Below are 57,671 nucleotides of genomic sequence, written 5' to 3'. Positions count from 1 at the left end.
GTGACATGCGTCCATTCACTTCATTACGCAGTGAGGTTGGCTTATCTTTAGGATATGAATTTGGTTCTCACATGGATTCCTCATCGCTTGCGTATATTACAGCAGCATGGTTGCGTGAGAATAAAGATGACAATCAAACGTTAATTAATCAACGCCATCCATTTACCACTGACTTGTCGGGGAATGCAGGTAAATTAGGAATAGGTTTAAGCAGTTTAGTGAGTGAGAAGTTAAAGTTATATGGTGAGGCCCATTATATTAAAGGGCGTAAAACAAAACAGTCCTTTCAGGGTATTTTAGGTGTACGCTATCGTTTCTAACGATATGGTTATTTTTTAATTGATCTCAATGATAATTTTGATGGAAAGCGTTGAGGAATATAAAAGAAGTTCAACATTTGCTAAGGAGCGGTAGCGCATCTTTATGATGGGATGAGCAATTGCAGGTGTTTTTATTAAAGTCTTCTTTATAATTCATTCTATATTTTTGAGAATTTGTATAGATTTTTGCAGAGTCACTTGGCAAAGGGCTCCTTGCTCGCTATAGAAATGGCTAGAGAATATTATAAATGAAATAAAGGTGGTTAAATGGCTTTAGAGCGTACTTTTTCGATGATTAAACCAGACGCAACCCGTCGTAATTTGACTGGCGCAATTACTAAAATGCTTGAGGATGCGGAGCTACGTGTTATTGCGTCTAAACGTGTCTGGATGAGCAAACGTGAGGCTGAAAAATTTTATGCTGTTCATAAAGAACGTCCTTTTTTTAGTGAATTGGTTGAATTCATGTCTTCTGGTCCAACCGTTGTACAAGTTTTGGAAGGTGAAAATGCAATAGCTAAAAACCGTGAAGTAATGGGGGCTACGAATCCTAGTGATGCAGAAGAAGGGACAATTCGTAAGGTTCATGCTTTATCGATTGGCGAAAATTCTGTCCATGGATCCGATAGTGCTGAAACGGCAAAAACAGAAATCGCCTTTTGGTTTCCTGAGGTAGAAATTGTTGGTTAATAAAGCGTTTATAATAATAAAGCGTATATAAGAAGCAAAAATCCGAAACACTATATTTCGGTTTTTTGCTTATGAGATTATAGATTTTTTTGAAAGCATATGGAGCATTAATCGTTTTTTTAGCTTTTAATATTGCAGCTGCTTTTACGAAAATATAAAGGCTATTTACTCTTTTTTGAATAGCTTTTATCTACACGTCTCCCTTATTTGTAATGTGCAAAAAAGCATTTTATTGATCTATCATTAATAAAAATAAATCAATCTTATGCTATTCTCATCTCTTATTTAAGTACAAAAAGATAAATCATCATTATAAAATTCCATACTATTCATAGGATAACGTGTTTTAAACCTGCACGAAAATAATCCCACCCTGTCCACAATGTAAGGAGGGCAGAAATCCACAGCATAGTAATGCCAAACTCTACTGTGTAAGGGAAAATTTTATTACCGGCTGGTCCAGCTAAAAGAAATACAATAGCGATCATCTGTACAAAAGTTTTCCATTTTGCAAGACGAGAGACAGGAACACTAACTTTTAACTCCGCCAAATATTCACGTAATCCTGATACAAGAATTTCTCTGCAAAGAATGATAATAGCTGCCCATAGAGTCCACCCAGCGATGGTACTGTCTGCGGCAAGCAAGAGCAAACAAGCAGAGACGAGAAGTTTATCGGCAATTGGATCTAACATGCGACCAATATTGGATGTTTGTTCCCAAATACGAGCAAGGTAACCGTCAAGAAAGTCAGTAATGGATGCAACGATAAAAATAGAAACAGCAATCCAGCGAGTGATATCACTTGATTGTAGTCGCCCTTCTAAAAAAAAGCATGCAACAACCATTGGGACTGCAACAATTCGTGCATAAGTTAAAATATTTGGAAAAGAAAAAGTATGATTTTTCATGGAGCCATTTTTAATTCTTGTGAAAGAGAATATATTTCCTAAACGTAACAAGGCGAAGGTTATGAAACAAGCCTATTTTTCATGAAAATGGTTATAAATTTTTTGTGCAATTGTCATAGAGATTCCCGTAACTTTTTTTAAATCTTCAAATGAGGCACTAGCAACAGCTTTGGCACTTCCAAAATGATGAAGCAATGCACGCTTTCTTGTCGGACCGATATTTTCGATTTCATCAAGTGGGTTTTTGAATGTTGCTTTTTTTCGTTTTATCCTATGAGTTCCAATCGCAAAACGGTGTGCTTCATCACGCAGACGTTGCAAAAAATAGAGGATAGGATCACGTGGAGGAAGTGTAAAGGGGGGAATACCTTTTATAAAAAATCGTTCACGTCCCGCATGACGGTCAACACCTTTGGCGATTCCAACAACTGTGAAGAGATCATTTAATTGTAATTCAGCAAGTATTGCATGTACGCTGTTGATTTGTCCTTCACCACCATCGATTAAGATAAGGTCAGGCCAAATGGGAAAAAGATCATCATCTTTTATGTTATGACTTCTATTTGGCAGATCATGCTCTTTGATAAGGCGTGAAAATCTTCGTTTAATCACTTCTTTCATCATGCCAAAATCATCGCCAGGCGTGATATCTGTTGAGCGAATGTTGAATTTTCGATATTGATTTTTAATAAATCCCATTTGACCAGCAACAATCATAGCCCCTACAGCATTTGTTCCCATGATATGAGAATTGTCATAGACTTCTATCCGGTGTGGAGGAAAAGGTAGTTGGAATGTTTTAGCAAGACCTTGAAGCAATTTTGTATGGGTGGCTGTTTCAGAAAGCTTATGTTCAAGTGCTTCATGAGCATTGAGATAGGCACGATTAACAAGAGTTTTCCGTTCACCTTGTTTAGGTAAAGAGAGGGATACTTTGTGGTTTGCTTTGAGACTAAATGCTTCTGTAAGAAGTGCCTTTTCTTCAATTTCTTCAGATAAAAGGATGCTTTTGGGAAGTGGTTTATCATCGTAAAATTGGGCAAGAAAACTCGCTAAAATTTCAGTGCGGGAAAAAGAGGGATCTGCTTTAGGAAAATAGGCACGGTTTCCCCAATTTTGCCCCATGCGAAAAAAGAACACTTGAATACAGGTCATTCCTTCTTTTTGCGCAATTGCAAATACATCCGCTTCTTTTATCGTTTGAGGATTAATACCTTGATGGCTTTGTATGTGAGAAAGGGCTGATAAGCGGTCACGATAGGAAGCTGCTTGTTCAAAATCAAGATTTTCTGCGGCTTTATGCATAGCTTGAACCATATCGCTTTTAATAGATTGATCTTTTCCCGAAAGGAACGCTTTTGCTCCTTTCACCAGTTCTTTATAATCACTGTCACTAATTTCATGAGTACAAGGTGCAGAACATCGCTTAATTTGATAAAGCAAACAGGGGCGTGTACGGTTTTCAAAAACTGAATCAGTACAGGTTCGTAATAAAAAGGCGCGTTGTAAAACATGAACTGTTTGTGTCACTGCACCAGCAGAAGCAAAAGGACCAAAATAGTGAGCTTTTCGTGTTCGAGCACCACGATGTTTGTAAAGTGCAGGCACTCGATGATCATCTGTAATCATAATATAAGGGAAACTTTTATCATCACGCAGGAGTACATTAAAATGTGGATGCAATCTTTTGATGAGATTGGCTTCTAAAAGGAGTGCTTCTGTTTCTGTATGGGTGACGATAAATTCCATATGATATGTTGCACGAATCATGCGGGTAATACGATTATTGTGTCCTTGTTCACGTGTATAGTTTGAAACACGTTTTTTGAGATTACGGGCTTTGCCAACATAAAGAATATCACCATTTTCACCAATCATCCGGTAAACCCCTGGCTTATGCGGAAGGTGTCTAACAAACTCTTGTATGAATTTGATACCTTGGAACTGATTTTTCTCATTGCTTTGATTGGCATTATGCCATGTAACATTAGAGAGAAAAGAAAGTTTTTCCCGTTCATTTTGCGGACAATTTGTATTATTTTTCAGGACCATTCCGTTTGTTACGAATATGTTGTTTGTTTAATATATGAAATATTCTTTTTTATTAAATAATGATTATTTATGTCTTTATAATTTTTTTCTATAAATAATATCTTATAACATAAGAGTATGATTTTAGAGAGCCGATCTTTCATAAAAAATATGAGAGTTGTTATTCTAAGACAGCTTTATGAATTTGCCCAATTTATCCATTAAAATGATTGAAATAAGAAATCCATGATGATTAAGAGGATAGACTTTCTAAAAGGAAAAAAATTAATTCACGCTGATCGTTATTAGCTTACCATTATAATATGTTGGTATTATCCAAAGAATCAAAGAACTTTATCATTTAATGCCTTTGTATTTTACAACATGATATTTGATTTAGAAAAAATATCAGAGAAAGATCTAACATAACAGATGTTCTTTTTGAAGCCACTTATGCGTTATTTGGGCATTTTCATCTTGTCCCAGACGGTTGATAAGAAAGGGGCTGAGTTTTTTCATTTCTTCTTCCAAAAGGTAGGGAGGGTTAATAATAATCATACCACTTCCATTCATTGTCGGTGGACTTGAACTTTTTCGGATACGCATTTCAAGCTGTAGAATCTTAGGAATTCCGGTTTGATAAAGCGCGTGAAGAAAACTTTCAATTTCTTTGTCATATTTAACAGGATACCATAAAGCGTAGATTCCTCCAGAAAAGCGACGATAGGCTTTCGTTAATCCATCAATAAGGCGGGAAAATTCTCCAGTTTTTTCAAAGGGAGGGTCAACAAGGATAAACCCACGTTTTTCTTTTGGTGGTACATGAGCATTTAAGGAAAGCCAACCATCTAAATGCAGAACTTTTGTTTGATAATCTCCTGCAAAGTTTTTTGCTAAAATATGATAATCTTCATTGTGCAATTCTATTGCGGTGAGGCGATCTTGTTTCCGTAATAATTGACGAATAAGAACAGGAGATCCAGGATAAAATACAATTTCTTTTTCCCCTTTATTGAGGGCATCAATGATATCACACCATGGACAAAGGAGTGTTCTTAAATCTTCTGGGATAGGAGTTGAAAAAAGTCGTTGGACACCTTCGCGACACTCTCCTGTTTTATGTGCTTCTAAAGAAGAAAGGTCATAAATACCGATTCCAGCATGCGTATCTATAACGCGAAAAGCTTTTTCTTTGCGTTTGAGATATTCTACAATGCGAGTGACAATAATGTGTTTAAAAACATCAGCAAAATTGCCAGCATGATAAATATGCCGATAATTCATGGAGTAAACTCTATCATATGTATAACTGTACCGGATTATTAGCATAGAATAATAGAATTGATATCCATAAAAATACTCTTGTAGAAATCAAACAATACCCTCACTCCCAAATTATACACTACAGAAAAAATATTAATGTCATTGGAGCATTTATTCACAAGGCTATTTTTATATTATGAGATTAATCGTTAAAATTTTAAATTTTTTATATGAAAGATAGACAAGAAGAGATCAAACATTTCAATAGAGATATTTATGTTGTAAGAGAAATTTTTTATGATCGCGGACTCTTCTAGGAAGACTATAAAAAACACTCAATTAACGAGAATATTAGTGAAGTTTGTTGAAAATTGAAGGGTATCTTTCAAATTCATTCATCAATTTGCTTGTTTAAAGATTAAAGAATTTCAAATGCTTGATAAAAACATTGTTACATTTATAAGTTTTTTAGCAAGCGTAAAATTATGGATAGAGCAATAAAGTGCTGGTGTTATAGTGATAGATTTTTGTAAAAGTGTGAATGAATTTCATTGCTTTAAGCGGAGCCAAAGCTTTACATTATACACGCTAAATAGCTAGGTTATTGTGTATGATGCTAAAATAAAACTTTTGAAAATTGATATGTGCTCTGCAAGCTATCTCAATCAAAATGAGGAATTTTAAACTAAAGTAAATAGGTTTATCTATCTCTAACACTGTATTATCGAGCGGCTTTATGAGGTAATCTTATAAAAAAGGCTAGGATAAGAAATTCTTTTTATATGGATTATGCTTCTATACCATGCTTTTGATTGAATGTAATTTTCTATTCATGCCCATTCTGTTTTCAATACTGAGATAGGTTAAACACATGATATTATGAGAACGCATGCCCAGAATCCGGAGACTTGTAATAGTTAGAGCATACAGTGGCTTAGAGAGCTGGTTATATGGAGGTATTTTACTGAATAAAGGCACAAGCTGGTACCTTTTTTATTTTTTAGCAGTATTGCCATACCTCTTGGCACTTGAGTTGGTTCATAAAGTACATTTTTACTCTTTCCGCTAATAGTTTTATTTACACGACAGATATTTAATTGAATACGATGATGGCTCATATTTCGTATTGTATATGGAATAATGGATGATAAAATTCCCACCCCAACGCAAAGAGTAAATGTTGTGCGTAAGATGATCGTTTTTGAAGAGACTGATGATGTGTTAAGAAAGTTTTTTAGAGATTTTTCTTTCTGATTTTTTTAATTGAATACGTAAAATGTTTTACAGCATGTTATGATTTTTATCAGTAAAGGATAATTTGGCGGAAATGTTTGTAATGATACGTACAACATTGTTTAAAAGGAAAGACATTGGCTATAGTATTTACAGGAAGATGAGTAACCTAAGAGATCAGATGAAGTTATTTTAGAAAAGTTTTTAAGTGTTTTGAACTTTGTATGAAGTGGTTTATCATTTTTGAATGGTTTGTGTTATAATACGCTAAAAAAGGATGAGAGGATAAAAAGTTCTTTTTGCAATAAAAGCGTGTAATTGCTTTTAAGTTAAGAAGAAAATATATAAGTAAGATATTATATTTGATACCTCCTTCAGAGGAAGCATGAATAAATGAAATCAAATTTAAAAGCATAAAGTTAGAGAGAATAATGGGTAATATTTTTTCACCAACGCATTTAATTATAATTTTATTGATTATCTTTGTGCTTTTCGGTCGCGGTAAAATTTCTGAATTAATGGGCGATGTTGCTAAAGGAATTAAAGCCTTCAAAAAAAATATGAAAGAAGAAGATGATAGCATTGAGGATAAAGTTGAAATGGCTCCTACTTCCCAAATGATTGATGTAGAATCTCAACAATCTCAGCCGTTATCGGTAAAACATGCAACAGCGCGCAGAAAGGTTTCTTCTGCTTCTAAAAAAAGCAAAACATCTGTTGCTAAAAAACAGTAACAAAAACGCAATCATCATTGTGCAATATTTTTTGATGAGAAAGTCGAATTAAGAGATGTTTGGGATTGACGGACCAGAGTTTATCGTAATCTTACTTGTTCTCATCATTGTCGTTGGACCAAAAGATTTACCTAAAATATTAAAGACAGTAGCAAAGATAAGAGCGTATGTGTATTCAACAGCAAATGAACTTCGTCATCAGTTTGATGATGTAATAAAACAAATCGAGCGCGATAATTTGCAAAAAGTATGTTCGGATATTAGCGATTCAAGCAAGAAGTTGGCAGAAACTTTTGATCCCACTCAAAATATATTAGAGGATATCCACGATAATTGGGATGTTAAGGAAACACATCATAAATCAAAAAAAGATAAAGAAATTTTGGAATGTGATCAAAACGTAACCAATAAAGATACGACAGTATCTATTGCTTCTAAAGATAAAGAAGATATGTCATGAATGTTAAGAAAGATGAAGTTGATGCTAATATGGCTCCACTTTTAGAACATTTAATTGAACTTCGTCAGCGAATTATTTCTGCCTTGGTTGCATTTATGATCGCTTTTATGATGTGTTTTCTTGTTAAAGATTATATTTTAAATTTTTTACTATGGCCATATCAGTGGGCAATGAAAATAGCAGAGGGTAATCCTGAGGGGATTCGTTTACAATCAACGCAAGTATGGGAAACTTTTTTAACGAAGATGAAGCTTTCTGTTTTTGGGGGAATTATTTTATCTTTTCCCTATACGGCTTTTCAGTTTTATAGTTTTATTGCACCAGGGCTTTATAAAAATGAGCGTATGGCTTTTTTACCATTTCTCATTGGGGGGCCTATTTTATTTTGTATTGGGGGAGCGTTTGTTTATGGTCTATTAGCGCCAATAATACTATGGTTTAGCCTTTCTCAACAATTTCTTCCAGATGTTCATTTAAAAATAGAGTTTATAGTGCGTATTTCTGATTATTTGGGCTTTATGACATCGTTTATCCTAATTTTTGGTTTGATTTTTCAATTACCTCTTGTCATCAGTCTTTTAACAAAAATTGGATTTGTAACATCTCATGATTTGGCGTCTAAACGAAAATGGGCTATTTTGCTCTCTTTTATCATAGCGGCAATCATAACGCCGTCGGATTTTTTTACGATGTTTGCAGTGGCTTTACCAACGATAGCACTTTACGAGATTTCAATTTTAATTGCTTACAGTATAGAAAAGAGAAGAAAATCCGCTTAAGAAAAGTGTATAATCTTATGCGATAAGGAATGAATAAAAACAATATAAATGAGGAATTTTTATGCTTGATATTAAGTGGATTCGTGACAATCCTGAGAAATTAGATAAAGCACTCGTAAGTAGAGGTCTTGAGCCACAAGCTGAAAGGTTAATACAACTTGATCTTGCACGTCGGTCGTATATTGCTAAGGTGCAATTGGCGCAGGAACGTCGCAATGCTGTTTCAAAGGAAATAGGACAGGCTTTAGCGGTATCGGATCAGCAAATGGCTGAACGTCTTAGGGCTGAAGTTGAAGAGATTAAAGCTTTTCTTTCCTCTGCAACAGTGGAAGAAAAACAGCTGACGGAGAGTCTTGAGAAACTTCTTTCAGCACTTCCAAATATTCCATTAGATGATGTTCCAGAAGGTAAAGATGAAAGTGATAATGTCGTCATTCGACATTTTGGTACACCTCCAACATTTAATTTTACACCAAAGGAACATTTTGATCTTGGTCAAGATCTCAAACAGATGAATTTTGAACGAGCTAGTCGTTTGTCTGGAACACGTTTTACAGTACTTTCAGGGGCATTAGCACGGCTAGAACGAGCATTAGGCCAGTTTATGCTTGATGTGCATGTCAATGAGAATGGTTACACAGAAGTCTCAATACCTCTTCTTGTTCGTGATGAGATTGTTTACGGAGCAGCACAATTACCGAAATTTGCTGAAGACCTTTTTCGTACAACAGATGGTCGATGGCTTATTTCCACAGCAGAAGTGCCATTAACCAATTTGGTCAACGATGAAATTCTTGAAATATCAGATTTACCACTGCGATTTTCTTCTTTATCTCCCTGTTTTCGTTCAGAGGCGGGAGCAGCCGGTCGTGATACGCGCGGTATGTTGCGTCAGCATCAATTTTGGAAAGTTGAAATGGTCTCGATTACCAGTGAAGAGCAGTCTTTAATTGAATTGGAACGTATGACGGAATGTGCAGAAGATATATTAAAGCGGCTTGGTTTGCCTTTTCGCACAGTGGTTCTTTCTACGGGTGATATGGGGTTTGCAGCGCGTAAAACCTATGACATCGAGGTTTGGCTTCCTGGTCAAGAATGTTATCGTGAAATTTCTAGCTGTTCAGTTTGTGGAGATTTTCAAGGTCGCCGTATGAATGCGCGCTATCGTAAAGAAGGCGATAAAAAATTGCATTTTGTTCATAGCCTTAATGGTTCTGGTACGGCTGTTGGACGTTGTCTTATTGCCGTACTTGAAAATTATCAACAGGCTGATGGATCAATTATTATTCCAGATGTTTTACAACCTTATATGGGAGGCATGCGCTGTATTACTGCTTAATTTTACGAAAGGAGAGACAATATGCGTTTATTGCCAAGAGGTGATGATACACAGACGCAAGTTTTTGCCATTTTAAAAGAAGCAGTTTGTCAGTATGATAAAAGTGCACCTCCATTGGAGATTGAATGATACTATGGGGCAAAAGGGTATTTTACAATTTCGTGAGGAGTTAGCCGCTCTTGTACTGAAAATGCGTAGCAAAGGCATTGATGACGTGCGATTTTTTTCGGCATTAGAGAAAATTCCGCGTCAACAGTTTGTTGCTGCTCCTTGGTTCAATAGTGCTTATGATAATAAAGTTATTCCCCTTGAGTGTGGTGAATATATGGAACGTTTGGAAGAACAACTCTTAATTCTTTCGGCATTATCGTTGAAAAAAAGGCATCGTGTCTTAGAAATTGGTACAGGATCTGGTTTTTGTACTGCTCTTATGGCATGTCTGAGTGACCGTGTGACAACGATTGATCGTTATAAAACGCTTGTTGATTTAGCACGCCAAAAATTTCAAACTTTAGGAATTGAAAATATTGTTATACGGCAGATTGATGGAAGTCATAGCGTGACAGGCTTAGGATCATTTGATCGCATTCTTATTTGGCCATCACGTTTTGATGAACCAAAGGAATTTTTAGAACTTTTAGCTGAAAATGGAATTCTCATTCAGGCGATAGGACCTGACGAAGGGGTACAAACGGTGACGCGCTATACAAAAATTGGTAGTCGATTTGAGTGTTTAGAACTGTTCCAAGTGCGTTACCAACCTTTTATTAAAGGCATTGCGGAGATACTTTAATTTTTAAAAGCTAAGAAGTTTCTGCGAATTGTCTACGTTAAATTCATTTTGATCTTATATAAAGATATTTATGAATAAAACATCTCATTTTAACTCTTCGGTAATTTAAAAAAGCTTTAATGGAGTGAGTTGATTATTGATGAGTGAGCAAAACGATGTGTCTAAAAGCTTTGGATAATATTTTCCAGCATAATTTTCAGAGAATAACTTTGTTAGCGGTGGTAACTATTGTTGCTGGTTGTAGTTCTGGTACACAGCGTTTTTCCAATACGTTCTCTCATCGTACGGTATCATCTCAATCAAATATATCAAGCACTATGTATACAGACCCGCGAATGCTATCATACGGTAGTGGTATGATACAAAGCACTGAATTGCCACCTGTGGAATCAAGCGATGATTCGTGGGGAGATGATAATTCCCCCTATAATTTTCCACATCAAGATAGGATAACTTCTTCTGATGGTCGCGTTATGGGCTCCCCTCCACGTAATCTTGGAACACTTTCTCGTTCACAAATGGATAAATCTCCTATTTTTCGGCGGAATTCTTATATTGTCCAGAGCGGAGATACACTGCTCAGTATTGCACGACAAGTAGGGGTTAGTGTTGAGGCATTAAAATTAGCAAATGGTATAAACAGCAATTCCATTTATATCGGTCAGGTCCTTGTTGTTCCAAGCAGGCGTACATTAGCAGCTTCAAATGCACACAATAATAACGATTGGGCAGTGTCAACAACAGAATCTGCATCCCAATCTCAAGTGATGTCCTCTATAAAAAACAAGAAGTCCTCTCCTATATATAAAGCTCCTGTAACAACGCCACCCTCTGCAAAGATGAACAAATCAAGTTCTGAGAAAAATTTTTCTAAACAGATGACGCAATTGAAACATGAGACTGGTTTGTCAAGTACTGTTACGAATACAGATAATATGACGACTCCGCAAGCCACAGGAATTTCTAAGATGCGTTGGCCAGTACGAGGGCGTTTATTAAGCCAGTTCGGTCAAAAAAAGGGAACAGTAATGAATCGAGGAATAGATATTGCAGTGCCTGAAGGGTCTTCGGTAAAGGCGGCAGAAAATGGTGTGGTTATTTATGCGGGAGATGGACTAAAAGAGCTTGGTAATGTTGTGATGATTCGACATGAAAATGATATTATCACTATTTATGGATGTAATAGTAAGCTTGTTGTTAACAAAGGACAAAGGATAAGACGCGGTGATGAGATTGCTAAATCTGGTGTTTCAGGAAATGTTAAAACGCCACGTGTCTATTTTGAGATGCGTAAGAATTCATTACCTGTTGATCCCCTTAAATATTTAGAAAACTAATTTATTGATGACTTTTACATTTGAATAGTCTTACAGTTTATAGAAAATTCATGAAAAACAATTGATTTTCTTAAATTAATAACATTGCAGCAAAAAATCATTGGTTTTAGAAAAGTAGTTCGTTGGGGTCGTTAGATATTACCATCTTTGTATTTATGAAAGTGTAAGACAATAGTATCATACTATTTGTCAGCTTTGAGTGTTCCAATTGCTCTTGCATTTGAGAGAAGCATGAAAAAGATATTTTCACGCCTTTCTTAAAAAGTTTTTATCTACAGGCTCATTTAATATGTGTGACGTGCAAGAAAATCGTTTTGATTAATTCAGAAGGTTTGAAATGAGAGCGTTTTATTGTATTTAGATCTGTCATTTGATATTAAAAACGATAAATTATCTATATAAATTAAGTTTGTTCATTAGAAAAATTATCTTGTATAATTTATTGAGTTAGTGAAAAGATTTGTATTGTAGGATATACAATAGGGGAAAGTGAATCTATTTTTTAAGATTTTTCTCATTGTATTTTGGTATTCTGCCTCTTAAGGATTTATTGTATTTTTGTAAAGCTGTGATTAGATTATGTAGTTATTGCTTTTTATGATAAATTCTTTAGGAATTTTTTCTGTATCGGAATTTCATTTTAATAGAGTGGGAAATACCTGAGGTTTAACTATAGGAGATAAAAATGTTTATTACGAACGCTTATGCTCAAGTTGCAGGCGATGTTTCCGGTGGAATTTCATTTGCTAGCGCTGTCCCATTCATTTTAATTTTTGCAATTATGTATTTTTTTATCATTCGTCCACAGCGTGCCCAAATGAAAAAACGCCAAGAAATGCTTAATGCAGTACGTCGTGGTGATACAGTTATAACGGGTGGTGGTATTATCGGCAAGGTTACGAAGGTTCACGACGAGAGTGGTGAATTAGAGGTTGAAATTGGTGAGAGTATGAATATTCGTGTTATTCGCTCAACATTAGCTGATGTGCGCGTTAAAGGTGAGCCGGTTGCAGAAAAAAAATCAAAACTTAATGCTAAAGCAAAAAGACCACAAAAGTCTAAATCTAAAACGACAACGAAAGAAGATATGAGTATCTCTGAAGAGAAAAAAGCTATATCAAAGGAAAATGCATCTTAAGGTGTAATGGCAGTTTATTACATTTTTTAAGCATTTTTATAAAAAGCTTGGCAAGATCAAGACAATTTCATTGAAAAAGAGGCTTTTATAGTGGCTACAGAAAATGGAGTTTTTGTTTTCTTTAGATTATTAAAATAGTTGTTTTATTTATAGAATATTACGCAATTTTTTTCTGTTTTTTAAACAAGATCATTGTTTTTATAAAAAGCAATTTGTGAGTAAATAAGCTGAGGAAACTTTTTAAAAGATAGATTTATTTAAGCAGGTATAGCATTTTACCGCGGTTTATTCCCAAATTTTCATATATTTGTTGTATGAGAAGATTAGGGCATTATATAAAAATTTTTACTTCAATACTAGGCTATGTTTAACATATCAATGTTTATATCAGCCTTATTTTAATTTTTATGATGAGAAGAAGCAAAGACAATTGGATTATTCAAAAATAAAAGGTGCATATTCATGTTCGATGCAATTCAAATTCGTGAAGCACATTTTCCAAGTCGCGCACCTATTGATGCTTATGGAAATGGTGGGTTTCGTTTTGCTGATATGTCTCATAGAGGTTCTATTATTTGTGTACCATCAGGTATTTATGGCATTGAGATGGCAGGGCCTGTTCCCACTCAAAGGGATATATCTCGTATTTTAGAAGAAGCTTCTGAAATCGAAGTTTTATTAATAGGTACTGGAATTGAATTATTACGATTACCTGAAGAGTTACGGGTGCTTTTATGGGAAAAACGTATTTCATCAGATACAATGAGTACGGGAGCGGCGGTGCGTACATTTAATGTTTTATTGGCTGAAGATCGCGCTGTTGCGGCGTTATTATTTGCGGTAGAATAGAGTATTGTTTAATAAAACAAAGGCTCTGGTCTAGCATGAAAGACTTGTGTGATTATTTTCTGCGCTGTAAAATACTGTCGTTTAAGGCGGTGATATAAGGGTATAGAATATACATAACTTAACACATTAAGTGTTTTTTAAATACAGCAGCAAGTATTCAGGACAAAGTTTGCTCATAGTTCCTAATGAATCACATGAGTGATCAGCTCTTGGCACTTAAGACGGTTCATAAGAGGCATTTTAATTCTTTCTTATACAGTTTTTACCTACAAGCCAGTTCCGCTTGTGACGTGCAAGGGAATAGTTTTTATTGATGTAACATGGAATTGGTTTGAAATGAAAGTATATCTACGATATTTGGGATTCTAATTTAACATACAAAACACAAAATTATCATTATAAATCAATGCGTTTATAGTAACAGAAACGTACCGAGAGCAATTGGATTTTTTACAAATTGGTGTTGGTAAGAGCCTTTGTCTTTTAGGATGGGGAGGAGGTCAATGATTTGATGAAGTTTTTGTGATCAGTGCATTTTTTATAAAATAACATTGTCATCTATCCACTGAAAAAGTGTCTTGCATTGTTTGTTGTTCAAGTTTTACTATGCATGTTACGATTGGTTTTTAGCTTTTTTATTGCAAATGAAAACTTGAAGTCCGATAAGATAAGTTTTATCAGAAAAATTATTTATTTAATTTTTTTCTTTCTAAAACGAAAAGGGATTAGAAAAGAAATTTTAATTCATAATACAGTTAAGAGACACATTTAAAAATCTTATTTTCTGAACTGTATTTGCTTATCCTTCATTTTTTAATATGAATAAAAAGAGGGTATTAATTTAATTGCTAAAAAAGGGACGTTAATAGGTTCATAGAATGATAGGCTCTCTTCCTTATTGTCTTGATATTTTACGTACCATAGATCGTGATCGCTATATATCGGTTTTATTTGCACCTAAAAAAAAGCGCCAAGCATTGGCTGCTCTTTATGTATTTAATGCTGAAGTTTCTCGTATCCGCGAAAGTGTACATGACCCACTCATAGGAGAAATACGGTTACGTTGGTGGTATGATGCTATTGCTCATGGTGAAATGCAAACGAGTGGAAACAATCCGATTTTGAATGATTTATTAAAAGCAATCACTCTTTTTAATTTACCTAAGACAGCTTTTTTACGTTATTGTGATGCGCAAATTTTAGATCTTTATCACAATCCAATAGAAACACTTCATGATCTAGAGCATTATTGTGGTGAGACAGCAGGCATAATTTTACAGCTTTCTTGTCAGATATTAGATCCTGAAACTGCACAAGAGTTTACAGATATCTATGAACATGGAGGGATTTCTCAAGGATTAAGCGGTGTATTGCGTCTTTTATCATTCATGCAATCACGATATCAATATTATTTACCCACTGATATATTAAAGGCTGTAGGAGTGAATAGGGAAGATTTGGAATCTCATCGTCTCAGCGATCAACAAAAGGGTTGTATTGTTGAAGCTATGGTAGCATTATCGCGCGATCATTATACCCAATTTTACGAGTATTCTTGTACTTTACCTAGAGTTCTTAAGCCAGCTTTTCTTCCATTGGTCATTGTACCAGCTTCTCTTCAAAAAGCTATACAGCTGGGGGCAGCAATTTTTCAAGAGAGTGCAACTTTGCCATTGATGTATCGCTATTGGTTGATAACAAGGGCAGCAATAAGCGGCAATTTTCCAAAGATATTGTAAAAAAATATTACTACGTTGGAATGCGTAACATGTAGACTGATTTTTTCATATGAAGATAAAAGGAGCTATTGTGATTCCAAACCATTTTTTTGTTATAAAAAATGTTGATGTTTTGGTTGTTATGAACGCAAAAGAATAAGAAATTTTATGATCTTGAAAATACGCTGTATTTCTTCATCAGTAATATGTTTTATTCAGAGTATTGGATGGGTGAGATGCAGAGAAAGAAAAACATGAGATAAATCTTAATACATTGGTTTGTTTGAAGAAGAACTTTTAAGTACTCTGAATGTATTGATTGTATCTCATTTGCAAATGAAATGAAATTTCTATTTTATGAGAGAAGTTATCTTAGCAGTCTATAAGTCTATAAAAAACTCTTATTTTTGAGAAATTATAACATCATAATTGATGACTGTTATGATTGATGAATATATTGATTTATAATGATAATACGTTTTTTCTTATATTGAATGAGAGTCTTGAATAGAAAAAGATTTCTCCATTTTTATAATGAATTTTAAAAATAGTTTTTTTATCTATTATAAGTTGGATGTGTAAATGAAATCATTTAAGGAAGAAGCAATACGCTCCCTATGAATGAATATTAAGAGTAGCAATATAATGAGCTATGAATGAATGACGATAGGGATGATGTTTATAGCTTAATGGGCGGCAACCTTTACGACCTTTGGATGGATAATGTTTTTTAATGCATTGCAAAAACGATTCTACATTCCATTGACTATTTTCTCGCAAATCCATACATGCACTGTTTTGCGAGAAAATGAATCATTATACAAACGCTGATCCTAAGATATGCAGACAAGAAATCCGTCTTACCTCTTCAACTATAGACGAAGAGCTGATGAAAACTTTATCAATAAGTTCTTAAAATTATGCACAATCTTTTTATTGGAGAGCGTTAAAGATCTGATTATAATTTGTGCTATTAATTTCCAAAGGATGTTCTTTATTGGCAACTTGTAGCATTTCTAGCTTGAGATCTTCTCTTATCATCATATCTATATTGGCGCGGACCTCAGTTGAAAGATTATGAGACGTGATATCTTTAGGCATGGTTACAGTCTTTATTTGATAAATGATACGGTTTGTTGCAACCGGACCTTTTATGATGCCATAATGACCTTTGGGAGCGGAAAATAATGCTTTAATGCCTTCAACGCCAAGGGTTTCAGATGAGTCTTGACGCCGGAGGGTTGGTGTTGTTTGTTTTGTAACACCAAGGGTATGAGCAAGAGCAACAAGACTTTTTCCTTCCGTGAGCTGTTTGAGAGCATTTTGGGCTTTTTCATCAAGAAGACGTTGGATTTCCTCATTTTTCCATTGAGAAAGAACATCTAGCTTAGCCTCTTCAAGTGTCTTATCACGGGAAGGAATAATTTTATCGACCTTGTACCAGAGATATCCACCATTTTGAAAAGAGAGAGGATCAAGATCGACTCCTTCGTTTGATTGATAGATGGCATTCAGTAAAATATCTTTTTGAGGTAAATCCGTGAGTATTGCACCTTCAAGCGTTTTTCCCGTTTTATCAATAGTAATTGTGCGCAAAGATAACTTGTATTGGTCAGCTAACTCTTTGAAAGAAGCACCCTCAAAACGAGCATTTTCAATGGCAGCATAATTGTTACGGATATCATCAGTAGCACGATTTTTGGCAAGTATTTGGCGAATATTTTCTTCTACACTTTCAAAAGGAAGAGAGCTTGAAGGTTCAATATGCGTAACGCGAATGAGAACAGGTCCCTGTAAGTCATTTATCACAGGACTGACTTGGCCTTGTTGAAGTTCAAAAATTTCAGATGTCAGATGATTAGGAAGTTCGTTTTCTGCGAGAGGACCTTTTTTTATGTCATTAAGAGTCTTTTTTTCAGCTTTTACCAGTTCATCAAAACTCAATCCATCAGCTATTTTTTTTGCTGCATTATCGGCTTCTTCGCGTGAGGGGAATCGCAGTTCTTCGAATGTACGCTTTTCAGGCGTTACAAAACGTGAAGCATTTTGTGTATAATAGGCTTTCGCCTCATCTGTTGAGATATCTTTAGGTTTTACAAAATCATTAAGTTCCATAGATAGCAAAGAGACAGTACGGTATTCTGGAGCACGAAATTGACTTTGATGTGTTTCAAACCATTTTTGTAATGTTTCGTAATCAGGATCAGCAATTGTTTTCTTTTCTTTTAGATCAATAACGAGATAATCAGCAATACGCATTTCTCCTTGATAAAGAGCAAGTGCTTTATAAAAGAGATTTGGTGCCTTCATATCAGAAAGTAAAGCAGCAATAAGCTGATTACGCTTTTCTTGTTTGGTGTAATAATTAAGAAAAGCACTTTCACTAATACGTAAATGCTGAAGATAGTTATAAAACAAGTTTTTATCAAAAGTGCCATTTACCTGGAACATCTTATCAGAACCAATCGTATGAGCTATTGTATCTTTTGAAAGACTTATTTTCATTTTACGTGCTTGTTCATCAAGCAGTACATTTTGTTGTAATTGATTAAATACAAAAGCAGGAATTTGGTATTGCTGCATTTCATTTGTTGTAAACATTCGTCCAAGATGAGCAGCATATGCTAAACGTGCGCTTTGATCGGCGAGTGCAAGACGATAATCATCGACAGTTACTGTGGACTTTCCAGAAGTAATAAGATCTCTTTCACTTTTTTTGTGTAACTGCGGTACCCCCCATAAAAGAATGAAGCATAAGAGTAAAATAGCAAGGAAAATTCTAAAAATCCAAGAATTTGTAGCATTTCTTATGATGTCAAGCATTGTTCAAGTCCATTTTTAATATGAGTTATTATCAAAGCTGTAATGGAATTTGCAATAAAGAGATGAAAGATGCAAGCTTTAAAGACTTGCTTTCATTTTATAATTTGGTAACTACAGATAAACAATGTATTGTAAAAGCTCTTGAGGTGAAAATATGTCTCCAAATATTCGGCCTTTTCTTGCTGGAAATTGGAAAATGAATGGAACGAGTGAATCGCTTGGAGAGTTGCGTGCTATTGCTACAGGCGTTAGCTCTGATCTAGGTCATCTTTTTGAGGCGCTTATTTGTGTTCCAGCAACGCTTTTATCGCGTGCTTCTAATACGCTGAATGGTGAAAATCTCCTTTTGGGAGGACAAAATTGTCACTTTGATGATCATGGTCCTTATACTGGAGATATTTCAGCTTTTATGCTTAAAGAAGCGGGAGCAAGTCATGTTATTATTGGGCATTCAGAACGTCGTACAGTGTACCAGGAAAATGATGCGATTGTCTGTGCCAAAGTGCAAGCTGCGTGGCGAGCAGGTCTTGTGGCTCTTGTATGTATTGGTGAAACATTGGAGGAGCGTAATAATAATAAAGTACTGGATATTCTCACGCAGCAGCTTGAAGAATCTCTCCCAGATGATGCAACAGCAGAGAATACCATTATCGCTTATGAACCAGTTTGGGCGATAGGCACCGGCAATACAGCGACTCCAGAAGATATTGCAAAAGTACATCATTTCATTCGTGATAGGGTGCGCTCTCGTTTTGGTGATGAAGGCAATAAGATACGTTTGCTTTATGGTGGATCCGTAAAACCATCCAATGCATTTGAGCTTTTAAGCATTGCTCATGTTAATGGTGCTTTGATAGGTGGAGCAAGCTTAAAAGCGATTGATTTTTTAACTATTTGCGATGTTTGTCGTAAACTATAGCAGAGAAATTTGAGTTTCCCCTTGGATTGTGCGTTATTTATGTGTAAATAGCTATTAAAGAGTTATTTAAAGAGCAGGGTTTATGCAAACAGTACTTATAGTTATTCATTTTTTGATTGTGATTACTTTGGTTGGTATTATATTAATTCAACCTTCAGAAGGTGGTGGGCTAGGTGTGAGTAATAGCTCAGGGTTGATGAAAACTCGTGGATCTCGAAACCCTTTAACACGTTTGACTGCTATTTTAGCCTGTTGTTTTTTTGTTGTGTCTATTGGACTTACCGTGGTGAGTAATATATCAAATTCTAGTTCTGATATCTTAAAGCGTATACCGGTTAATTCAGAACAGAATTCTACCAATAAAGACTCAGGATCAGTCCCATCGTCAGATGGTGAGTCTTCCCCTTCTATTCTTGAACAGCTAGGAGGCACTTCGAATTCTTCGCAGGAACAGAAACAGTCCACAAATCCTGAAGCAGAAAGTCCAGTTCCTCAGGTTCTTGAAAATACAGTTCCCGATAACAGTACAAAATAGTTTTTTAAGAAAACATAGACTTTTTAAAAAAGGTGATTTTTTTCGCCTTTTTTATTTTAGAAGAAAAATTGTTTCTTTTTGCATTTTTTGCTGGAAAAATCATTATAAATTGCTTATCACCATAAGCCCATGGCACGTTATGTTTTTATTACTGGTGGTGTGGTTTCTTCCCTTGGAAAAGGCATCGCAGCGGCGGCGTTAGCAGCGTTATTACAGGCTCGTGGCTATCGCGTACGTCTTCGCAAACTTGATCCTTATTTAAATGTTGATCCAGGTACGATGTCACCTTATCAACATGGTGAAGTATTTGTGACCGATGATGGTGCAGAAACGGATCTTGATCTTGGTCATTATGAGCGTTTTACTGGGCGTTCTGCAAATAGCCAAGATAATATTACAACAGGGCGTATTTATCGCAATATCATTGAACGAGAGCGGCGTGGTGATTATTTGGGGGCAACAGTCCAAGTTATCCCTCATGTTACAGATGAAATTAAGAGATTCATTACGATGGGAAATGAAGAATTTGATTTTGTTTTGTGTGAGATAGGTGGAACGGTTGGTGATATTGAAGCAATGCCTTTTCTAGAAGCGATTCGTCAGCTTCGCAATGAGCTACCGAGACAAAATGTCGTTTATGTCCATCTCACATTAATGCCTTATATTCCTTCAGCAGGTGAATTAAAAACGAAACCAACACAACATTCTGTCAAAGAATTGCAAGCAGTTGGTATTTCTCCTGATATTTTGCTTGTACGTGCAGATCGATCTATTCCAGAAACAGAACGGTGCAAATTATCACTTTTTTGCAATGTTCGCTCCAATGCAGTCATTCAGGCATTAGATATGCCAACAATTTATGATGTTCCTATGGCATACCATAAGGAGGGTTTGGACTCTGAAGTTCTTTGCGCTTTTGGAATCGATTCGGCACCTTCCCCCAAGATGGATCGTTGGGAAGATATTACGCATCGTATTCACCATCCTGAAGGAGAAGTTACGATTGCTGTTGTGGGAAAATATACGGGCTTAAAGGATGCTTATAAATCTCTTATTGAAGCGATTGCGCATGGTGGTTTAGCGAATAGAGTGAAGGTTAATATTGAGTGGATTGATTCGGAGCTTTTTGAAAAAGAAGATTCTGTTTCAGCTTTACAAAAAGCCCATGGAATTTTGGTTCCAGGTGCTTTTGGGGCACGAGGGGCAGAAGGGAAGATTCGAGCAATTCAATTTGCGCGAGAGCGTAAAGTTCCATTTTTAGGGATTTGTTTTGGGATGCAATTAGCTTGTATAGAAGCTGCGCGCAATATTGCACAGATTGAGAATGCTTCATCAAGTGAGTTTTGTGAAACAGACAATCCAATTGTAGGTTTAATGACAGAATGGCTTAAAGGAGACGTTCTTGAAAAACGTACAAGAAATGGTGATCTCGGCGGTTCAATGCGCCTTGGTGCTTTTGCTGCTGAATTAAAAGAAGAGAGTCATATTGCTCAAATTTATGGGGTGACCAAGATTGTCGAGCGACATCGTCATCGTTATGAGGTCAATATTGATTATAAGGATAAGTTAGAACAGTGTGGTTTGATTTTTTCTGGGATGTCTCCTGATGGTATTTTACCAGAAACGATAGAATATGTAGATCATCCATGGTTTATTGGTGTTCAATATCATCCAGAATTAAAATCCCGTCCTTTTGATCCACATCCGCTTTTTTCTTCTTTTATTGAAGCTGCTGTAGAACAAAGTCGATTAGTTTAATGCATAAATTGGGTTACTTTGCTTTTGAGGGATAAAATGACTAAACCAAATGCCCGTGTGAAAGTTGGAAATATGATTTTTTCAAATGAAATGCCTCTTTCATTAATTGCAGGGCCGTGTCAGATGGAAAGTCGTGATCATGCTTTTGAAATGGCTGGTCGTATTAAAACAATTACCGATCAGCTTGGTATCGGGTTTGTTTATAAATCAAGTTACGATAAAGCCAACAGAACCTCTTTGGGGGCGGCACGTGGTATTGGTCTTGAAAAAGCAATGTCCATTTTTTCTGATTTAAAAAAAGAGTTTAATTGTCCCATATTAACTGATGTGCATACAGAAGAGCAATGTACAATTGTTTCTTCTACAGTTGATATTTTACAAATACCGGCTTTTTTATGTCGTCAAACAGATCTTTTGGTAGCAGCCGCCAAAACAGAATGTGTTATTAACATTAAAAAAGGTCAGTTTTTAGCGCCGTGGGACATGGAGAATGTTTTAAAAAAGGTTGTTTACAGTGGTAATCCGAATGTTATGCTTTGTGAGCGAGGCACGTCATTTGGTTACAACCGACTTATTTCTGATATGCGTTCGTTGCCTATTTTACGTTCATTTGGTGCTCCTGTTATTTTTGATGCAACGCATTCTGTTCAAGAACCTGGGGGGCAGGGGGCTTCATCTGGTGGGCAGCGTCAATTTGTTGAAATTTTAGCGCGTGCAGCTGTTTCTGTTGGGGTAGCTGGTATTTTTTTAGAAACACATCAAGATCCAGATAATGCACCTTCTGATGGACCCAATATGGTTAAAGTTGATGATTTACAAAGATTGCTTGAGACTTTAATGGAATTTGATTATCTGTCAAAAAAGTTGAGTTGAGAAGAGAAAAAATATTTCATTAATAGGGCATTATAAATGAATCGAGACTTTTATTGGATAAGGAAACACATATGACTATAATTGTCGATATCATTGGGCGTGAAGTTCTTGATAGCCGTGGTAATCCAACGGTAGAAGTTGATGTTCATTTGGAGAATGGAGCTTTTGGTCGCGCTCTGGTTCCTTCGGGAGCTTCAACAGGAGCACATGAGGCTATAGAGCTTCGTGATGGTGGTTTGCGCTATCAAGGGAAAGGTGTTGAAAAAGCGGTTGCTGCAGTTAATGGCGAAATTCTTGAAGAACTTGGTGGGCGGGATGCAACAAATCAAATTGCTATTGATCAAGCAATGATTGCTTTGGATGGAACGCCAAACAAAGCCCGTCTTGGTGCCAATGCACTTCTTGGTGTTTCATTAGCTGTTGCGAAAGCAGCTGCGGATTCATTAAATTTACCTTTGTATCGTTATATTGGTGGTACACAAGCGCATATTCTTCCAACCCCCATGATGAATATTATTAATGGTGGCGTTCATGCTGATAATTTGATTGATTTTCAAGAGTTTATGATTATCCCTATAGGAGCTCCTACTGTAAGAGAAGCTATCCGTTATGGCGCTGAGATTTTCCATGCATTGAAAAAGCGTTTAAAAGATGCAGGTTATAATACCAATGTTGGTGATGAAGGTGGTTTTGCACCTCAATTTAAAAGTGCTGATCAAGCAATTGATTTTATTATGGAATCTATCATGATATGTGGTTATAAACCAGGTGAACAAATTGCCATTGGTTTAGACTGTGCTTCAACCGAATTTTATAAAAATGGTTCGTATTTTTATAAAGGTGAGGGGAAATGCCGAGACATCCAAGAGCAGGTAGATTATTTAGCGCAGCTTGTGAAAAATTATCCTATTATTACAATTGAAGATGGAATGGCAGAGGATGATTGGGAAGGTTGGAAGCTACTCACTGACACAATTGGAGAAAAATGTCAGCTTGTTGGCGATGATTTGTTTGTAACGAATTCAGCACGTTTGCGTGATGGTATCAAAATGGGGGTAGGCAATTCTATTCTCATAAAAGTTAATCAAATTGGTACATTGAGTGAAACACTTGATGCTGTAGAAGTAGCACATAAAGCAGGTTATCGTGCCATTATATCTCATCGTTCAGGCGAGACAGAGGATTCTTTCATTGCAGATCTTGCTGTTGCAACGAATTGTGGACAAATTAAAACAGGTTCTCTTGCACGTTCGGATAGATTAGCAAAATACAATCAACTTATTCGTATTGAAGAAATGCTAGGAGCCCAAGCGCATTATGCTGGTGATTTATATCGTGTATAGTTGTGAGCACAAAATATGAAAGTATAAGATCATTTAGATTATGAAATTGATATTTCTTATCAAAGGCATATACGCAATAATTTTTAAGTGTTTAAATTTATAGGGATTAAGATGAGAGGTATAATTATTAGTCAAGATCAAGGAAATTATCTCGTTTCGGGTGATGATGGTAAACGTTATCAGTTTGCGACTTGGGATTGGTTGGGAAAGAATCCACCAAGGATTGGTAATGCTGTTGATTTTGTCTGTGAAGGAGGTGTTGTCAGTTCTGTTTTCCCATTGTTGAGACCAGGTACAGAGAACACAAAGATAATGTTCGCACTGCTTTGTTGGGTTGCAGGTATCTTTGGTGTTCATCGCTTTATGGTTGGGAGAGTTCGGACGGGTACTTTAATGCTCGTTTTATCTTTATCATTGTTTGGATTGATGATTACCGGTATTTGGGCGATTGTTGATTTTATACTCATTATTGCTGGAAAATTTACGGATAAAGATGGGAATCAGATTACAGATTTGTGAAAAATTTACAATAAAAAGAAAATAATAAAGTTTACTTTTTATTTCGATCAATATATTAAGTTGCAATAATGCAAGATTATTGTACTCTATTTCTTTAATGTGAGATATTAAGAGAAATATGCACAGTTGAATAAAAGTATTGAAAAAGACTGTGCTATTTTATGTGGGTAAATCAACTAAGGTTGTTTTGTATTGCTGCTTATAGCAGCAGAAAGCGTTAGATCATTGGGGGGCAAAACTATTTTAATTTCATGTTTATCACGGCTGCTACAAATTTTATTTACGCCGTGAGGTTAATCAGCATATTATAAAAAGAAATAGTTTCTTTATGAATAACACATAAGGAGCAGCTTTATAGGTGGGCAAGGATGAAGGGTAAAATTATTGGTCAAGATCAAGGAGTTTATCTCGTTTCGGGAGGTGATGATAAGCGTTATCAATTTGAGGATTGGAATTGGTTAGGAAAAAAACCGCCGAGTATAGGGGATATTGTTGATTTTGTATATGAAGATAATGTTGTTAAATCTGTTCTCCCTCTCTTAAGTCAAAAAGAATCAGAGCAATCAAGATTAGGTCTGGCAGTTATTTGTTTTTTTTTGGGATGGTTGGGTATTCACCGCTTTATGGCTGGTAAAATTGGAACGGGTATCGTAATGCTTCTCATAAATGTAACAGGTATAGGAATTCTTATCAATATACTGTGGTCATTTATTGATTTTATAGTTATTTTATCTGGATATTTTAGAGATGCAGATGGCAATAAAATTACCAAGTTATAGCAACTCGACAAAATTTTAATATAAACAAATAATTTTATTTATATTTATCAATATATTAATTTAATAATGTAAGTTATTTTATTCTATGTCTTTAATGTTAAATATTAAATAAAATTATGAATATTTAAATAAAAATATTGAAAAAGAATGTACTATTTCATATAAAAAGCAAAAGTACAAATCGAACAGCGTGCTTTGTATTGCCACTTATAAATGCGGGAATTTTAAGTTGTTGGGGGATTTTAAGCTTTTTAAAATGTCGTATATCACGGTGAGTACAGATCGTATTCATGCCGTGAGGTTTATCCAACATATTATCATATTAGAAGAAAAGCTTCTTTATGCATAACAATTTTATAGGTGGTGAAGATGAAAGGTAAAATTATTAGTCAGGATCAAGGAAATTATTTCGTTTCAGGTGGTGATGGTAAGCGTTATCAGTTCTTGAGTAGGAATTGGTCAGGAAAAAAGCCACCAAAGGTTGGTGATATGGTTGATTTTGTCTGTGAAGGGGATACCATTAAGTCTGTTTTTCCTATCTTGTCAGCAGGGCAGCCACAACAATCAAAAATGTTGTTAGCGATCGTTTGCATGTGTTTTGGTGCATTGGGGATTCATCGTTTTATGGTTGGTAAAATTATAACAGGCATTGTAATGCTTCTTATAACTATACTAAGTACAATAGGTCTACTATTTATGGGGATAGGGCTTATAGGGATTATTTTTATAATTATACCTTGGGTATTGATTGATTTTATCCTTATTTTAACAGGAAATTTGGGGAAAAAATCTACAAATTAGAGGATATCCAATATTTGTAATAGAAAAAGTGGGGCATTCAACTTACTTTGATTGTCTTAAGGGGGGGGAATTGAACATAATAAGATTATTTAGTGTAGATTTGGTAATGAGGTATTAATCAAAATCGTGCATAGTTGGGCTGATTATTAAGAAATTTGTGCTGTAAAGACTGTGCTATTTTATGTGGACAAAGCAGAAACGTCGATCAATCAAAGTACGCTTTGTACTACCTCTTATGACGGTGGGAGTCTTAAGCTATTTCAGTTATCACATTTATCATGGTGAGTATGGATTGTATTCACGCAGTGAAGTTAATCAGCATATTAGCGAATTAGAAAAGGAGCTTCATAAAATAGAAGCTGAGCGGATGTTCATGGAAAAGCGTATTTCTCTTTTACGCAATGGGCATATAGAAAAAGATATGTTGGATGAGTATGTCCGAAAGAATTTGAACTTTTCTAAGCCAAATGAATTGACAATCTTAATACCTTGAAATGATACCAAAGGTAAATGAAAAATCGCTTAATTTAAACAACAATCAGCAATGATATTGTTTAAGCCGATTGATAAGGCTTGTAACTTTTGTTCGTAAAGGTTATTCCTAAATAATCATAAAAGGGAGTTTAATATGGCAGAACGACTTAAAAAAAATTCTGCGTCGGCGGCGCGCACTGCATTATCAAGCACCACAAAGAAAGCACCAATAGCAGATTTTACAAAAGAAGAAGAAATTGATGCTTATCGTGAAATGCTTTTAATTCGCCGTTTTGAAGAAAAAGCAGGACAACTTTATGGTATGGGGCTTATTGGGGGATTTTGTCACCTTTATATTGGTCAGGAAGCCGTTGTTATAGGAACATTGAAAGCGGCAAAAGAAGGTGATCAGGTTATTACGTCTTACCGTGATCATGGACATATGTTAGCGGTTGGGATGAGTCCGCGTGGTGTCATGGCAGAATTAACGGGGCGCCAAGGTGGCTTTTCCAAAGGGAAAGGTGGCTCGATGCATATGTTCTCTAAAGAAAAGAACTTTTATGGAGGACATGGTATTGTTGGTGCGCAGGTTCCCATTGGTTCAGGTTTGGCATTTTCGAATCAATATCTTGGTAAAGATAATGTGACATTGGTTTATTTTGGTGATGGTGCTGCAAATCAGGGGCAGGTTTACGAGAGTTTTAATATGGCTTCACTTTGGAAGCTTCCCGTTGTTTATATTATTGAAAACAATCAGTATGCTATGGGAACATCAGTTTCACGTGCATCTGCAGAAACTGATTTTTCCCGACGCGGTCTTTCTTTTGAAATTCCAGGTATTGTTGTTGACGGTATGGATGTTCGATCAGTAAAAGGAGCTGCTGATGAAGCAATTTCTTGGGCACGCTCAGGTAAAGGACCGATCATTCTTGATATGCAGACCTATCGCTATCGTGGTCATTCCATGTCTGATCCAGCAAAATATCGTTCCAAGGAAGAAGTCCAAAAAATAAAAGAGGAGCACGATCCGATTGATCAAGTAAAAAGTCGGATTCTTAAAAAAAATTGGGCGAGCGAAGACGATTTAAAATCTGTTGAGAAAGAGGTCCGTGCAATTGTTGCTGATGCGGTAGATTTTGCACAAAGTGATCAAGAGCCAGATGCTTCTGAGCTCTATACTGATATTTTAGTTTGATGCGAGGGAAGCAAGTATGTCTATTGATATTTTGATGCCGGCGCTTTCACCAACTATGGAAGAAGGTAAACTGTCTAAATGGCTCAAGAAAGAAGGTGATAAGGTTAGCTCTGGCGATGTTATTGCTGAAATTGAAACGGATAAGGCTACAATGGAAGTAGAGGCCGTTGATGAAGGTACTCTTGGTAAAATTTTTGTGCCTGAAGGTTCAGAAGGCGTAAGGGTTAACACTGTTATTGCAATTTTGTTAGAAGAAGGTGAGCGTGCTGAGGATATTTCGCAACCTACTGATACAGCACAAAAACCTAAGGAATCTGCTCTTTCTCTACCTTTGTCAGTTCCGCAGGCTGCTCCTACTTTTGATACATCTCTTAATTTTGATATTCCAGCGGGAACACAAATGGTTACAATGACAGTTCGTGAAGCGCTTAATCAGGCTTTGGCTGAAGAAATGCGGCGTGATGAAACAGTTTTTCTTATGGGGGAAGAAGTCGCGCAATATCAAGGTGCCTATAAGGTTAGTCAGGGTTTGTTGGAAGAGTTCGGGGAACGCCGAGTTATTGATACCCCAATTACAGAGCACGGCTTTGCTGGGCTGGCTGTTGGGGCTGCTTTTGGTGGGTTACGTCCTATTGTCGAGTTTATGACCTTTAATTTTGCGATGCAGGCGATGGACCAAATTATTAACTCAGCAGCCAAAACACGTTATATGTCTGGTGGACAAATGACCGCTCCTATGGTTTTCCGAGGTCCCAATGGTGCGGCTGCCCGTGTTGGTGCTCAACATTCTCAATGCTATGCTGCATGGTATAGTCATGTACCAGGTCTGAAAGTTGTCATGCCTTATAGTGCTGCAGATGCGAAAGGTTTGCTGAAATCTGCTATTCGTGATGATAATCCTGTTATTTTCCTTGAAAATGAGATTTTGTATGGGCATCAATTTGATGTTCCTCAACTGGATGATTTTCTTTTGCCTATTGGTAAGGCACGTATTCATAAGTCTGGACAAGATGTGACGATTGTTGCATGTGGAATTGGGATGCATTATGCTGTTCAAGCGTTACCAGAAATTGAAAAACTTGGTATTGATGTTGAATTGATTGATTTACGAACCATTCGCCCGATGGATCTTCCAACAATTCTTTCGTCAGTTAAAAAAACAGGTCGTTTGGTAACAATTGAAGAGGGATTTCCTCAGTCATCTGTGGGAACTGAAATAGCAACGCGTGTTATGCAGCGGGCTTTTGACTATCTTGATGCGCCAATTGCTACGATTTCTGGCAAAGATGTTCCGATGCCTTATGCCGCTAATCTTGAGAAGTTGGCTTTGCCTAATACTGCTGAAATTATTGAGGCCGTTAAGGCTGTGACATACAGAGCATAACGGAGGAAAGCATAATGCCCATTAAAATTACAATGCCAGCGCTTTCCCCTACGATGGAAGAGGGAAATTTAACAAAATGGAATATTAAGGAGGGAGATAAGGTTTCCTCTGGTGATGTTATTGCTGAAATTGAGACGGATAAAGCGACAATGGAAGTCGAAGCCGTTGATGAAGGTAGGGTTGCTAAAATTGTTGTTCCTGCTGGAACACAAGGCGTTAAAGTAAATGCTTTAATTGTTGTTTTAGCAGAAGAAGGTGAAGATTTAGCTGAAGCTGCAAAAGTTGCAGAAGAAATCTCTTCTTCTACAAGACAAAAACCAGAGGGCATCAAACAGACAGATTCTCTGAAACAGACGGACTCAAAGGGAATAAAAATGTCTCATGAATCATCAACTGGGCAATTAATACAGCAAGATAAAAAGGAAGCTCGTCTTTTTGCCTCTCCCTTAGCGCGGCGATTAGCATCTCAGGCAGGTCTTGATTTATCCCTTATTTCTGGAAGTGGTCCGCATGGGCGCATTATTAAGCGCGATGTAGAAAAAGCTGTGAGCAGCGATATGTCTAAAGTGTCTTATTCATCATCGATAGGGGAGCTAATAGCTACAGGTGCTTCGGACAAACAGATATTGAAACTCTTCAAAGAGGATGAATATAGCTTCGCTCCCCATAATAATATGCGTAAAACAATCGCGACACGTTTGGTGGAATCAAAACAGAGAGTCCCACATTTCTATGTAACGGTAGATTGTGAACTTGATGCGCTATTAGCACTGCGTACACAACTAAATGCTGCTGCTCCAATGGTTAAGGGGCAGGAAGAAACTCAGCCTACTTATAAGCTTTCTGTTAATGATATGGTGATCAAAGCTGTTGCACTTTCTTTGAAAGCGGTTCCTGATGCGAATGTTTCTTGGCTTGAAGGCGGGATGCTTCATCATAAACATTGTGATGTTGGGGTTGCTGTTTCTATTCCCAATGGATTAATTACACCGATTATTCGCCATGCAGAGAAAAAGCCGTTATCACTTATTTCCAAAGAGATGAAGGATTTTGCAAAGCGTGCGCGCGAGGGCAAGTTAAAAATGGAAGAATATCAGGGTGGAACAACAGCTGTATCAAATATGGGGATGTATGGTATAAAAAGTTTTTCGGCTATTCTTAATCCACCGCATGCGACGATTTTTGCGATTGGTGCAGGGGAGCAACGCGCCGTTGTTAAAAATGGTGCATTAGTTGTTGCGACAGTTATGTCAGTTACGCTTTCTGCGGATCATCGTGCTGTCGATGGTGCTTTAGCAGCAGAGCTCGCGCGGACTTTTAAGAAGATGATTGAAAATCCATTAGCAATGTTGGTTTGAACTGTTTAACAGTTCTTCACGTAAATTGTGAGAGAGTGTATTTAAGAGAATAGAAACAAATTTAAAGAGTTTGAAGAGCAGAGGTATTGCTATTTCTGGTTTGGGTAAAGCATTTACGTGAAGCTTAAAGCAAAGACATAAGATAATTCTCTCATATTGTTTTACAGTCTTAAGTTCAAAAAATGCATATCCATTTTATATATATATCCATGGAGGAATTACTGTGGCAAATCTTTATGATGTAATTGTGATTGGATCAGGTCCAGGCGGATATGTAACCGCAATTCGTGCAGCACAATGTGGCTTTAAGACTGCGATTGTTGAACGTGAACATTTGGGAGGGATCTGTTTAAATTGGGGATGTATTCCAACAAAGGCCCTTCTACGTTCAGCGGAAATGAAACATTTTGCTGAACATGCGACAAATTATGGATTAAAAATTAATGGTTCAATTGAGGCAAACATCAAAGATGTTGTGGCACGTTCACGGGGTGTTTCAGCACGTTTAAATGCTGGTGTTGGTTTTTTAATGAAAAAAAACAAAATTGATATTATCTGGGGTGAAGCAAAGCTTACTAAAGAAGCAAAGGGAAGCCTTCCTGCGGAAATTATGGTTTTTTCATCCTCCAAACCGATTATGCAACCGCAAAATCCAGTCCCTAAAGGGACGTTAGGGGAGGGAACTTATCAAGCAAAGCATATCATTATTGCAACGGGCGCACGTCCTCGTGTCCTTCCTGGTATTGAGCCAGATGGAAAACTCATTTGGACTTATTTTGAAGCTATGATACCGCCAGCAATGCCAAAATCGCTTTTGGTTATAGGGTCTGGGGCTATTGGCATTGAATTTGCTTCTTTTTATCATGATATGGGGGCGACAGTAACTGTTGTTGAAATGATGCCCCATATCATGCCTGCTGAAGATATTGAAATTTCAACGTTTGCTCGTAAACAGTTAGAGAAAAAAGGTTTACGCATTCTTCGTCAAGCAAAAGTAACAAAGGTTGAAAAATCTTCCGATTCTGTAAGTGTACATATTGATGTTCAAGGTAAAATAGAGTCAATGACTGTTGACCGGTTGATTTCCGCTGTTGGGGTGCAAGGTAATATTGAGAATCTTGGTTTAGAAGCTTTGGGAATAAAAACCGATCGCGGCTGCATTGTAACTGATGAATGGAGTTGGACGGGGGTGGAAGGTATTTATGCTATTGGTGATGTAGCAGGCCCTCCTATGTTGGCCCATAAAGCAGAAGAAGAAGGTGTGATATGTATTGAGCATCTTGCAGGTTTGAAAAGCGCTCATCCACTTGATAAAAGAAAAATTCCAGGGTGTACATATTGTACACCACAGGTTGCCTCTGTAGGGCTTTCAGAAGCGGCAGCAAAAGAAGCAGGTTATGATATACGTATTGGTCGTTATTCTTTTGCTGCGAATGGTAAGGCGATTGCTTTGGGTGAAGATCAGGGGTTAGTAAAAACGATTTTTGATAAAAAAACAGGACAGCTTCTCGGGGCCCATATGGTAGGGGCTGAGGTAACAGAATTGATACAGGGTTTTGTTATTGCTATGAATCTTGAAACAACAGAAGAAGAATTAATGCATACTGTCTTTCCACATCCGACCTTATCGGAAATGATGAAAGAAAGTGTATTAGATGCTTATGGTCAAGTTTTAAACGCTTGATGACTGGATTGTATGAAAAATTTTATATTTTTGATTGTTACTTCGTATTTATAAGGCAAAGGCTTAAATGGTTACGGTTGTTGATAGAGTTGCAAATAGACGATTGCGTCATCCTGAAAAGGCACATCGTCCTGATACAAGCGTTCAAAAAAAGCCAGATTGGATTCGTGTAAAAGCGCCAACATCACCAATTTATAAGGAAACACATAGTATTGTACGTACGCATAAGTTAGTGACTGTATGTGAAGAAGCTGGTTGTCCTAATATTGGCGAATGTTGGAGCCAGAGGCATGCTAGCTTTATGATTTTAGGTGAAATATGTACGCGTGCTTGTGCTTTTTGTAACGTTGCAACAGGTATTCCACTTGCCGTTGATGATAATGAGCCAGAACGTGTCGCTGATGCTGTTGCACGGATGGAATTAAAACATGTTGTCATTACATCTGTTGATCGTGATGATCTTGCTGATGGTGGTGCTGAGCATTTTGCAAAAGTTATTTATGCGATTCGTCAAAAAACTCCTAAAACAACAATTGAAGTTCTTACACCTGATTTTCGTCATAAGGATGGCGCTTTAGAAGTTGTTGTTGCTGCTAAGCCTGATGTTTTTAATCATAACTTAGAAACAGTTCCTTCTAAATATTTGAAGGTCCGTCCAGGGGCACGTTATTTTCATTCAATTCGTTTATTACAACGTGTTAAAGAACTTGATCCAACAATTTTTACAAAATCGGGAATTATGGTTGGCCTTGGGGAGGAGCGAAATGAAGTTTTGCAATTGATGGATGATTTGCGCGCTGCTGATGTTGACTTTATGACAATTGGACAATATTTGCAGCCTACACGAAAACATCATCCAGTTGTTCGTTTTGTGCCTCCTGAAGAATTTGAGTCTTTTGCCAAGATTGGTAAAGTAAAAGGATTTTTACATATGGCCTCCAATCCTCTAACGCGTTCATCTCATCATGCTGGAGATGATTTTGCCATTTTGCAAAAAGCGCGTGATGAAAAATTTTCCTTACAGAGATAATTATGCCGATTTTTACAATACATCGGCAGATCACCCATAGTGCCAGTGAAATGTTTGATCTGGTTTCAGATATTGAGCGTTATCCTGAATTTTTACCAATGTGTGAGTCTTTAATAATACGTTCTCGAAAAGAATATGGAAAAAAAATATTGCTTCTTGCGGATATGACCGTTGGCTATAAGATTATTCGTGAAACTTTTACGACTCAAGTATTTCTTCAGCCGGAAAAAAGTCTTATAGAAGTTAAATATATTGATGGTCCATTCAAATATCTTGAAAATCGTTGGGCCTTTCATGATATTGAAAATACCAATGCATGTAATGTAGAGTTTTTTATTGATTATGAATTTAAAAGTAAAACGCTTGGATTAGTGATGGGCTCAATGTTTGATATTGCGTTTCGTAAATTTACCGAGGCTTTTGAGAAGCGTGCGCATCAGATTTATGGCTCTACGGTAACATAGTCTATTCTGTTATTTTTTAACAATACCTATTGCTTAAACAGCGTGAAGGTGAAAACCGGTTTCCATCTTTACTATTTGTTTTTAATTCAGCTTTCAAAAGCATATTGAGGGAATATCATTTTAAATGATGAAGATGATGCACAGTTTCATGCTTTTGTTTCTCTCTTTTTTAATGGATGCACACTCGTTAAACAAAACGCCCAAATAGAACATGCTTGCGTCATACCCATTTCATAATAGTGCTCATAATAAATAGTATAGATTCTCGTAAAAGTATATAAAATCTACATCTGTACACTTATGAAGAAGTTCTCCTGTATCATTTATTTGCCATCTCTCAAGATGTTGTACCAGCTCTTAGCACTTGAGAGAGAGGTACAAGTTTCCCTTTCATTAATCATTTTATTTATACAGTTTTTTCTCTTGTGGCGTGTAAGTGAATAAATTTGATTAATTCAACCTACACAGGACTAAAGTGAGATAATTTTAGGCTAGTCAGATCGTTCATTTTCAAGTTGTGATACAATAAAATTTTTTCAAGATGTTGACGATTATAGACTCGATGGGGAATAAAGAATTTTGAAATTAGTATGGGGAATTCAGTGAAGCAATTCCAGAATCATTTTAAAAGCATTTTCAACAGTTGCATGGCGGATAGCATTGCGATTAAGATGAGCAAAGTGCATTTCTTTGTGCAGGGGGGAGTGGTTTTTATAAGCTACTGCGCAATGCACAAGTCCTACAGGTTTATCAAGACTTGCACCTCCTGGACCAGCAATTCCTGTTACAGAAACTGCAATGTCAGCTTGTGAATGTTTTAATCCACCCTCAGCCATTGCAAGAGCAACTTCTTTTGAAACGGCACCATAGGTTTTTATAAGTTCAGCACAAACGCCAACAAGGCGTGTTTTAGATTCATTTGAATAAACAACAAATCCACAATCGAGAACATCTGACGATCCTGCTATATTTGTGAGGCATGCAGCAATGAGTCCCCCTGTACAAGACTCTACAGTTGTTAACAGCAAACCTTTTTGGCGAAAGGTATTAAGAACTTCATGTGCTTGTTTTTCACAAAGATATGTCATTGGGGAATTTCTCCTGAATAAAGGACGCTCACTGTTGCAAGAGCAGCAATTCCCTCACCACGACCAATAAATCCAAGCCTTTCATTTGTTGTTGCTTTGATAGAGATACGATCAGGTGTTATTGCAAGTATTGTTATAAGATTTTCTGTCATGGCATGACGATATGGACTAATTTTAGGATTTTCAGCGATAATTGTGATATCAACATTGGCGATACGACCACCTGCTTGTTTTATAATATCAAGAGCATGACGGAGAAAAATTTCTGATGATACATTTTTCCATTGAGGATCAGAGGGAGGAAAATGTGTACCGATATCTCCAGCACCTTGAGTTGCAAGAAGGGCATCTGTTAATGCATGAAGAGCAACATCCGCATCGGAGTGTCCATTTAATTTTTTATGAAAAGGGATTTTTATACCACATAATATAAGAAAATCACCATCCTCAAAAGAGTGAACATCATAACCATTGCCGGTACGAATATCAGGAAATATTTGCATTTTCTTTTGGAGATATAAATGTGCAGTATTAAAATCTTCATGCCATGTAATTTTTATGTTGTTAGGATCTCCAGGAACGGTACGCATAGGAATTCCAAACCATTCGGCAATTGCAGAATCGTCAGTGAATTCTTGTTTGCAAGCTTGTTTTGCTTGTTTATGGGCCGCTAAGATATGTTCAAAGGGAAAACACTGTGGAGTTTGTGCACTATAAAGATGGGTACGGGGAATTGTTTCTAAAACATGCTGATTATTTATACGTTTAAGGGTATCAGAGATGGGCAGAACAGGAAGAACACCTTCTTGAGGCGTGATAGTGTTGTGAATGTTATTAAGAAGCTTGTTTTCGATAAAAGGGCGTGCACCATCATGAATATGCACATATTGGGGGGCAAATTTTTTGAGTGCCTGAAGTCCATATAAGGTAGAGATTTGACGTGTATTGCCTCCTTCAACGATAATAAGGCGCTCTTTAAAATCGTCAATAGCTTGTTCACAGATTTGACGATCTTCTGGATGAATAACAAGAATAATTGTTGTGATAGCTGGATGCTGCAAAAAACAATGCACGGTATGATAAATAATTGGCTTTTGTCCTAGAAGCCGATATTGTTTTGGAATTTTATGGGGAGATCCTGCTCTTTCACCCCGTCCAGCGGCTAATATTATTGCTGCAATAGAAATACTTAATCTCCTTGTATTATAATCTTAGTTTGCTTTTTTGTCATTAATTTTAAAATGATTTTGAAAGGATGGTTGTTGTAGATCAGCAAGGGATATCACGGATAACACCTCAAAAAAAGCATTTAATGCTTTTTGAAGTGCGGTATTTAAACCACAAAAATCAAACAAGGGGCAAGTTGGTTCTGCAGTATCGAAACATTCTGCGAGGGAAAAGTTGTCTTCTGTTACTTTCACAACATCCGCGACTGAAATTTCTGCTGCGGGTTTAGCCAATCTAACTCCACCATTGCGTCCACGCACTGTTTGTATAAAACCTGCTTGAACAAGCAGCTGAAGGATTTTAAATAAAAAAAGCTCTGAAACGGCATATGCTTTAGCAATTTCTGGAACACGACTGAGAGTTCCCTGATTATCTGCACAATACATAAGCATTCGAAGAGCATAATTTGTTTGTTTTGTTAATCGCATCTCATTTCCTTCGTAAAGTATCGTCGAACACAGTCTATTTTAAAGATATTTTGCAAAATGTAGAAGTTTTTTCTCGTTGACTATATTTGCCTATTTTAAATGTAGTATTAGTATTGTCAATTTTTGCTACAAAAGGTTATATGAGAATAATGGGATAAGGGTATGTAAGCTCATGACGAATATAACATCTGTGACGAATCTTCAAGACATAGATAAAAATACTTATAACGATGAGTTGTATCGTTTAAGTAAGGTATATATTTTTTTAGGGATTACAATTATTGTATTGGCTTTACTTACGGCCTCTGTTTCATTTATTATTCTTATTGGATTAACTCCTGTTGTTCCCAGTAGAACAGTAACCCTTATTCTTATAGGAATTAATAGTTTTTGGGTTTTAGGGCTTATTGTCATCGTTTTTTATGAGATGATACCGATCATTCGTGCTTGGCGTTCAAGGCGTGCAGGATCGCGTCTTCATGTGCGCCTTATTTCATTGTTTGCACTTGTTGCGACAATGCCAGCTGTTGCTGTAGCTCTTGTATCGGGTCCAGCACTAAATTTGGGACTTGATCGATGGTTTGATACAACAACGCGGCAAATTGTGGGCTCTTCTATTGATTTAGCAAATGCTTATGCAGATGAAATGCTCCAAAATTTAAAAAATTTATCCTACGCGATGGCATTTGCACTTGATAACAAAAAACTCTTAGAACGTAATCCAGCTGAATATAGGATGCAATTGACGCGTCATGCTCTAGGACGCAATTTGCGTGGTGCATTTTTGTTAAGTTCTAGTGGAGCTATTTTTGTATCGAGTGCTCTTGGTGATGAAGATAAACTGCCAATTCCTCCTTCTCATCTTATTGAACGTGCAACCAGTGCGAGACCTTTTTCTTTTCAACCAGGCGTTCATGATTATTTTGGTATTATTTTAAAATTTACCAATATTCCAAACACATTTTTATATTTGGTGCGTGACGTTGATAAAGGTGTTTTATCTGCTTTGCGTTTGACAGAAGTTAATACAGATCGTTATCGTGATTTAAATGAGAATCGCCTGCTGACACAGATTGCATTTGGTATGCTTTATTTGTGTCTTTTTTTTAGTTTATTCTTATCAGCCATTTGGGCTGCTATTGCTGTTGCTGATCGCTTAGTACGTCCTATTCGTCTTCTCATTAGTGCTGCCGATGATGTTGCTTCTGGAAATATGGAAATTTTCGTGCCAGTACGAGCAAAAGATGGAGATATTGGGCAATTATCCAAAACTTTTAATTACATGGTCAGTGAATTGAAAAGTCGGCGTAATGAATTGATTGCAGTGCGTGATCAAATTGATGAAAGACGGCGTTTTTCTGAAGCTGTGTTATCGGGTGTAACAGCGGGAGTAGCAGGTATAGATGATAATGGTGATATCACCATTATCAATCGGTCTATTGAAGCGATGTTTGATATTCGCTCAGAGCGCGTTGTTGGAAAAAGTCTTTTATCTTTAAGCGCTGAAATTTGGCAGGTTTTTCAGTTTGTGCGTTCATTGGATCGTAAAAACCATCGTGAGCAGGTCACTTTAAACGTTGCAGGAAAAGAGCGTGTCTGTAATGTCCAAGTTACGATGGAGGAGGATGATGGACAAGGGCAATCTTGGGTTCTAACAATTGATGATATTACAGACCTTGTTGCAGCGCAACGTACAGCGGCGTGGGCGGATATTGCGCGGCGTATTGCACACGAAATTAAAAATCCTCTTACACCTATTCAGTTATCCGCTGAACGCATTCGTAAACGTTATAACAAAGCTATTACACAAGATAGAGAGGTCTTTGAGCGGTGTATTGACACAATTATTCGGCAGGTTGGAGATATTGGGCGTATGGTTGATGAGTTTTCCTCTTTTGCACGTATGCCCAAACCCAAAATGCATATTTTAGATATACGAGAATTGTTGCGCGAAGCATGTTTCTTGATAGAGGTGACGCGACATGATATTCATTTTGAGCAAGATTTAGGAACTCTACCACTTATGGGTGCATTTGATAACCGTCTCATTGTACAGGCTTTTTGCAATGTTATCAAAAACGCGAGCGAATCCATAGATTCAGTTATGCGAGAGGAAAATATTCACGGTCATATTCTTATCCGTTCTTATCGTCAGGAAGAATGGGTGGTTGTGGATGTTGTTGATAACGGGAAAGGACTTCCTAAAGAGCAAAGACAAAAGTTATTAGAACCCTATATAACAACGCGGGAAAAAGGAACAGGGCTGGGGTTAGCTATTGTGCGCAAAGTTATTGAAGATCACGGTGGTTTCATGGAGCTTCATGATGCACCGGAGAGTTTTTATGAAGGTCGTGGTGCGATGATCCGTTTGATATTTCCAGCGGATGGGGGTAAGCAGGGTAATATTATACAAGCCATAAATCATAAGATAGGGGAATAGTATGGTATCAGATATCTTGATTGTTGATGATGAAGCAGATATTCGTGAGCTTGTTGCTGGTATTTTAGATGATGAAGGTTATGAAACGCGTGTTGCTTGTAACTCTGATGAAGCATTGGCTCAAATTAGTGAGCGTATTCCAAAGCTCATTTTTTTGGATATTTGGCTACAGGGTAGTCGTCTCGATGGTTTAGCACTGCTTGATGAAATTAAAACACAATATCCGGCTCTTCCGGTCGTTATGATCTCTGGTCATGGTAATATTGAGACGGCTGTTTCCGCTATAAAGCGAGGGGCATATGATTTCATTGAAAAACCTTTTAAAGCTGATAGACTTGTATTGGTTGCAGAGAGAACACTTGAAAATTCAAATTTAAAACGTGAGCTTTTAGAATTGCGAAAGCGTTCGAACGAGACATTAGAGTTGCTCGGAAAATCGACAGTTATAAAAAATTTGCGTCAAATCATAGAAAAAGTAGCACCAACCAATAGTCGCATCATGATAACAGGTCCTTCAGGGGCAGGAAAAGAGACTGTTGCACGAGCTATTCATGCGCTCTCAACGCGTTCGAATGGGCCATTTGTTACAATAAATGCTGCAACGATTACTCCGGAAAGAATGGAAATAGAGCTGTTTGGCAGCGAAATGGAGGGAAGAGAGCGTAAAATTGGTGCCTTAGAGGAAGCTCATGGCGGTATCTTATATCTTGATGAAATTGCTGATATGCCGCGTGAGACTCAAGGGAAGATTCTTCGGGTTTTAACGGGGCAAACATTTGAGAGAATTGGCGGCACAAAACGTGTTAAGGTGGATGTCCGTATCATTTCTTCGACAGCGCAAAATCTTGAAAACCTCATTTCTGATGGGCGCTTTAGGGAGGATCTTTTTCACCGTCTTTCCGTTGTTCCTATTGTTGTTCCGCCCCTTTCAGCGCGTCGTGAAGATATTCCAGAACTTGTACATCATTTTGTAAAAACAATATCACAGCAGGTTGGGATTAAACCGCGTGCAATCAGTGATGATGTGATTGCTATTTTGCAAACGCACGCTTGGCCGGGTAATGTGCGGCAATTACGTAATAATATTGAGCGTCTTCTTATTCTTGTGCGGGATGGTGATGGTCCTATAACAGCGGACTTTCTTCCCAGTGAAGTAAGTGATTCTTTGCCACGTCTTCAAATGGATTCAGATGAAAGTATAATGGATTTGCCGTTACGTGAAGCTCGAGAATTATTTGAAAAGAGATATTTAGTGGCGCAGATTGGGCGTTTGGGTGGAAATATATCACGTACTGCTGAATTTATAGGCATGGAGCGTTCAGCTTTGCACCGTAAACTTAAAGCGCTTGGAGTTTCTTAAAGCGATGCGTATTATTATTTGTGGAGCAGGACAGGTTGGTTATGGGATAGCAGAGCGTCTTGCTGCTGAAAATCACGATGTTACTGTTATTGATATTGAAACGAGATTAATTGAAAAGATTCGCGATACATTGGATGTGAGAGGTTTTGTTGGTCACGGTTCACGGCCTGAAGTTCTTTTGGCTGCAGATGCAGACAAAGCTGATATGTTGATTGCTGTCACTTTGTTTGATGAAGTTAATATGGTAGCTTGCCAAGTAGCACATTCATTATTTAATGTGCCCACAAAAATTGCTCGTATTCGCTCACAATCTTATTTAGAACCACGTTATAAGACGCTTTTTTCCAGAGAGAATATTCCCATTGATGTGGTTATTTCGCCAGAAGTTGAAGTTGGGGAAATGGTTTTGCGCCGTATTGCTTTACCTGGTGCAATAGATGTTCTTTATTTTTGTAATGATGATATTGTGGCACTAGCTTTGGAATGCATGGAAGATTGTCCCGTTATTAATACACCTTTGCGTCAATTAACAGAGCTTTTTCCAGATCTTCATACGACGGTTACTGCTATTAAACGTGGCGCGGAATTATTGGTTGCACATTCAGAAACGCAACTACGCGTTGGTGATATAACCTATCTTGTTGTTTCTCGTGAACAGATGCGTCGTGCTGTTGGGCTTTTTGGTCATAAAGAACAAGATGCCCACCGCATGATTATTGCAGGGGGTGGTCACATTGGCCTTTATGTTGCACAGGCTATTGAAAAGCGTTTTCATAAATTAAAATTGAAGATTATAGAAGCGCATAGAGAAAGAGCCCTCACAATTGCTGATCAGCTTGAAAAAACAACAGTTTTATACGGTAACGTGTTAGATCCAGTGATTCTTCAAGATGCGGGAATTGATCAGTCCGATTTAATGATTACATTGACCAATCAAGATCAGGTTAATCTCTTAAGCGCTATTATTGCTAAAAGATTGGGCTGCAAAGCCAATATGGTATTGATTAATAATGTTGCCTATCAAGAATTTAGTCGTGCTGTTGGTGTGGATGCATATCTTAATCCCCATAGTGTTACAATATCGAGAATTTTGCAACAAATGCGCCGTGGGCGTATTCGTTCTGTTCATTCAGTTTTTAATGGCCGAGCAGAAATTATTGAAGCTGAAGTGATGCAAACATCTTCATTGGTTGGTAAGTCATTATCAGAGCTCAATTTATCAGATGGTTTGAGAATTGGTGCAATTTATCGCAATAAGACAATAATACAGCTTTCGGCAGATACGCGTATTTTGTCTGGTGATAGAATAGTGATTTTTGCTCTTGCTGATAGGGTTCGTGATGTTGAACAACTCTTTCGCGTAAGTTTAGAATATTTTTGATATATTATCTATGGATATTTGTACTTTTTGGTATAGTGGACAATTAAGATTGGTAGATAGGCTTTGTTTGTCTTCAATGGTTAAAACTGGACAGCGCGTTAAGCTTTTTAGTTATGATAAAAAATAGATAATCTCCCTGCTGGTGTTGAGCTGCATGAAGCCGAATCAATTTTACCACGCTCAGCAATTTATCGCCTTGATTCCGATTTTTCTGATGATAAATTAGGGTGTACAATTGTTCAGTTCTCGGATTTTTTTCGTGTTATGCTGATGAAATATCAACAAGGTGTTTGGTTAGATACAGATGTTTACCTTGTTAAACAATTTCATCCAGATGCGGATAAGGTTTGGTTGGCAAGAAAAATAATACAAGAGTAGGCGTTTCTGCACTTTATTTTCCGCCCAATAACCCTATTATAAAAATATTTGAGGATTATTGGGCAGGTGCAGAAATTATTCCTCATTGGCTTGGGTTTAAGCGTCGTGTTTGGAGACCGTTTTGGTTAAAGAGGAAAAAAATGCCGATTTTACCGGGAAATCTTGGCGTTACAATATTTGGCAATGATGGTATTTCACGATTAGCAAAACAATATGTTTTTTTTCATGAAGCAAAGGAAAAGGAAACTTTTTATTATTGGACTGGGCGAAAAACTGAACGTATTTTTGAACCAGCTTTTGGCGTAAAGCCGCTTACAGATTCACGCTTGATAGGCTTTCATATTCACAGAAAGACAAAGACCACGAAAAGACCTCAGGAAGGAAGTTTTTACCATTGGGCGGTATCTCGCATTCCGGATGTTCATCATTTGTTTAGGTAGAGTTATTATTGCTATTTTAACTATTGAGATTTTAATCTATCTTATACAATCTCTTGATTGTAGCTTGCACAAGAGAGTAATGTTAACATATGGACAAAAACATTGAATGTGTAAAGAGCGGTTGTTATATGAACGGAAAGTAAAAATATGAGTGATCCAATGAAAACAGCATTAAGCCTTGTTCCTATGGTTATTGAACAAACAAATCGTGGTGAACGGGCCTATGATATTTTTTCCCGTCTTTTAAAGGAACGGATTATTTTTATTAATGGACCTGTTGAAGATGGTATGGCAATGCTTGTTTGTGCACAATTGCTTTTTTTGGAAGCGGAAAATCCTAAAAAAGAAATTAGTCTTTATATTAATTCTCCAGGTGGTGTCGTAACATCTGGTATGGCTATTTATGATACTATGCAGTTTATTCGCCCTCCTGTTTCTACGCTTTGCATGGGGCAAGCGGCATCTATGGGGTCTTTATTATTAACGGCTGGAGCAAAAGGTCATCGTTTTACATTGCCAAACGCACGTATTATGGTGCATCAACCATCTGGTGGTTTTCAAGGTCAAGCTTCAGATATTGAGCGACATGCGCAAGATATTATAAAGATGAAACGGCGTTTAAATGAAATTTATGTTCAACATACGAGTCAAGATTATGAGGTTATAGAGAGAACTCTCGATCGCGATCATTTTATGACAGCAGAAGAAGCCAAAGCGTTTGGCTTAGTTGATGATGTTATACAATACCGTGCAGAAACTGAAAAAGAAGAAAAAGATTAAGAATTTTTATAGAAAAAACAGCTACTTTAAATCAAGAGTTTTATAAAAAATATCGCAAAATAAGAGAAACACCTAAAAGTATTGAGACATGCATGGTTTTCTATATGTCTTTTAGTTTTCATGATGAAAGGCTTCCTTTGAAAAGGCAAAGTGTTCATATATTGTGGTGAAAGGAAAGAAAAATGAGCAAAATTAGCAATAGCGGGAACGAATCAAAAAATACTCTCTATTGCTCGTTCTGCGGCAAGAGTCAGCATGAGGTGCGTAAGCTCATTGCGGGGCCTACTGTATTTATCTGTGATGAATGTGTAGAGCTTTGCATGGATATTATTCGGGAAGAAAATAAGTCTTCTGGGGTTAAGGTGCGTGATGGTGTTCCTACGCCACAGGAAATTATAACAGTTCTTGATGACTATGTTATTGGTCAGCAGCATGCAAAGCGTGTTCTTTCTGTTGCTGTTCATAATCATTATAAACGGTTGGCGCATCAGTCTAAAAGCAATGATATTGAGTTGGCTAAATCAAATATTCTTCTTGTTGGTCCAACGGGTTGTGGTAAAACTTATCTTGCACAAACATTAGCACGTATTATTGATGTGCCTTTTACGATGGCGGATGCGACCACTTTGACTGAAGCGGGTTATGTGGGAGAAGATGTTGAAAATATTATTTTGAAGCTTCTTCAAGCAGCAGATTATAATGTTGAACGTGCGCAGCGTGGTATTGTTTATATTGATGAGGTTGATAAGATTTCTCGTAAAGCAGACAATCCTTCTATTACAAGAGATGTTTCGGGGGAAGGAGTTCAGCAAGCATTATTAAAAATTATGGAAGGAACGATTGCTTCTGTTCCTCCTCAAGGTGGACGTAAGCATCCGCAACAAGAGTTTCTTCAGGTTGACACCACAAACATCTTATTCATTTGTGGGGGAGCTTTTGCAGGTTTAGAACGGATCATTTCAGGGCGTGGTGAAAAAACTTCTATTGGTTTTTCTGCGACTGTTAAGGCTCCGGATGAGCGTTGTGTCGGTGAAATTTTTCGTGATTTAGAGCCTGAAGATCTTATTAAATTTGGTTTAATACCAGAATTTATTGGGCGGCTTCCTATAGTCGCTACCTTAGAGGATTTAGATGTTAACGCCCTCATGCAAATTTTATCCCAACCTAAAAATGCGTTAGTAAAGCAATATCAGCGTCTTTTTGAAATGGAGAATGTTGAGTTAGCATTTCATGAAGATGCTTTACGTGTTATTGCAAAGAAAGCAATTGAACGTAAAACTGGTGCTCGTGGTTTACGTTCTATTATGGAGAAGATCCTTCTTGAGACGATGTTTGAGCTACCGGCTCTTGAAGGCGTTCAAAAAGTGGTTATTTCGAGTGATGTCGTTGATGGTAAAGCGCGTCCTCTTTATATTTACTCAGAACGTGCAGAAGATAAAGAAAATGTATCAGCATGACATTGTGCGATGCACAATATAAAAGGTGGTAGTGAACGGTATTTGATAGGTGTTTCTAATAATATCATTATAATGCTTGATTTATGTATGAGTAATTACCACTTCATGTACAGTGAAGAGCTGAGATTTTCTAAAGGTGGGCTAATTGTTGTAGATAGCTCATAGGCTCCAGAAAGGAGAGTTATGCAATATATTGATGAAAAGACAGATGAAGTAAGAGATGGGGTTTATGCTGTTTTACCTCTTCGTGATATTGTTGTCTTCCCCCATATGATTGTTCCACTTTTTGTGGGCCGCGAAAAATCAATTCGTGCTCTTGAAGAAACGATGGCGGTTGATAAGCAAATACTATTGGTGACACAAAAAAATGCTTCTGATGACGATCCAAAATCAGAGGATGTTTATCATATTGGTACATTTGCTAATATTCTTCAACTTTTAAAGCTTCCTGATGGTACTGTAAAGGTTTTGGTTGAAGGAACTGCACGTGCAAAAATTAGTCAATTTTCTTTAAGTGAAGGTTATCATCAGGCTTTTGCAACTGTTACAGAAGAACCTAGAGAGAGTGATGTTGAGATTGAAGCTCTTTCAAGGTCAGTGATTACTTATTTTGAAAACTATGTAAAGCTTAATAAAAAAATCTCTCCTGAAGTTGTGAATGCGATTGGCCAGCTTGATAATCCTTCTAAGCTTGCCGATACGATTGCTTCTCATTTGATGATTAAACTGGCAGAAAAACAGGAAATATTAGAGCTCTTACCTGTGCGGGCCCGTCTTGAACGTGTTTTGTCCTTCATGGAAGGAGAAATTTCTGTTTTGCAGGTTGAAAAACGTATTCGTTCGCATGTTAAACGGCAAATGGAAAAAAACCAACGAGAATATTATCTCAATGAGCAGATGAAGGCTATTCAAAAAGAGTTAGGAGCAGGTGATGATAGCCGAGATGAACTCTCTGAATTAGAAGAACGTATCAAGAATACAAAACTATCCAAGGAAGCACAGGAAAAAGCTGGAGCAGAATTGAGAAAATTACGGAATATGTCTCCTATGTCTGCAGAAGCGACAGTTGTACGTAACTATCTTGATTGGTTATTAGCAATGCCTTGGGGTAAAAAATCTAAGATTAAAAACAATTTAGATTTTGCTGAAAAGGTCATGAATAATGAACATTTTGGTCTTGAAAAAGTTAAGGAGCGAATTATTGAATATTTGGCCGTACAAAGTCGCGCGTCAAAGATAAAAGGTCCCATTATTTGTTTGTTAGGTCCTCCAGGTGTAGGGAAAACATCATTAGCGCGCTCTATTGCAAAGGCAACGGGACGTGAGTATGTTCGTATCTCATTGGGAGGTGTCCGAGATGAAGCAGAAATTCGTGGACATCGCCGAACATATATTGGCTCGATGCCTGGGAAAATTATCCAGTCTATGAAAAAAGCAAAAAAATCTAATCCGCTTTTCTTGCTTGATGAAATTGATAAAATGGGCCAAGATTTTCGTGGTGATCCTTCATCCGCTTTATTAGAAGTTCTTGATCCTGAACAAAATGGTACATTCATTGATCACTATTTGGAAGTTGAATATGATCTTTCTGATGTCATGTTTATCACAACTGCCAATACGCTTAATATTCCAGGTCCGTTAATGGATCGTATGGAAATTATTCGTATCGCTGGTTATACTGAATGTGAGAAAATGGAAATTGTTAAACAGCATCTTTTACCAAAGGCACTAAAAGATCACTGTTTATCTAAAAAAGAACTCAGTATTTCTGATGGCGCACTAAGGTCAATTATTCAGTTTTATACACGTGAGGCAGGCGTTCGTAACCTTGAACGTGAACTCATGAAAATTTCCCGCAAATCCGTTACAAAAATTCTCAAAACACATCAAAAATCTGTAAAAGTTACAGAAAGTAATATTCATGATTTCTTGGGCGTTAAACGTTATCATTACAATCAGATTGAAGGAGAAAATCAAGTTGGTGTTGTAACAGGTCTTGCGTGGACAGAAGTCGGTGGAGAGTTATTGACTATTGAAGGAGTTATGATGCCCGGCAAAGGGAAGATGACTGTAACTGGAAATTTACGTGATATTATGAAAGAGTCCATTTCAGCGGCAGCATCTTATGTACGTTCTCGTGCTGTTGATTTTGGTATTGAACCTCCACTTTTTGAAAAACGCGATATCCATGTTCATGTTCCAGAGGGTGCGACACCAAAAGATGGCCCATCGGCTGGGATTGCAATGGTGACAGCAATTGTTTCGGTCCTTACAGGAGTAGCTGTGCATAAAGATATTGCAATGACTGGTGAAATTACTTTACGTGGACGCGTTTTACCCATTGGTGGATTAAAAGAAAAACTCTTAGCAGCTCTTCGAGGAGGGATAAAAAAAGTACTTATTCCTGAAGAAAATGCAAAAGATTTGGTTGATATTCCTGATGATGTCAAAAATAATATGGAAATTATTCCGGTAAATCATGTGAGTGAAGTTTTGAAACACGCTTTGGTTCGTTTTCCAGACACTATTGAATGGAAAGAACCCTCTACAGGGGCTGTGCCAATCCGGTCAGAGAGCAGTGATAGTGAAGGAATACAGATTGCGCACTGATTCACTTATCTCATTTATAACGGCATTTTTTAGGTGGTAGAAGATGTTGTTGAGGTTATTATTCTGTTTTTTGTTGGAAAAAGTGAAAAATTCCGTGAATAACTGTGATTATTGCTAAAAAACAATGTTTTGGATAAAAATAAGACTTCTGTTTGCTGTACTTTTCAATAAACTGACCAATAACATGATTAAGTCATGTTCAGGTAATATAGGGAAAGGAAATATTTTATGAATAAAAGTGAATTCGTTAGCTCCGTTGCTGAAAAGGCAGGTGTTTCGAAAGCGCAAGCTGGTGCTGTTGTTGATGCTTTTATGGCTTCTGTAACAGAAGCTTTGGCTTCAGGGGGAGATGTTCGTCTTCCAGGTTTTGGCACTTTTGAAGTTTCTCATCGTGCTGCAACAAAGGGGCGTAATCCTTCAACTGGTGCTGAAATCGATATTCCAGCACGTTCTGTACCCAAATTTTCTGCAGGAAAAAGCCTTAAAGAAGCAGTTAATAAAAAATAATTTAAGCTACATTAAAAAAACCCGATTTATTTATAAACGGGTTTTTTTAACACATGTGTTATGCTTGTTTTTCACATAAAACTTTGAGATCCTTGCGATATTTTTTATTTTCATGTATTGCTGAAATATATTGTTTTTAGTCTTTTCAATGAAATATTGTACTCTATTAATTGAGCGCGGGTATGGCTTATAAAATGTAATATTAACTTTTATTACGCTGAAGTGTTACGGTATTTATTTCAAAACAAGATCCGTAAATAATATGAAGCGGAAAACTCTGTAAAGTCCATAAAAGTTATTATATATCACCATTTACGCTTAATAAAAGTGCATGTTGGTGCCACCTTGCTATCTATTTTCTCAGTTCCTATAATGTTGCGACTAGCCCCAGATATCTGAGACGAGTGCATAAGGGATAGTTTTATTCTTTTACTCTTATACGCCAACCTTTCTTGTGACGCACCAAGAGGATAATTTTATTGATTTATTATAAGATCCTGAAATAAAAAAATCTTTTGATATTCAGATTTGGTTTTTAATATTGGGATTTTTCTTGGCATTTGAGAGGGGAGAGATAGCTCCAGCTCTATCCTACAAATATTTTTTCCATATCTTTATTTCACTTGTGATATGCAAGCGAGTATTTTTCCTTCATCATACAAGAGTTAAAATAAGAGAAGATCATAAATTTTGAGGGAGGAAGTTACAAAACAGAAAAATTACTCTTATAAAATAATATACATTACGTAATATAAAAACTATTAATAAAGATAGTACAGTATTACTTGTGTATTTCCATTTATTTATTTTGATTATTCATAATATGTTTATATAATTATTTTGTTTTTAGTCATTAAATCATTGATAGCGGTAAAGTTTTTTATAGCGATAAAGTTTTTTATAGCATCTACGTTATAGAATAAATAACGAAACATAGAGAAGTATTCATGGATTGGAGAAGACAGTAAAAGGCTTTAGAATGACTTTTTCATGAGAGTCATAGAGATTTATTAGAGAGGCGAATCGTGTGATTTTTATCAACAGAAGCTCTTTGATTCTTTATTTGCTAACCACTGAATACAATCATTGAGAGCTCTCGCTGTTATAACTTGCTTTTTTGCTAATTTTTTTTCTTTACTTGGTAAGCGTTTTTCTGAATGTTTAATAGAAGTAATAGGGGGAAAGAGTCCGAAATTGATATTCATTGGCTGAAAGGATTGTCTTTCTGTTTCTTCTATTACAATATGCCCCCCCGTAATATGATGCAAAAGGGCACCGAATGCAGTGGTTTGTGGGGGGAGGCAAGGACAGTTATGATGATATTCTGCAGCGGCAAAATGTCCAGCAAGAAGCCCTATTGCAGCTGATTCTACATAACCTTCACATCCGGTAATTTGTCCTGCAAAGCGTAGTCGTTTTGTTTGTTTTAAACGAAGGGTTTGATCAAGAATGATTGGAGAGTTGAGGTAGGTATTGCGGTGAAGACCACCAAGACGCGCAAACTCTGCTTTTTCAAGACCGGGAATCGTTCTAAAAATGCGAATTTGTTCACCATATTTCAGTTTTGTTTGAAAGCCGACCATATTGTAAAGGGTTCCAAGTTTATTATCTTGGCGTAATTGAACAACAGCATAAGGTTTAACTGTAGGGTTATGGGCATTGGTTAAGCCCATAGGTTTCATAGGTCCATGTCTTAAAGTTTCAAGTCCGCGTTCAGCCATAATTTCAATGGGTAGGCACCCATCAAAATAGGGTGTTTTTTCAAAGTCACGAAACTCTGTTTTGTCGGCATTTTTTAACGCTTGAACGAATGTTTCATATTGTTCTTTATTTAAGGGACAATTAAGGTAATCTTTTCCTGTTCCTTCAGGACCAATTTTATCATAGCGAGATTGATACCAACAAATATTCATATCAATACTATCGGTATGGATAATAGGTGCAATAGCATCAAAAAAAGAGAGCGATTCTGTTCCGGTTATTGCTTGTAATTCTTGAGCAAGTGCAGATGAGGTAAGGGGACCTGTTGCAATGATAACATGTTGCCAAGCTTTAGGAATTTTTTGAACTTCTTCACGTTTGATTGTTATAAGAGGGTGGTTTTCTAGTGCTGTTGTAACGGTTTTTGAAAATCCATCACGGTCAACGGCAAGAGCACTCCCTGCAGGGACTTTATTGGTATCAGCAGCTTTCATAATTAATGATTTCGCTAATCGCATTTCAGCATGGAGAAGTCCTACGGCATTTGTTGATGAATCATCGCAACGAAATGAATTTGAACAAACCAGTTCTGCCAAATGATCGGTTTTATGGGCATCTGATTTTTTTAGGGGGCGCATTTCATGCAAAATAACAGAAATTCCTGACTGAGCGATTTGCCAGCTTGCTTCACACCCTGCAAGGCCACCACCGATGATATGAATTGGAGTATCAAATGTCTTTAACATAATCGACTTTTAGCGTAAGCAGCCGTGTATGAAAAGCGTAGATTTTGTTTTTTTTAATATATTTGTTTGCTTTTTTTCTGTAATTAATGGTATAGAGACGCCGCTTGTATAAGGTTATTAGCTTGTCAGTTTGGCGGATGTGGCGAAATTGGTAGACGCACCAGATTTAGGTTCTGGCGGGAGACCGTGGGGGTTCGAGTCCCTCCATCCGCACCAAAGCAATCCCTTAAGTGCTACGGATTTCTACGTGTCTGAAATTCCGCTTCATGGTAAATGTAACACTCGAAGTGTTAGAATGTAATGATTATTAGAGTGGGTTGATCCCTCTCCTTAGAAAAATGAAGGTGTTTAATGCAGGTTACCGAGACGCTTAATGAAGGACTGAAGCGCGAAATTAAGATCGTGGTTCCAGCGAAAGATTTAGAAGAAAAGTTGAATGAACGATTGGATGATACCAAGGGAAAAATCAAGCTTAATGGTTTTCGTCCCGGTAAAGTGCCTAGTGGGCATTTGCGAAAAATGTATGGTAAATCCTTTATGGCGGAGATTCTCAATGAGATACTCAGTGATGCACCCCGTTCTATTTTAGCGGACCGCAATGAACGTGCAGCGATGCAGCCAAAAATTGATATAGATGAAGATGAAAAAATTCTAGATGGCAAAGCTGATTTTACTTTTAGTTTAAAGTATGAAGTTTTACCAAAAATTGACATTAAAGATTTTGAACATATTAAGGTTATCCGTGAAATTGCAACTATTCCTGAACAGGATATTGATGATCAAGTCAATCGCGTCCTTTCTTCTACGCGTAATTATTCTCTAAAAGAGGGGAATTCTGAAGAAGGTGATCGCATTACCATAGATTATCAAGGTAAGCTTGAAGGCGTTCCATTTGAAGGTGGGGCAGATAGTGATGCACAACTGATTCTTGGGTCAAAACAATTTATTCCTGGTTTTGAAGAGCAATTGGTTGGTGTGAAAGCTGGGGATGTAAAAACGATTTTTGTTAAATTTCCTGATAATTACAGTGCGGCACATTTGGCGGGACGGGAAGCAGAGTTTGACATTACTGTCAAAGCTGTCTTTAAACCAGATGAATTAAAAATTGATGATGAAGCAGCGCAAAAAGTTGGTTTAGAGTCTCTAGATCGCTTACGTGAGGTCGTTCGTGGGCAGATTGAAAGCCAATATGGTTCAGTGACACGTCAAAAAGTTAAGCGTCAAATTCTTGATGCTTTAGATGCTGATTATAATTTTGAGATTCCTGAAGAACTTTTAGAGGTTGAGTTTAACAATATATGGGCTCAGGTTAATGATGATTTGAAAAAGGCTGGGCGCAGTTTTGAAGATGAAGGTATTACAGAAGAAAAGGCACGTGAGGAATATCGTGTCCTTGCGCAGCGTCGTGTTCGTCTTGGTTTGGTGCTTTCTGAAATTGGAATGAAGGTTGGTGTTAAAGTTAGTGAGGATGAGCTAAAAGCAGCAGTTTTTGATCAGGTTCGCCAATATCCAGGACAAGAGAAAGAGATTATGGATTTTTTCCGTAAGACTCCGGAAGCTGTTGAAAATCTACGTGCTCCGATTTTTGAAGAAAAGGTCATTGATCATTTATTAGCACAGATAAAAGTCACAGATAAAGAAGTGACGGTTGAAGAGTTGATGAAAGAATATGACGAATCAGATGTCCCTGAAGAAAAGCAGGCAAAGAAAAAGTCTGAAGTGAAAGAAACGTCTACAGAGAAAAAACCAGCTAAGAAAAAGGCTCCTAAAAAAGCTTAATATTTATGCAAACAACACAAGCCCGATAAAATCGGGCTTGTGTTGTAAGATTTATATCCTAGGATTGCACTGAGAGAATGGTTTTAGATAAGCCATGAGTGAATTTTAAAATATTGGTAGTGGATTGGCAATGAGCATCATTGATACGCGTACTCCTGATTCTAAGCGTTTTATTTCTGGAGTTACAGGTGATTGGGAAGTCATCATTGGCATGGAAGTTCATGCGCAAATCATATCAAATTCAAAACTTTTTTCAGGAGCATCAACCAAATTTGGTGCAGAGCCGAACAATCATGTATCACTTATTGATGCAGCCATGCCAGGTATGTTGCCTGTTCTTAATCAAGAATGTGTTCGTCAAGCGGTTCGAACGGGGTTAGGATTAAAGGCGCATATTAATTTAAAATCTGTTTTTGATCGCAAAAACTATTTTTATCCAGATTTACCGCAGGGGTATCAGATTTCTCAATTTCGCTATCCGATTGTGGGAGAGGGAAAGATTATTATATCTGTTGGTCCAGATTCGAATGGCCAATTTGAGGATATTGAAGTGGGAATTGAGAGGTTGCATCTTGAACAAGATGCTGGAAAATCGATGCACGATCAACATCCAACAATGTCTTTTGTAGATCTTAATCGTTCTGGTGTTGCTCTTATGGAAATTGTTTCCAAGCCTGATATGCGCTCATCAGATGAAGCCAAAGCCTATATGACAAAATTGCGTACGATTGTTCGTTATTTGGGCACTTGCGATGGCAATATGGATGAAGGTTCTATGCGTGCAGATGTCAATGTATCTGTTCGTCGTCCTGGTGAAAATTTTGGAACGCGCTGTGAAATTAAAAATGTGAATTCTATTCGCTTTATTGGTCAAGCAATTGAATATGAAGCGCGTCGTCAGATCGCAATTTTAGAAGATGGAGGCGTCATAGATCAAGAGACTCGGCTTTTTGATGCCGCTAAAGGTGAAACGCGCTCTATGCGCTCAAAGGAAGAAGCGCATGACTATCGTTATTTTCCTGATCCTGATCTTTTACCGTTAGAATTTGATCAAGCATTTGTGGATGCTTTGGCAGCAGACTTACCAGAGTTGCCTGACGCTATAAAAGCACGTTTTGTTAAGGAAATGGGATTGACAGTGTATGATGCTTCCATTCTTGTGACAGAAAAGGCTATTGCTGATTATTTTGAAGAGGTAGCGCGTGGGCGTGATGGAAAAATAGTTGCCAATTGGGTGATTAACGACCTTTTAGGGGCTTTAAATAAAGATAATCGTGAGATTGAAGAGTCACCAGTATCGCCAAATCAATTGGGAAGCATTATTGATCTTATAAAAGAAGGAGTTATTTCTGGAAAAATTGCCAAAGATCTTTTTGAGATTATTTGGAATGAGGGGGGAGATGCACGCCAAATTGTAGAAGAACGAAATATGAAGCAGGTAACGGATACAAAGGCTATTGAAAGAGCTGTTGATGAGATCGTTGCCAATAATTCTGATAAAGTTGCGCAAGCAAAGCACAAACCTGCTTTAGCTGGTTGGTTTGTTGGACAGGTAATGAAAGTAACAGGTGGTAAGGCAAATCCCCAAGCTGTTAATGAATTGGTTAAGATGAAACTTGGCATAGATTAAATTTTATGGGGTGGAGAAGAAGCCATACATATGATATCTTCTTGAAATTAAAGGATAGCACGTTAACCTATCAATTGGAATTGTAGTTGAATTTACTAGTAACTTTTTCGATAATTTCAATCGTTAATAATTTTATTCCAACGATTAATTTCATGAACGCACTAAATGAATGGAATAGCAGATGGCTCGTTTTTTTAAGCAAATCTTCACATGGTGGAATGGCAATACCATTGGTACGCGTTTTTTCACATGGCGCAAAGGTAAGCGGATAGGGGAAGATCAATTTGGAAATATATATTATGAAGGAGGACTTCATAAGGATGGTTATCCGCACCGTTGGGTTATCTATAAAGGCTATTCTGAGGCCTCTACTATTCCACCAGGTTGGCATGGCTGGATTCATCATCGCTGTGAGTGTCCACCAACACAAGAGGATTATCATCCTTATGAATGGGAAAAGCCACATGTTGCCAATATGACAGGAACAAATGAGAACTATCGACCAAAGGGGGCTATCACCTCCAATGGAGAGCGTTCTTGTGTGCATGAAGATTATGATGCGTGGTCACCTAAAAAATAACATGTTTTAATGTGCGTGTGTATTTTTGTCTTATTTGACTCTATGTTATGAAAAGAATTATTTTTTAAGGTGCGATTGATTTTGATATGATGAGATTTTTTTTATTGTTAGGGGCGAGGCATTTTTTTTATATTTTTTTTATGGAAATTTTAGTGTTTTTATCCTTAAATAATGGGGTGCGGGCTGAGCGTATTAGCAATGGAATTGCTGTTTTTGCAGGTCTTGACAAAATCACGGGACGGACCACACGTTTTGAAGTTACTCTTGGTAAAATTTATCAGTACGGCGCATTACAGGTAACACCACGTGCGTGTTATACGAGCTCTAAAGATGAACCCACGCGTACAACTGGTTTTGTTGAAGTCAATGAAGTAACATTAGATAAAAAAATACGGCGTATTTTTACAGGATGGATGTTTGCAGATAGTCCTGGTTTGAACGCTGTTGAGCATCCTATTTATGATGTGTGGTTAAAGGATTGCAAGCAGAATGCTCAAGATCTTCCTCTTCAATAATTAGTGTGTTATCTATTTATAATACATTGATTTATAATGGTCCTTTATCATTTTACAACTTAATAGCAAATTCCTATGATTACCTCATTTAATTTTTTTTATATTGAATAATCCAAACTATTCTCTTGCGCGTTACAAGTGGCGGATGTGTCAATAACACTGTCTAAAAAAGGAATAAAAAATTCCGTCATGAACTGTTTAAATTCAAAGATGCATCATTAGAATCAACATATTTTTTAAGTGTTTCATAAGAGACAGTTCTTGAATTATATCTGTTAAAGGTTGAAATGAAAGGCTTGTTTATATTTGTTAAAGAGATGAACTGACGCTTTTGCATGTATGTGGGAAACAGATTATCAAGTAAGTAATTTATCATGAAACACTAATTATTATATCTAGAGAACGCTGTATTGGTATTTTTCTCATAGAGATGTCGTTTTTCGTTCAAAGCGTAGAAGCAATGCAGGCCATATTAATGGAAAAATTGAGATTTAAGATTCTTTAAAGTTTATCAATCGAAGTATAGCTTGGTTAAAAAATGCAATAATCAATATATTTCTAGTAAGAAAATAATGTTTATATATTTTTATTATACACCACCTCATAAGTGAGTTTGTCTATTCGTAAGTTCTTGTATATTGCATGGTAACTTCACATTTAAGTAAGTAGGATACCACTAAGTTTGTAAATCATATTCTTGATATCCATGCTTTTTAAAATCTTTTGTATAAAATACACGTGTTTTCATATAGAGCTATTGAAAATTTAAAAAGGGGTTTCGAAGAGGCGTTGAGAAGATTCTGCATCACTGGGAATGGTATATTTATTTTGTATAAAGTATAACCCATTTTCTAAAAAATACGAGATTTTATACAATGAAAGTTTCTAGTCACCAACATAATGATGTTTCCCGATTGCCAAAACAACCTAAAGAACCCTTATTGAATGTTCCATTTATTATAGTTGTTTTGATAGCATTTTGTTTTTGTCTTTATTGCATTTCTCAGTATTTTTTTTCTCATCATGTTTATGTTGAAAGCCTTGAGCTTTTTTCATTTATACCAGCATTGTTTAAGAGGGATCCTGTAGCATTTTGTTATACCATGGTGAGTTATTCATTTATGCATAGTAGTTTTAAACATATTGCTCTTAATATGGTTTGGCTTTTGGTTTTCGGCTCTCCTTTAGCAAGGCATTTTGGTGTTTTACGTTTTTTAATTTTTTGGGTGTTAACGGCAGTTATTTCTGTTTTGACTTATTTTACATTTCATCAAGAAAGTACCATATCACTTATTGGGGCGTCAGGTGCCGTATCTGGAATGATGGGTGCTATTGCACGTTACGGTTTTCCTAGTGGTAATCTAGCTGTCAATGCGCAGAACGAAAAACTTTTAGGACCTTTATTATCTGTCAAAAAAGCTCTGTGTTCTAAGGGGGGGCTTGTTTATATGAGTGTATGGCTGACGACTGATTTGATCATAGGTATTTCTTCTATTTTGTTTGAAGAAAATGGCATCTCAATAGCATGGGAAGCTCATATTGGCGGGTTTTTTGCGGGTTTTTTGTTGGTTGGTTTTTTTGATGTTTCACAAAAAATTAAAAACTAGAATCTAAGATATTGATGTGCCACATAAAGAGCTATTGTTGCTGCATTTGAAACATTTAATGATTTAATATTTCCAGGCATGTCAAGGCGTGTTAAAGCGCAAACGGTTTCGCGTGTTTTTTTACGTAAACCTTTACCTTCTGCTCCTAAAACAAGAGCAATTTTATTCCCTGTTAATGCTGTTTCTAGAGGTTGGTCACCTTCTGAATCGAGACCAAAGCTTGTAAAACCTGTTTGATGAAGTTCTTGAAGAGCTTCAGCAAGGTTTCGTACGGTAATATAATGAATCATTTCCAGAGCTCCAGATGCCGCTTTCGCAAGAACACCGCTTTCGTGGGGAGAGTGACGGCAAGTTGTAATAAGTGCTTTAGCTTTCAATGCAACTGCAGAGCGCATAATAGCGCCAACATTATGTGGATCGGTAATTTGATCCATGACAATGACCAGATCAGTATTGGTTAGTTCCGACAGTTTGCATGGTTTGAGGGGGAGAGTTTCCAAAACAATACCTTGATGAACAGCCTCACTTCCAACAAGCGAATCAAGATATTTGGGGGTGCATAATGTAACAGAGCAAGGATAATCTGATTCGGATATATTTAATCGTTTTAAGGCATTTTGTGTAACGTAAAGACATTTTAAAATTCTTTTTGGGTTTTCTAAAGCAGCCTGAACAGAATGAATGCCATAAAGATGGATGATCTCTTGCTGTAAAGAAGCAGCTTTCTTCTTTGGGTGTGTAAAAGATCGAGAAGGAGAGCCTTTTGTATCGCGATATCGGCGACGCAAACGAGCATAATGAGAATTTTGTGATGTTTTTTCTTTCATAGCTTCTTTATAACGTGTTAATAAGAAAAATAGAGAGAAAAAATCTATGATTTAAAATTATGAGCAGGAAATTTGTACAGAATTGTATTTATTCTGTTGACAGATACAATAGTAATCGTCATAACCACTTCGCAATCAGATTGAATTGAATGGGTATTCAAGATGGTTGTCGTGATGTCTCATTGCGCGACTTTATCGGTGTAATGGAGGGGTGCCCGAGTGGTTAAAGGGGGCGGACTGTAAATCCGTTGCGTATGCTACGTTGGTTCGAATCCAACCCCCTCCACCATTCATCGAAGGAGAGTTAGTACGTGGGTCATGCGGGTATAGCTCAATGGTAGAGCAGCAGCCTTCCAAGCTGAATATGCGGGTTCGATTCCCGCTACCCGCTCCAAATGATTATTGATGATTGGGCAAATAGGTATGATGGAGGATATTCCATTTATAGATTTGGTGGGGTTTTCCGTCTAAGAGTTGTGGTGATTCGGCTGTTTACAGTCTGGTCAGACTTAAGTTTTGCAGAACTGTCCCTAGGTGCTAATAAAATATAGGGAATAAAACAAGAGATTAATAGCAATGGCGAAGAGCAAGTTTGAACGAACAAAACCGCATGTTAATATTGGTACGATTGGTCACGTTGATCATGGGAAGACCTC

Annotated in this window: 47 protein-coding genes, 3 tRNA genes and 2 pseudogenes (1 of these 52 running past the window's edge); 43 read left to right on the top strand and 9 right to left on the bottom strand. The window is 37.0% G+C overall.

What is annotated here, in order from left to right:
- Both bafA and ndk read left to right on the top strand, forming a co-directional pair.
- A protein-coding gene (gene bafA, locus ACFIMK_RS06820; protein WP_375683098.1) for a BafA family autotransporter crosses the window boundary here: on the top strand, positions 1 to 320 show its 3' end. Its footprint begins 2,290 nt before the window's first position; 320 of the gene's 2,610 nt are visible here — the last part of the coding sequence; the start codon falls outside the window, past its left edge; its stop codon occupies positions 318 to 320.
- 267 nt (positions 321 to 587) lie between these two features.
- Positions 588 to 1,010 (top strand): nucleoside-diphosphate kinase, encoded by a 423-nt coding sequence (gene ndk, locus ACFIMK_RS06815; protein WP_375612918.1) that lies wholly within the window; start codon positions 588 to 590, stop codon positions 1,008 to 1,010.
- A 329-nt stretch (positions 1,011 to 1,339) separates the two neighbouring features.
- Here ndk and pgsA read toward each other — a convergent pair whose 3' ends face one another.
- From pgsA to ACFIMK_RS06800, 3 genes are all read right to left on the bottom strand, one after another.
- The gene (gene pgsA, locus ACFIMK_RS06810; protein ID WP_273723320.1) at positions 1,340 to 1,921 is read right to left on the bottom strand and encodes a CDP-diacylglycerol--glycerol-3-phosphate 3-phosphatidyltransferase; all 582 of its coding nucleotides are present in this window, start codon (positions 1,919 to 1,921) and stop codon (positions 1,340 to 1,342) included.
- A 72-nt stretch (positions 1,922 to 1,993) separates the two neighbouring features.
- Entirely contained in the window at positions 1,994 to 3,973 is a 1,980-nt protein-coding gene (gene uvrC, locus ACFIMK_RS06805; protein ID WP_375638105.1) for an excinuclease ABC subunit UvrC, read from the bottom strand.
- A 399-nt stretch (positions 3,974 to 4,372) separates the two neighbouring features.
- On the bottom strand, positions 4,373 to 5,236 hold the full coding sequence (locus ACFIMK_RS06800; protein ID WP_375612916.1) for a 23S rRNA (adenine(2030)-N(6))-methyltransferase RlmJ: 864 nt from the start codon (positions 5,234 to 5,236) through the stop codon (positions 4,373 to 4,375).
- Between the two features lie 1,643 nt (positions 5,237 to 6,879).
- Here ACFIMK_RS06800 and tatA point away from each other — a divergent pair.
- From tatA to ACFIMK_RS06755, 9 genes are all read left to right on the top strand, one after another.
- Complete coding sequence (gene tatA, locus ACFIMK_RS06795; RefSeq protein ID WP_375612915.1) at positions 6,880 to 7,182, top strand: twin-arginine translocase TatA/TatE family subunit; 303 nt, start codon at positions 6,880 to 6,882, stop codon at positions 7,180 to 7,182.
- 55 nt (positions 7,183 to 7,237) lie between these two features.
- Entirely contained in the window at positions 7,238 to 7,642 is a 405-nt protein-coding gene (locus tag ACFIMK_RS06790) for a twin-arginine translocase subunit TatB (RefSeq protein ID WP_375638106.1), read from the top strand.
- Entirely contained in the window at positions 7,639 to 8,421 is a 783-nt protein-coding gene (gene tatC, locus ACFIMK_RS06785; protein WP_375612913.1) for a twin-arginine translocase subunit TatC, read from the top strand. Before ACFIMK_RS06790 ends, tatC begins: the two co-directional genes overlap by 4 nt.
- Positions 8,422 to 8,482: 61 nt before the next feature.
- Entirely contained in the window at positions 8,483 to 9,760 is a 1,278-nt protein-coding gene (serS, locus tag ACFIMK_RS06780) for a serine--tRNA ligase (protein ID WP_375612912.1), read from the top strand.
- Positions 9,761 to 9,893: 133 nt separating this feature from the next.
- Complete coding sequence (locus ACFIMK_RS06775) at positions 9,894 to 10,553, top strand: protein-L-isoaspartate(D-aspartate) O-methyltransferase (RefSeq protein ID WP_273791164.1); 660 nt, start codon at positions 9,894 to 9,896, stop codon at positions 10,551 to 10,553.
- A gap of 155 nt (positions 10,554 to 10,708) precedes the next feature.
- Positions 10,709 to 11,890 carry a peptidoglycan DD-metalloendopeptidase family protein gene (locus tag ACFIMK_RS06770; RefSeq protein ID WP_375611257.1) on the top strand — a complete coding sequence of 394 codons (1,182 nt, stop codon included), beginning with the start codon at positions 10,709 to 10,711 and terminating at the stop codon, positions 11,888 to 11,890.
- Positions 11,891 to 12,575: 685 nt separating this feature from the next.
- Positions 12,576 to 13,028 carry a preprotein translocase subunit YajC gene (gene yajC, locus ACFIMK_RS06765; protein WP_375628961.1) on the top strand — a complete coding sequence of 151 codons (453 nt, stop codon included), beginning with the start codon at positions 12,576 to 12,578 and terminating at the stop codon, positions 13,026 to 13,028.
- Positions 13,029 to 13,490: 462 nt separating this feature from the next.
- On the top strand, positions 13,491 to 13,877 hold the full coding sequence (locus tag ACFIMK_RS06760; RefSeq protein ID WP_375611259.1) for an Mth938-like domain-containing protein: 387 nt from the start codon (positions 13,491 to 13,493) through the stop codon (positions 13,875 to 13,877).
- 878 nt (positions 13,878 to 14,755) lie between these two features.
- Complete coding sequence (locus ACFIMK_RS06755) at positions 14,756 to 15,616, top strand: phytoene/squalene synthase family protein (protein WP_375611260.1); 861 nt, start codon at positions 14,756 to 14,758, stop codon at positions 15,614 to 15,616.
- A gap of 912 nt (positions 15,617 to 16,528) precedes the next feature.
- Here ACFIMK_RS06755 and ACFIMK_RS06750 read toward each other — a convergent pair.
- The gene (locus tag ACFIMK_RS06750) at positions 16,529 to 18,418 is read right to left on the bottom strand and encodes a peptidyl-prolyl cis-trans isomerase (RefSeq protein WP_375683097.1); all 1,890 of its coding nucleotides are present in this window, start codon (positions 18,416 to 18,418) and stop codon (positions 16,529 to 16,531) included.
- Positions 18,419 to 18,572: 154 nt separating this feature from the next.
- On the opposite strand from ACFIMK_RS06750, the gene tpiA reads away from it, so the two are divergent.
- From tpiA to ACFIMK_RS06675, 15 genes are all read left to right on the top strand, one after another.
- A complete protein-coding gene (gene tpiA / locus ACFIMK_RS06745) occupies positions 18,573 to 19,337 on the top strand; it encodes a triose-phosphate isomerase (RefSeq protein WP_375620758.1) in 765 nt (254 codons plus the stop codon).
- 82 nt (positions 19,338 to 19,419) lie between these two features.
- On the top strand, positions 19,420 to 19,872 hold the full coding sequence (gene secG / locus ACFIMK_RS06740) for a preprotein translocase subunit SecG (protein ID WP_375611263.1): 453 nt from the start codon (positions 19,420 to 19,422) through the stop codon (positions 19,870 to 19,872).
- A 129-nt stretch (positions 19,873 to 20,001) separates the two neighbouring features.
- Positions 20,002 to 21,630, top strand: coding sequence for a CTP synthase (locus tag ACFIMK_RS06735; RefSeq protein ID WP_375611264.1), 1,629 nt, complete (start codon positions 20,002 to 20,004; stop codon positions 21,628 to 21,630).
- 36 nt (positions 21,631 to 21,666) lie between these two features.
- On the top strand, positions 21,667 to 22,503 hold the full coding sequence (kdsA, locus tag ACFIMK_RS06730; protein WP_273791141.1) for a 3-deoxy-8-phosphooctulonate synthase: 837 nt from the start codon (positions 21,667 to 21,669) through the stop codon (positions 22,501 to 22,503).
- A gap of 71 nt (positions 22,504 to 22,574) precedes the next feature.
- On the top strand, positions 22,575 to 23,846 hold the full coding sequence (eno, locus tag ACFIMK_RS06725; RefSeq protein WP_375683096.1) for a phosphopyruvate hydratase: 1,272 nt from the start codon (positions 22,575 to 22,577) through the stop codon (positions 23,844 to 23,846).
- A gap of 111 nt (positions 23,847 to 23,957) precedes the next feature.
- Positions 23,958 to 24,365, top strand: coding sequence for a TM2 domain-containing protein (locus ACFIMK_RS06720; RefSeq protein ID WP_375638115.1), 408 nt, complete (start codon positions 23,958 to 23,960; stop codon positions 24,363 to 24,365).
- Between the two features lie 368 nt (positions 24,366 to 24,733).
- On the top strand, positions 24,734 to 25,144 hold the full coding sequence (locus ACFIMK_RS06715; RefSeq protein ID WP_375620764.1) for a TM2 domain-containing protein: 411 nt from the start codon (positions 24,734 to 24,736) through the stop codon (positions 25,142 to 25,144).
- Positions 25,145 to 25,513: 369 nt separating this feature from the next.
- Positions 25,514 to 25,945, top strand: coding sequence for a hypothetical protein (locus ACFIMK_RS06710; RefSeq protein ID WP_375622161.1), 432 nt, complete (start codon positions 25,514 to 25,516; stop codon positions 25,943 to 25,945).
- 181 nt (positions 25,946 to 26,126) lie between these two features.
- A complete protein-coding gene (locus tag ACFIMK_RS06705) occupies positions 26,127 to 26,438 on the top strand; it encodes a septum formation initiator family protein (RefSeq protein ID WP_375648354.1) in 312 nt (103 codons plus the stop codon).
- Between the two features lie 135 nt (positions 26,439 to 26,573).
- Positions 26,574 to 27,614, top strand: a complete 1,041-nt coding sequence (gene pdhA, locus ACFIMK_RS06700) for a pyruvate dehydrogenase (acetyl-transferring) E1 component subunit alpha (protein WP_375611269.1) — start codon at positions 26,574 to 26,576, stop codon at positions 27,612 to 27,614.
- A gap of 16 nt (positions 27,615 to 27,630) precedes the next feature.
- Positions 27,631 to 28,998 carry a pyruvate dehydrogenase complex E1 component subunit beta gene (locus ACFIMK_RS06695; RefSeq protein ID WP_375679130.1) on the top strand — a complete coding sequence of 456 codons (1,368 nt, stop codon included), beginning with the start codon at positions 27,631 to 27,633 and terminating at the stop codon, positions 28,996 to 28,998.
- Between the two features lie 14 nt (positions 28,999 to 29,012).
- Complete coding sequence (locus ACFIMK_RS06690) at positions 29,013 to 30,356, top strand: pyruvate dehydrogenase complex dihydrolipoamide acetyltransferase (RefSeq protein WP_375612899.1); 1,344 nt, start codon at positions 29,013 to 29,015, stop codon at positions 30,354 to 30,356.
- A 223-nt stretch (positions 30,357 to 30,579) separates the two neighbouring features.
- On the top strand, positions 30,580 to 32,040 hold the full coding sequence (gene lpdA / locus ACFIMK_RS06685; RefSeq protein ID WP_375612898.1) for a dihydrolipoyl dehydrogenase: 1,461 nt from the start codon (positions 30,580 to 30,582) through the stop codon (positions 32,038 to 32,040).
- A 67-nt stretch (positions 32,041 to 32,107) separates the two neighbouring features.
- Positions 32,108 to 33,070, top strand: coding sequence for a lipoyl synthase (gene lipA / locus ACFIMK_RS06680; protein ID WP_375612897.1), 963 nt, complete (start codon positions 32,108 to 32,110; stop codon positions 33,068 to 33,070).
- A 2-nt stretch (positions 33,071 to 33,072) separates the two neighbouring features.
- Positions 33,073 to 33,534 (top strand): type II toxin-antitoxin system RatA family toxin, encoded by a 462-nt coding sequence (locus ACFIMK_RS06675; RefSeq protein ID WP_273791149.1) that lies wholly within the window; start codon positions 33,073 to 33,075, stop codon positions 33,532 to 33,534.
- A gap of 599 nt (positions 33,535 to 34,133) precedes the next feature.
- On the opposite strand, the gene ACFIMK_RS06670 is transcribed toward ACFIMK_RS06675, so the two are convergent.
- Genes ACFIMK_RS06670 through rirA form a run of 3 tightly spaced genes read right to left on the bottom strand, consistent with a single transcriptional unit; the run spans position 34,134 to position 36,277 of the window.
- Positions 34,134 to 34,622, bottom strand: coding sequence for a CinA family protein (locus tag ACFIMK_RS06670; RefSeq protein ID WP_375628982.1), 489 nt, complete (start codon positions 34,620 to 34,622; stop codon positions 34,134 to 34,136).
- Positions 34,619 to 35,809, bottom strand: a complete 1,191-nt coding sequence (locus ACFIMK_RS06665) for a bifunctional 2-C-methyl-D-erythritol 4-phosphate cytidylyltransferase/2-C-methyl-D-erythritol 2,4-cyclodiphosphate synthase (protein ID WP_375613044.1) — start codon at positions 35,807 to 35,809, stop codon at positions 34,619 to 34,621. The genes ACFIMK_RS06670 and ACFIMK_RS06665 overlap by 4 nt, the downstream gene beginning before the upstream one ends.
- Before the next feature lie 24 nt (positions 35,810 to 35,833).
- The gene (gene rirA, locus ACFIMK_RS06660; RefSeq protein WP_375611276.1) at positions 35,834 to 36,277 is read right to left on the bottom strand and encodes an iron-responsive transcriptional regulator RirA; all 444 of its coding nucleotides are present in this window, start codon (positions 36,275 to 36,277) and stop codon (positions 35,834 to 35,836) included.
- A gap of 172 nt (positions 36,278 to 36,449) precedes the next feature.
- On the opposite strand from rirA, the gene ACFIMK_RS06655 reads away from it, so the two are divergent.
- The 8 genes and pseudogenes from ACFIMK_RS06655 to ACFIMK_RS06620 all read left to right on the top strand — a co-directional run bounded on the left by ACFIMK_RS06655 (position 36,450) and on the right by ACFIMK_RS06620 (position 47,630).
- Positions 36,450 to 38,717 (top strand): ATP-binding protein, encoded by a 2,268-nt coding sequence (locus ACFIMK_RS06655; protein WP_375611277.1) that lies wholly within the window; start codon positions 36,450 to 36,452, stop codon positions 38,715 to 38,717.
- 1 nt (position 38,718) lies between these two features.
- Positions 38,719 to 40,077 carry a sigma-54-dependent transcriptional regulator gene (locus ACFIMK_RS06650; protein WP_375611278.1) on the top strand — a complete coding sequence of 453 codons (1,359 nt, stop codon included), beginning with the start codon at positions 38,719 to 38,721 and terminating at the stop codon, positions 40,075 to 40,077.
- A 4-nt stretch (positions 40,078 to 40,081) separates the two neighbouring features.
- Positions 40,082 to 41,458: a Trk system potassium transporter TrkA gene (gene trkA / locus ACFIMK_RS06645; protein ID WP_375611279.1), complete on the top strand. Its 1,377-nt coding sequence runs from the start codon at positions 40,082 to 40,084 to the stop codon at positions 41,456 to 41,458.
- Between the two features lie 10 nt (positions 41,459 to 41,468).
- Positions 41,469 to 42,276 (top strand): annotated as a pseudogene (locus ACFIMK_RS06640) (hypothetical protein).
- Between the two features lie 147 nt (positions 42,277 to 42,423).
- A complete protein-coding gene (gene clpP / locus ACFIMK_RS06635) occupies positions 42,424 to 43,056 on the top strand; it encodes an ATP-dependent Clp endopeptidase proteolytic subunit ClpP (RefSeq protein WP_375611281.1) in 633 nt (210 codons plus the stop codon).
- Positions 43,057 to 43,238: 182 nt separating this feature from the next.
- Positions 43,239 to 44,513, top strand: coding sequence for an ATP-dependent Clp protease ATP-binding subunit ClpX (clpX, locus tag ACFIMK_RS06630; RefSeq protein ID WP_273723371.1), 1,275 nt, complete (start codon positions 43,239 to 43,241; stop codon positions 44,511 to 44,513).
- A gap of 183 nt (positions 44,514 to 44,696) precedes the next feature.
- A complete protein-coding gene (gene lon, locus ACFIMK_RS06625; RefSeq protein WP_375628987.1) occupies positions 44,697 to 47,123 on the top strand; it encodes an endopeptidase La in 2,427 nt (808 codons plus the stop codon).
- Positions 47,124 to 47,351: 228 nt separating this feature from the next.
- The gene (locus tag ACFIMK_RS06620; protein WP_375611283.1) at positions 47,352 to 47,630 is read left to right on the top strand and encodes an HU family DNA-binding protein; all 279 of its coding nucleotides are present in this window, start codon (positions 47,352 to 47,354) and stop codon (positions 47,628 to 47,630) included.
- Positions 47,631 to 48,667: 1,037 nt separating this feature from the next.
- Here the strand turns inward: ACFIMK_RS06620 and trmFO are convergent.
- The gene (gene trmFO, locus ACFIMK_RS06615) at positions 48,668 to 50,077 is read right to left on the bottom strand and encodes a methylenetetrahydrofolate--tRNA-(uracil(54)-C(5))-methyltransferase (FADH(2)-oxidizing) TrmFO (RefSeq protein WP_375638120.1); all 1,410 of its coding nucleotides are present in this window, start codon (positions 50,075 to 50,077) and stop codon (positions 48,668 to 48,670) included.
- 133 nt (positions 50,078 to 50,210) lie between these two features.
- Between trmFO and ACFIMK_RS06610 the strand changes: the two genes are divergently transcribed.
- From ACFIMK_RS06610 to ACFIMK_RS06585, 6 genes are all read left to right on the top strand, one after another.
- A tRNA-Leu gene (locus ACFIMK_RS06610) sits at positions 50,211 to 50,293 on the top strand.
- A gap of 135 nt (positions 50,294 to 50,428) precedes the next feature.
- Positions 50,429 to 51,856, top strand: coding sequence for a trigger factor (gene tig / locus ACFIMK_RS06605; protein ID WP_375638121.1), 1,428 nt, complete (start codon positions 50,429 to 50,431; stop codon positions 51,854 to 51,856).
- 130 nt (positions 51,857 to 51,986) lie between these two features.
- The gene (gene gatB, locus ACFIMK_RS06600; protein WP_375638122.1) at positions 51,987 to 53,486 is read left to right on the top strand and encodes an Asp-tRNA(Asn)/Glu-tRNA(Gln) amidotransferase subunit GatB; all 1,500 of its coding nucleotides are present in this window, start codon (positions 51,987 to 51,989) and stop codon (positions 53,484 to 53,486) included.
- A 181-nt stretch (positions 53,487 to 53,667) separates the two neighbouring features.
- A complete protein-coding gene (locus ACFIMK_RS06595) occupies positions 53,668 to 54,066 on the top strand; it encodes an NADH:ubiquinone oxidoreductase subunit NDUFA12 (RefSeq protein WP_375638123.1) in 399 nt (132 codons plus the stop codon).
- A gap of 89 nt (positions 54,067 to 54,155) precedes the next feature.
- Positions 54,156 to 54,581: a DUF2155 domain-containing protein gene (locus ACFIMK_RS06590; protein ID WP_375611302.1), complete on the top strand. Its 426-nt coding sequence runs from the start codon at positions 54,156 to 54,158 to the stop codon at positions 54,579 to 54,581.
- A gap of 875 nt (positions 54,582 to 55,456) precedes the next feature.
- Positions 55,457 to 56,188 carry a rhomboid family intramembrane serine protease gene (locus ACFIMK_RS06585; RefSeq protein WP_375638124.1) on the top strand — a complete coding sequence of 244 codons (732 nt, stop codon included), beginning with the start codon at positions 55,457 to 55,459 and terminating at the stop codon, positions 56,186 to 56,188.
- On the opposite strand, the gene ACFIMK_RS06580 is transcribed toward ACFIMK_RS06585, so the two are convergent.
- On the bottom strand, positions 56,185 to 57,015 hold the full coding sequence (locus tag ACFIMK_RS06580) for a TrmH family RNA methyltransferase (protein ID WP_375612889.1): 831 nt from the start codon (positions 57,013 to 57,015) through the stop codon (positions 56,185 to 56,187). The two genes, ACFIMK_RS06585 and ACFIMK_RS06580, sit on opposite strands and share 4 nt — an antisense overlap.
- Positions 57,016 to 57,220: 205 nt before the next feature.
- Here ACFIMK_RS06580 and ACFIMK_RS06575 point away from each other — a divergent pair.
- The 3 genes and pseudogenes from ACFIMK_RS06575 to ACFIMK_RS06565 all read left to right on the top strand — a co-directional run.
- A tRNA-Tyr gene (locus tag ACFIMK_RS06575) sits at positions 57,221 to 57,304 on the top strand.
- 31 nt (positions 57,305 to 57,335) lie between these two features.
- Positions 57,336 to 57,409 (top strand) — tRNA-Gly (locus ACFIMK_RS06570).
- Positions 57,410 to 57,591: 182 nt separating this feature from the next.
- Positions 57,592 to 57,671: pseudogene (locus ACFIMK_RS06565) on the top strand (elongation factor Tu); the annotation flags it as partial.

The organism is Bartonella sp. AP280QHHD (assembly GCF_042196125.1).
Classification (GTDB): domain Bacteria; phylum Pseudomonadota; class Alphaproteobacteria; order Rhizobiales; family Rhizobiaceae; genus Bartonella.
Note: the sequence above shows the minus strand (reverse complement) of the source record. Positions and strands in the feature narration are given on the sequence as shown.

Bases quoted from the DNA above. Each gene is read 5' to 3' on its own strand.
- ndk (WP_375612918.1), top strand. From the start codon at position 588: ATGGCTTTAGAGCGTACTTTTTCGATGATTAAACCAGACGCAACCCGT.
- pgsA (WP_273723320.1), bottom strand. From the start codon at position 1,921: ATGAAAAATCATACTTTTTCTTTTCCAAATATTTTAACTTATGCACGA.
- uvrC (WP_375638105.1), bottom strand. From the start codon at position 3,973: ATGGTCCTGAAAAATAATACAAATTGTCCGCAAAATGAACGGGAAAAA.
- ACFIMK_RS06800 (WP_375612916.1), bottom strand. From the start codon at position 5,236: ATGAATTATCGGCATATTTATCATGCTGGCAATTTTGCTGATGTTTTT.
- tatA (WP_375612915.1), top strand. From the start codon at position 6,880: ATGGGTAATATTTTTTCACCAACGCATTTAATTATAATTTTATTGATT.
- ACFIMK_RS06790 (WP_375638106.1), top strand. From the start codon at position 7,238: ATGTTTGGGATTGACGGACCAGAGTTTATCGTAATCTTACTTGTTCTC.
- tatC (WP_375612913.1), top strand. From the start codon at position 7,639: ATGAATGTTAAGAAAGATGAAGTTGATGCTAATATGGCTCCACTTTTA.
- serS (WP_375612912.1), top strand. From the start codon at position 8,483: ATGCTTGATATTAAGTGGATTCGTGACAATCCTGAGAAATTAGATAAA.
- ACFIMK_RS06775 (WP_273791164.1), top strand. From the start codon at position 9,894: ATGGGGCAAAAGGGTATTTTACAATTTCGTGAGGAGTTAGCCGCTCTT.
- ACFIMK_RS06770 (WP_375611257.1), top strand. From the start codon at position 10,709: ATGTGTCTAAAAGCTTTGGATAATATTTTCCAGCATAATTTTCAGAGA.
- yajC (WP_375628961.1), top strand. From the start codon at position 12,576: ATGTTTATTACGAACGCTTATGCTCAAGTTGCAGGCGATGTTTCCGGT.
- ACFIMK_RS06760 (WP_375611259.1), top strand. From the start codon at position 13,491: ATGTTCGATGCAATTCAAATTCGTGAAGCACATTTTCCAAGTCGCGCA.
- ACFIMK_RS06755 (WP_375611260.1), top strand. From the start codon at position 14,756: ATGATAGGCTCTCTTCCTTATTGTCTTGATATTTTACGTACCATAGAT.
- ACFIMK_RS06750 (WP_375683097.1), bottom strand. From the start codon at position 18,418: ATGCTTGACATCATAAGAAATGCTACAAATTCTTGGATTTTTAGAATT.
- tpiA (WP_375620758.1), top strand. From the start codon at position 18,573: ATGTCTCCAAATATTCGGCCTTTTCTTGCTGGAAATTGGAAAATGAAT.
- secG (WP_375611263.1), top strand. From the start codon at position 19,420: ATGCAAACAGTACTTATAGTTATTCATTTTTTGATTGTGATTACTTTG.
- ACFIMK_RS06735 (WP_375611264.1), top strand. From the start codon at position 20,002: ATGGCACGTTATGTTTTTATTACTGGTGGTGTGGTTTCTTCCCTTGGA.
- kdsA (WP_273791141.1), top strand. From the start codon at position 21,667: ATGACTAAACCAAATGCCCGTGTGAAAGTTGGAAATATGATTTTTTCA.
- eno (WP_375683096.1), top strand. From the start codon at position 22,575: ATGACTATAATTGTCGATATCATTGGGCGTGAAGTTCTTGATAGCCGT.
- ACFIMK_RS06720 (WP_375638115.1), top strand. From the start codon at position 23,958: ATGAGAGGTATAATTATTAGTCAAGATCAAGGAAATTATCTCGTTTCG.
- ACFIMK_RS06715 (WP_375620764.1), top strand. From the start codon at position 24,734: ATGAAGGGTAAAATTATTGGTCAAGATCAAGGAGTTTATCTCGTTTCG.
- ACFIMK_RS06710 (WP_375622161.1), top strand. From the start codon at position 25,514: ATGAAAGGTAAAATTATTAGTCAGGATCAAGGAAATTATTTCGTTTCA.
- ACFIMK_RS06705 (WP_375648354.1), top strand. From the start codon at position 26,127: ATGTGGACAAAGCAGAAACGTCGATCAATCAAAGTACGCTTTGTACTA.
- pdhA (WP_375611269.1), top strand. From the start codon at position 26,574: ATGGCAGAACGACTTAAAAAAAATTCTGCGTCGGCGGCGCGCACTGCA.
- ACFIMK_RS06695 (WP_375679130.1), top strand. From the start codon at position 27,631: ATGTCTATTGATATTTTGATGCCGGCGCTTTCACCAACTATGGAAGAA.
- ACFIMK_RS06690 (WP_375612899.1), top strand. From the start codon at position 29,013: ATGCCCATTAAAATTACAATGCCAGCGCTTTCCCCTACGATGGAAGAG.
- lipA (WP_375612897.1), top strand. From the start codon at position 32,108: ATGGTTACGGTTGTTGATAGAGTTGCAAATAGACGATTGCGTCATCCT.
- ACFIMK_RS06675 (WP_273791149.1), top strand. From the start codon at position 33,073: ATGCCGATTTTTACAATACATCGGCAGATCACCCATAGTGCCAGTGAA.
- ACFIMK_RS06670 (WP_375628982.1), bottom strand. From the start codon at position 34,622: ATGACATATCTTTGTGAAAAACAAGCACATGAAGTTCTTAATACCTTT.
- rirA (WP_375611276.1), bottom strand. From the start codon at position 36,277: ATGCGATTAACAAAACAAACAAATTATGCTCTTCGAATGCTTATGTAT.
- ACFIMK_RS06655 (WP_375611277.1), top strand. From the start codon at position 36,450: ATGACGAATATAACATCTGTGACGAATCTTCAAGACATAGATAAAAAT.
- ACFIMK_RS06650 (WP_375611278.1), top strand. From the start codon at position 38,719: ATGGTATCAGATATCTTGATTGTTGATGATGAAGCAGATATTCGTGAG.
- trkA (WP_375611279.1), top strand. From the start codon at position 40,082: ATGCGTATTATTATTTGTGGAGCAGGACAGGTTGGTTATGGGATAGCA.
- clpP (WP_375611281.1), top strand. From the start codon at position 42,424: ATGAGTGATCCAATGAAAACAGCATTAAGCCTTGTTCCTATGGTTATT.
- clpX (WP_273723371.1), top strand. From the start codon at position 43,239: ATGAGCAAAATTAGCAATAGCGGGAACGAATCAAAAAATACTCTCTAT.
- lon (WP_375628987.1), top strand. From the start codon at position 44,697: ATGCAATATATTGATGAAAAGACAGATGAAGTAAGAGATGGGGTTTAT.
- ACFIMK_RS06620 (WP_375611283.1), top strand. From the start codon at position 47,352: ATGAATAAAAGTGAATTCGTTAGCTCCGTTGCTGAAAAGGCAGGTGTT.
- trmFO (WP_375638120.1), bottom strand. From the start codon at position 50,077: ATGTTAAAGACATTTGATACTCCAATTCATATCATCGGTGGTGGCCTT.
- tig (WP_375638121.1), top strand. From the start codon at position 50,429: ATGCAGGTTACCGAGACGCTTAATGAAGGACTGAAGCGCGAAATTAAG.
- gatB (WP_375638122.1), top strand. From the start codon at position 51,987: ATGAGCATCATTGATACGCGTACTCCTGATTCTAAGCGTTTTATTTCT.
- ACFIMK_RS06595 (WP_375638123.1), top strand. From the start codon at position 53,668: ATGGCTCGTTTTTTTAAGCAAATCTTCACATGGTGGAATGGCAATACC.
- ACFIMK_RS06590 (WP_375611302.1), top strand. From the start codon at position 54,156: ATGAGATTTTTTTTATTGTTAGGGGCGAGGCATTTTTTTTATATTTTT.
- ACFIMK_RS06585 (WP_375638124.1), top strand. From the start codon at position 55,457: ATGAAAGTTTCTAGTCACCAACATAATGATGTTTCCCGATTGCCAAAA.
- ACFIMK_RS06580 (WP_375612889.1), bottom strand. From the start codon at position 57,015: ATGAAAGAAAAAACATCACAAAATTCTCATTATGCTCGTTTGCGTCGC.